The organism is uncultured Microscilla sp., assembly GCF_947493425.1.
GTDB lineage: Bacteria > Bacteroidota > Bacteroidia > Cytophagales > Microscillaceae > Microscilla.
In genome coordinates, this window is the sequence record NZ_CANLRP010000007.1 from 57,672 (window position 1) to 108,543 (window position 50,872).

Sequence of the window (50,872 nt, forward strand, 5' to 3'; positions counted from 1 at the left end):
ATAAGCAGCACAAAAAAAAGTATGTAGCTAAAGCACCTCGTTTAAAAAAGTTGTTTAAGAAAAGAAGCCGTAAGTTTCGACCTTTGGGAAAAAGACTGCGAAGTGGCAAAGCCTACGAGTGGCCACCTTGGCTTATAGACTTAAATATTTTTACTACATTATTGTTTATAGGGATATTTTTTGGTTTAGTAGCTTTGACTTACCTATTACTTCGCCCCGATGTGTTAATTTCACTGTATCAAATGCTGCTATTGGCTTCAGCTTTTGCTGGAATGTTGTTTTGGTATATGATTTTGGGTACAGAGCAAGGGTTTGATATAGCTATCTGGAAAATTTTCTTTAAATATGGATGGCTAAGCTTTCCCCTTATTTTTGGTATCTACTTTGGCTTCCGCCTATTGTTTAATGCCCCCATGATGATTCCTTTTTTACAGTTATTACTTATAGGCTTTTTGATTGGGTTGGTGTTCCTGTTGCTTTACTTTATCATTGATTATTATTAAACATTGCCTATCTTTTTTATTAACTGGGTGACGGTATACCTATTGCCAAATATTTATTTAAAGAAATGACTTTTTATGTCTTTAGCCCAAAAGCCTGTCTGCCACGGACTTTTTTGCGCATCAAACAATATCAGCCAGCAACCGTTCTGTTTTGCGAAAGTACCACCCACTCAATATAAATATACCTACAGCTACTCCCAACGACATACCTACATAAGGCGATAGTTTGCCACCAATGATCATCCAACGAAACCCTTCTGTGATGCCTGCCATTGGATTGCTATAGTATAAAAGGTGGTATTGTACAGGAATAAGTGTAGGGGGGTAGGCGATAGGAGTAAGGTAAAACCCCACTTGTAAACCAAACCTTGATATGGGTTGAAAGTCACGAAATCTTACCGATAAAGCACTTAGCCCAATAGCACACCCTAAAGATGCCACTAACAGAGCAATAAGCCAAAGCGGAAAATATATCAGATTTTTGTGAGGTGTATAGGCATAATATAGCATTACCCCAGCCATTAACAATACATTGATTAGGAAATCTACTGCGACCACCAAGGCTTTTGATAAAGGGAGAATAATACGGGGAAAGTAAATCTTTGTAACTAAACTATGGGCATTTAAAATAGCTACACCTCCTTGGTTGACTACTAAAGAGAAATAATGCCAGGCATATAGACCAGAAAAAGCAAATATAGGGTAAGGAATTCCTTGTGTATCTATTTTGATCGCTATGTTAAACACCAAAGTGAATATAAGTAGTGTTATCAATGGCTGAATAAAAACCCATAGCAACCCCAACGAGGTTTGAGCATAGCGTACTTTCAGGTCTCTAAATGTGAGTGTACGCAACAAACTGCGATAATGCCAGATTTCTTTGCAATAAACCTGCCATGATGGAACTTGGTTTTTGATGACTTTTTTAGGAGATAAGGAGGTGTTTTTCATTGAAAAGTAATGACACTATAAGTAAATTAGTAAAGCTCAACGGCAGAAATTTTGTTTCAAAATCAAATAAATTCCTTATTTTATGCTATTTTTGCTTACCTTAGTCTTTGAAAACAGTACAGGTGCATTATTCAATCATATTTTAAATGCAAACAGTACCATGTTTTGTTAAAATAGAAGTTTTTTTATGTTAAAAAACAGTTTTTAACAACAACAAAAGACTTTTTTTTATATGTTTCGAAAAAAATCCCTTAGAGATAAGGGTTGGTTAATTGTAATCTTGTCTCATAACTAGTATAATACATTGATTAATTTTTGTGCAAAAAAACTTATTTTTGTATTATCAAATAAATAATTACATCAAATTTTAAACCCAATATATATGATAAAAAACTACTCACTTCTTTTTTTTGTAGAAAATAAATTCCCTCATTTCACAAAAAAATAAACCCAACTCATTAGAGATTATATAAAATAAACCCACTTTTTGGAACTCCTATTTTTTAAAGTTAAAAGGTAGGGAGACATTCTTCTCTTGAAGGCGAGAACTTTTGAGTTCGCCTATAGGGTGAGGTGTAACAACAGGAGAGGTTTATTACTCCTGAACAATGCGTTACTTTGTTGAAAACGTTTGTTTTATATCTAATCATCTATTTTGCTCAATATCTCTTGTTGATTACTTACGTGCAATCCATTTTATACAAATGGTAAAACGAAGTAAAAGAAGGACAGGTGCGTCATTTTTTTCTAAATATGTAAGAAATTAAAAGACTTGATAAGTTGAACTAGTCAACATGTTACTGCTTATAGCCATAGATTGTATAAATCAAGGTGCTATTGAAAGCTGTAGTTGCCTGAAGGAACAAGCAAAAACTGGTTTCTGTCAAGGCAATGTACTGTTTAACAATCATTTTTATAATTCTAATTATAAAATCTTATCCAAACAATCAGCTTGTATGGTTAAGTAGTGAATGAAAATAATACCTGGTAATAATTTATTACTGAGCATCATTCTAGTTCACTCAAAGTGTATTATGGTAAAACAAATTAAGTAATTACTTATGAAAAGTAAATTTTTACTCACTCTACTTTTCTTGGTGGGATTAACAACTTACGCCTTTTCACAGATTACTGTTTCAGGAACTGTAACAGATAATAATGGAGATGGATTACCAGGTGTAAATGTGATCGAAAAGGGTACCTCAAACGGTGCTGCCACTGACGTAAACGGTAAGTTTACGCTTTCAGCTTCTAAAGGAGCTACACTTATTTTCTCTTTTGTGGGTTACCAAAACAGAGAAATAAAGTTAATATCAGGACAGACTGACTTAGGGACTGTTAAATTGGCTGAGGAAGGTTCATTGAACGAAGTAGTCGTTACGGCACTTGGTTTAGAACAAAATAAAGACCAAACAGGTACTTCTGTGAGCCAGGTAGCTACTAAAGACCTGATTAGCTCTGGTGAGCCTCAACTGTTGAACCAATTGGCTGGTAAAGCTGCTGGTGTACAAATTATTTCAAACAGTGGTAGTGACCCTGGTGCTGGTGCTACTATCAGAATTCGTGGAGCTAACTCTATCAGTGGTTCGAACCAACCTTTGATCGTAATTGATGGTATTCCAATGTACAACAATACTGATCAGGCTGGCTCTGGTGCTGGTGGTACTGCGGGTGTTGCTCAGCAAAGTCGTTTGAACGATATTAACCCTAATGACATTGCTTCTATGGAAGTATTGAAAGGTGCTGCTGCTGCTGCTTTGTATGGGGCACGTGCATTGAACGGGGTTGTTTTGATTACTACTAAAAGTGGTAAAGCAAGTAAAAAAGGGTTTACGGTTGTACTTAACTCTAGCATTGCTATTGACCGACTAAACCGTAAGGTGCCTCTTCAAACCTCTTATGGTCAAGGAGTTGGTGGTCGTTTTCAGGAAACAGGTACTTTTGGAACAGCGGGTAGCTGGGGAGATAGAATTGCCGCTCGTCCAGGTGGGGCTAATACTTTTATTACTGACCCTAATGACCCTAATTATGCGGGTCGCTTTGAAGCCAACGATGGCAAAACTTATTACAGAATCCCTAGTGGTACTGCTGCTGAACCTTGGGGAGGTAAAAGAAGCCGTGAGACGTTTAATGTTTATGACAACTTGTTTCAAACAGGTATCACATTAAACAATGATATTAGTGTAAGTAGTGCCAACGAAAAAGGAAATCTTTACATAAGTTTTTCTGATACTCGTCAAGAAGGTATTATCAAAGGAAATAGTAACTACCGTAGAACTACAGGGCGTTTGAATAGTACGCGCTATTTAGGTAAATATTTTACAATTGCTGCTAAAGCCAATTACTCTCACATTGAGTCAAGTCGTGTGCAGCGTGGTTCTAACGTTTCTGGAATCTTGTTAGGAGGTTTAAGAACTCCTGCCGATTTTGATATGAGAGGTTACTCTGGAACCTACTATGACGCAAATAATACGCCTTACCCAAATTTGCAACGTGCCTACCGTAACCCAGTAGGAAGTAGAAACTTCAACAGCACACCAAACTCTGTATATGATAACCCTCTTTGGATTGTAAATAACATCTTGGGTGACAACGCAGTAGACCGTTTTATTGGTTCGTTAGAATTTGGCGCAGATCCTTTGCCTTGGTTAAACCTGACCTGGCGTATAGGAATGGATCATTACTCTGATGTTCGTGGAGATTTTTTCCCTATTATTTCTGCTCAAGCTTCTGGGGGATCTTATGCTTTGAACAACATACGCAACACTCAGTTTAACTCTGATTTGATTGCCAGATCAAGTTTTAAAATCAACGATAACATTTCATCTACAATTCTTGTAGGTATAGGAGCAAACGAGCGTAAATTTTCTCAAAACAGCTCTACTGCCACCAATTTCGTAAACTCTCTGTCTCCTCCTGCACTAGGTAATAGTAGTGCTAGTGGACGTACGCCAGTATCTACGTTTAGTGTGGTACGTAATGTGGGTTACTACTATCAGGCAAGCTTTTCGTTCTATGACTTGGTATTCTTGAATACAAGCGGTCGTTACGAAGATTTCTCTACCATGAGCGAAGGTTTCTTCTACCCAAGTGTAGACGTTGCTTTCCAATTTAGCAAGCTATTGCCTAAAAACGACATCTTCACCTTTGGTAAGGTGCGTGCTGCCTGGGGGCAAGTAGGACGTGCGGCTGGTCCTTATACCGACCGCGCCGTGTTTATTGATAATATAGCCGTGGGTGATGCCGGCTGGGGAAGTTTTCTTGATCCGGCTGTTTATGGTGGTGGTTCTCGCCAAGGGAATACTGCTCCTGCTATACTTAGACCAGAGATTAAAACAGAGATAGAGTTTGGTTTGGATGCACGTTTCTTAAAAAATAGAGTAAGTGCTGGTGTAACTTATTATATGAACAACACTGTAGATGTTATTCAAGCAATTAGTTTATCACCTACTACTGGTTTCTTATTTAAAAACGCCAATGCTGCTGAAATCGAGAACAGAGGTTTAGAACTTGAGATAAGTGGTGATATCATCAAAACTAAAGATTGGTCTTGGTCTGTAAATGCGAATTACTCACGAAACATTAACAATGTGAAAAGTTTGCAGGAAACCAACCGTATTTTCTTAGCTGGTTTTACTTCTACTTCGTCAAATGCGATTGTTGGGCAACAACTAGGCGCTCTTTTTGGAGCAGTTTGGGATAAAAATGACGATGGATCATTAAAATTAGATACTGATGGTTTCCCAACGCTTGCTACCGAGTCAAGTGTTATTGGAGATCCTAATGCGCAATTCCGTGTTGGATTTGGAACCAGCATAAGCTACAAAAACTTTACTTTACGTGCCTTCTTTGATCACAGTGCAGGTGGAGATATTTGGAATGGAACCAGAGGTGCCTTGAATGTATTTGGTCGTCCTGAAGCTACGGCTACTACCATTACTTTGACTGCGGCTGAAGCAGCCACTTTGAAAACCTATTCCAAAAAAACTGTTGGTACCCAAACCGTAGCTAGAACCGTAGATGATTTAATAGCTGATGGACTTTACCCCTCTGCTAACCGTAATGCAGATGGTTCGGTTACTTTCCGTGGTTCAAGAACTGATTTTGGTGGAGGAACCGTTTTACTGGATGAGTCATGGTATACAACCCTTGGTGGTGGTTTTGGTGGTGCAGATGAGCAGTTTATAGAAGACGCTACCTGGACTCGTTTAAGAGAGCTTTCTCTTTCTTACAACCTCAATAGCGAAGGGTTCCGCACGTTTACAGGCTTGCAAAGCGTTCAGTTTACAGTAACTGGTCGTAACTTGTTCTTGTGGACTGACTACACTGGTATTGATCCTGATACGAACCTTTCAGGATCGGCGGTAAATGGACTAGGTTTAGATTACTTTAATAACCCTGCTACTCGTTCTTTCTTATTTTCTATCAAAATCACTTATTAATTCATACAAGGTATGAGGGAGGCAAAGGTTACTTTACCTCTTTCTGCTCAATGGTTGAATTAACGATAACTTAATATTGAATTATGAAAATATTCAAATATATATTTCTTTCATTATTCGTAGTTTCTTCACTTACAGGCTGTAATAATTGGATAAACACGAATGATGCAGTGGTAAGCCCTAATGCAGGTGTTGATGCGCCACCAGCTATTATCTTGACGCATCTTCAAACTGCCACTATTTCTGTACAAGAGGGTAATAATGCCCGTTACGCCAATATGTTTACCCAACATTTTCGTGGTCTCCTTCGTCAACATTTAACCTATGATGGCTATGGCTTGACTAACCAAAACTTTCAGTGGGGCATAGAGTACCAGGAAATTATTCACCAGGCAAACATTGTCATTGAGAAGGCAAATGCTACTGGTGATAAAGTGTTGGTGGGTATTGCAAAAATCATGAAGGCGTGGACTTTTGGTTCACTTACAGCTTTGTATGGAGATATTCCATTTACAGAAGCGGATAACTTAGAAAAGTTTCCAAATCCTAAGTATGACGATCAGGTGACTGTAGTGTATCCTGGGGTAATTGCGCTTTTGAATGAAGGAATCGCTGATTTGGGTGCTGGTGGTTCTGCTACTACTGGTGATATATTCTTTAAAGACGGAGCAACTCAAATAGCCAATTGGATTGCGGCGGCTAATACTTTGAAAGCACGTTTCCAATTGCATTTGGCTGCATCTAATAATGATTATGCTTCTGTGATTACTTCTGCCACTAGTGGTATTTCGGCAGTGGCTAACAATGTGATGGCTCCTCATGCGGGAACTACGTTAAAAGATGCCAACCTTTATTGGGACTTTTTAACCAACCAAAGAGGCGGTGACTATGGAGCAACTGGTTCATTCTTAGAGGCTTTGATTAAAACCGGTGGCGCAAAAAATAATGCCAAGACCAATGAGTCTGCCCGTTATGCAGATATTTTTTCTAGCAGTGATGATATAAACACTACTACTAGTACCATATTTGGTGCGAGTGCATCATTCCCGTTGGTTACTTACGAAGAAAACCAATTGATTTTGGCAGAAGCAAACGCTCGTCTGGGCAATGATGCGGCAGCCTTGACTGCATTGAACAATGTACGTGCAGCTTTGGCGGCTAAATACACCGCTGGTACTTACACTGCCTATGTATCTACTGATACTGAGGTGGCTACCAATGCTGCATTGTTGGCTGAAATCATCAGAGAGCGTTACTGTACTTTGGTAGGGCAGGTTGAGGTGTTTAACGATGTGCGTCGTACTGACAATGCCATTGGTCTTACTCCTACTACTGGAACTGCATTGATAGCTCGCTTTATCTACCCATTGGTAGAAGATCAGTCAAATAGTAGCACCCCTAAAGGTATCGGACTTTTTGAAAAAGTAAAGGTATTTGGTGGTACTAAATAATTAATAATTTTATTAACTTGATAAATCACCTTATTCAATTTGTAATAAGGTGATTTTTTTTTGTTCAGTAATAAATATTGATATAATGAAAAAGATTTACATAAGCCTACTCCTATTACTATGCAGTGTTGGGGCTGTGCACGCTCAGCGGGTAGGAGACATTACTCAAGGAACATTGAATGAGCTGACAATGTTTGATAACCGGGTGAAACAACTGTATGGTACTTATTATTTTCAAAAGGAGTGGAGTAAGGGTAAACTAGTAATCATACACGAAGGTAAAGTCAAAACTTTCAATGACTATCCTATAAGGTATGACTTAGGGAACCAACACATAGAAATGAAAGTAAGAAATGGATTGGTGCCTAACGACAAGCAGCAAATTATTAAAATTATTGATGATAAATATTTGAAAGTGTTTCAGTTTATCAATAGTAAAACAAAGAAAGTGAACTACTTTGAGCGATGTGCTGATTATAAAACTGAAAAACCTTTGCCTGGTTTTTTTGAAGTGCTACATAAAGGTAAAAAAGCATCCTTGTTGAAGTATACCACTACCTATGTGCAAAAAGGCAACGAAATGAAGACGTTAGGAATAGGCTCGCGTGATGAACGCATACAACGTAAAGTAAGGTATTATTTGAGCAAAGGAAGCACTACATTTAAAATCAAACGTAGGAAAAAAGCCATACTTAAGGCATTGACAGATAAGCAAACTGAGGTAAAAGCTTATGCAAAAAAAAATAAGCTTTATTTTGCCAAAGTTGATGACTTGGTAAAAATCATTGCACACTATAATTCGCTACAGTAGTCAGTATACAATAAGATCATTGTTTAACAAGGTATTTTATGTAACATTTTTGAATATCATGTCATTGACCAAAACTTTTATAAAGTCTTGAGGGTTTGGTTATAATAAGATAACTTGCCAATTCGCAGTTACAAAAGGCGACTAATTATTCAATAATACCCACACAAACCTCTGCCAATGTATGATGAATATCTTACGTAAATTTATCAATGGATTGGTATACTCGTTTCCAGTACAATTGTTTATTCTTAATATTAAGAAAAACCAATTATTGCTCATTTTTTGGCTATTACTTATGGTCATTGTTACCGAGCAGTTTGGGTCAGCCGTGGGCTTACCTTCGTTGTTTTTAGAGCCTGAGTATCTCGACAAAGTTAACTTCTGGAGTTTTTTTATTGTAGGCATTACCCTCGGAATATTTACCCTTTCTTATCAAATTACCTCTTATATACTAGATAGTCAAAAGTTCAACTTTTTAGGAGGGTTGCCTCGCCCATTTACCAAGTTTTTAATTAATAACAGTACCATTCCATTTTTGTTTACTGGCATCTACCTTATTCACCTTATTCAATACCAGTTGGCACAACGTATGCCAAATGAAGAGCTATGGGTTCGTTTTGGTGGATTGGTGGCAGGTTTTGTCATTTCGGCAAGTGGTATTTATATTTATTCGGCCAGCACCAACAAAGACTTTTTCAAGTTATTTGCTTCTCAGCTTAATAAAAGCCTAAGTCGTACCCGTATGGTGAGAGTAAATGTGCTAGAGCGATTTTATGAAACCAAGCGCAGCAAGTTTAAAGTAGATTATTACCTCAATAACTTTTTTGTACCTACCAGGCTAGACAAAGAAAAAATCAACTTTTCGTACCGTCGCCACGAGCGAGTATTTAATCAGAATTTCAGAAATGGTGTCATTATCCAGTTTATTATTCTTACACTGGTATTTGTTGTAGGTGCTTTTCGCGACCATCAGTTTTTCCAGATTCCAGCGGGTGCCAGCCTGGTATTGCTTTTCACCATTGCCATTATGGTGATAGGGGCGTTATCTTATTGGTTGCGAGGATGGACAGTTACCATTACCTTTTGCTTGTTGATGGTACTGAATTTTTTGATGAAAGAAGGGATTTTATTAACTGATTATGAAGCTTATGGGCTCAACTACAACACTACCAAAGCTCCTTACAATCTTAGGCGAATCAAAAATCTAAGCAATGATAAAAACTATAGCGAAGATGTAAATATCACTAAAATTGCTTTGGAAAACTGGCGCAAAAAATTCTCCAAAAAACCAAAAATGATTTTTCTATGTACAAGCGGTGGAGGCTTGAGAGCTTCAGTTTGGACAATGCGTACATTGCAAATTGTAGACAGCACACTTAACGGGCGTTTAATGGAACACACAATGCTTATGTCAGGTGCTTCGGGAGGGTTGATTGGCGCAAGTTATTTCAGGGAGTTGTATTTGAGAGATAAACTAAGCGGGGGAAATATTGATGTATACGACCCAAAATACCTGGATAATATAGCCAAAGATAACTTGAATGCATTGATGTTTAGCTTGGTGGTGAATGATTTGTTTTTTGTCAAAGGCAAGTTCAAGTTTGGTAATTACCAATACCATAAAGATCGAGGTTATGCCTTCGAACAACAACTCAACAAGAATACCAATAACATACTAGATAAACCTCTGTGCGACTATAAAGAACCTGAGTTGCTGGCGCAAATTCCTATGATGATTTTGGCACCTACGATTATGAATGATGGTCGTAAGCTATTCATATCCCCTTTGAATGTATCATATATGACTGTGCCCAGTATTTATCAGCGTCGTTTTTTGAACCAAAAAGCCAAGGGAATTGAGTTTTTGCGCTTTTTTGATAAACAAGGTTCCAACAATTTAAGGTTTTTGACTGCCTTACGGATGAGTGCTTCTTTTCCGTATATCACCCCTAATGTCAAGCTGCCAAGTAACCCGGCAATGGAAATTATAGATGCTGGCTTGTCTGATAACTTTGGAGTGGATAATGCTGTTCGTTTTTTGTATGTATTTAAAGATTGGATTGCTGAAAATACTTCAGGGGTAATATTTGTATCTATACGTGATACTCAAAAAGACAAACCTATAGAAACCAGCCTGGAGCAATCATTTTTTCAACGTTTAACCACTCCTTTGGGGAGTGTATTGTACAACTGGGAGTATTCGCAAGATATTCACAACGACAATTTGGTTGAGTTTGCCCGTAGTTGGTTCAGAGGACCTATCAATCGAATTGAGTTTCAGTATGTACCCATATCTAAGAGCTTAAAAGAGATTAAAGAAAAAGAAGCACAAATAAAAAAAGGGCAACGTAGAGCTAACCCTTATAAAATTATTATTACTGAACGTGCACCGCTTAGTTTGCGCTTGACGCAAAAACAAAAAGAAAATATTAAGCGCACAATATGGGAGCTTCGAAACCAAAGCTCACTGCGGCGTTTACAATACTTACTTAGGTAAACAATCCTTAAAAAAATATTTTGGTATGCGGTAGCAAAAACCTAAGTTCTCCCCTTTGTTTAAAAGAAATAGGGTTGTCTTTGACGTATAACCGAGTGAGCTTTTTTAGGTGTTTGATCGATTCGGGCAACTCTGTCAATCGATTGTTATTTAAGTTAAGCTCATCCAGTAGAGGCAAGCCCCCTATTTCATTGGGTAAGCTGGTAAGGTGGTTATTACTTAAGTTGAGGCGAATAAGGCCTTTTAACTTACCTATACTAGGAGGCATGGTTTTTAGGTAATTATCACGCAAAAACAGCCACCTTAAACCTCGTAACTCACCTATTTCTTCAGGCAAATGATCTATCTTATTGTCATATAAGTTGAGCCACTCGAGCTGGTGTAAATGCTTGATTTCGGCAGGTAAGGTTTGTAAATGATGCCCTGGTAAAATAATGCGTTTAAGTAATACTAGCTCTGCTATTTCGGTGGGTATGGTGGTTATTTTTTGTTTCCAGCGCCCAAAATCTAACACGTTCAGCTCGGAAAATGGAGTAAGGTAGCCATTTCTAAAACATATAAAATCCCGTTTATCTCGATCTTTAATTAGAAAGTCTAAGTCAAGGCTTGTGAGATGAAAGCCTTTGATTAGCTGAAACGCCAGCGAAATATTTACTTCGTCGCCAGAGTCTACCATTATTTTTAGTTTTTTCAACCCATCTAAGTCAATTTCAACACGTGATGAAGCTTGATCCTCTTTGTTTGAAGCAGTGGGATAATCCTTTATTCCCTTCAAAGGCAACACAGGTACTTCTTGCCCCTTGTCAACAGGGAGAGTCATTTTGTTCCAGTAATTTCGTAATTTTTTTAGCATGGTCTTTAGCTTATTAATATTTATCAAAAAACCGTAATTGCTGTTTTAGTATCAGGTGCAGCAATTATTGCTGCACCTGATAGGGTTTAGTTAGCGTTTTGGGTTATTCTTTTTGTGTTGGCGGTAAGCCTTCTGTATCATCTTCATCCGAGCATCTTTTTTACGCAAAAAATCAGCACTGGATTCCAAATAATCAGCTTCTTTTTGTAGTTTCAAGTAACTTTGGTACCGTTCTTCAGACAATTCGCCACTGTCTAAAGCTGCCAATACCGCACACTTAATCTCGTTGGTATGGCTACAATCTCCAAAGTGGCAATCTTGAGCAAGTGCCTCAATATCAGTAAAGACCTGCCCTATGCCTTGTTTACTTTCCCATAGTTGCAGTTCTCTCATGCCAGGTGTATCAATCAAAATACTTCCATTTTGTGTAATAAACATTTCGCGGCGTGTAGTGGTGTGTTTGCCCTTGTCATCTTTATCACGCACTGTTTGGGTTGCCTGTTGTGATGTGCCTAATAAGTGATTAATCAAAGTAGATTTCCCTACTCCTGATGAGCCTACTACTGCCAACGTTTTACCTGGTTTTATCCATTGGCTCAAAGCTTTATAGCCTATGGCCGAAGTATTACTTACAGGTACCACTGGTAAGTCAGCGTCAAATGATTGCAATTCTTCCATTTTTTGTTGCCAGTCAGTGGCTAGGTCAACCTTACTCAATACTACTACAGGAGCAATTCCTCCTTCGGCTGCCATAACCAAATAACGTTCTAAACGACGTAAATTATAGTTTTGGTCAGCGCTTTGTACAATCAATAGATCATCTATATTGGCCGCAATTACTTGAGCCTGATTGCGTTTTCCGGCAGCATTGCGTGTAAATACAGTAGAGCGAGGCAATACCCCGTGAATAATAGCTTGTTGGTCAAATACCTGCATGCTTACCCAGTCGCCTACCTTGGGCAAATCTGCCTCAGAGTGAGCTGTATATTGTAGTCTACCCGAAATCTCTCCTTTAAGTTCTCCCTGACTACTGAAAATTGTATAATTATTTTTATTTTCTATGGCCACTCTACCTGCTTCGAAACCTTGCGCTTCGGAGTTGGTGAAATGTTGCATGAAATGATTGTTCCAACCTAATTGTTCGAGTGTGAAAGTTGATTTCAACGTGGTAATGTTTTTTTATAAAATAGCTTCTCTTGGCAGTTAGCATTTGTTTAACCCTGCAATGACAAGCTTCATATAATGCCTATAATGATATGCATACAAGGCATATAGCGTAAATAATAACACTGTTTAACAGCGAATTATCTGATAATTAGACGTTTGAAATGATATAAATAAACGCAATAGAAAAGCTTAAGGCTTTTGGTATAAAGCCTTTCGTTAAGATGTGTAGAAGTGGGGTGTTAGTGGCAAAACCGCTAACACTTTTATGCTATTGCAAACATAAATTAAGGTTGGTTGTTATAATTAGTTATAATCTTTAAAATAGATTAAACAAATATAGCAAATATTTGTGAGGTTTACCAAATAAAAAAATATTTGACCAATAACCGGCTTTTTTTGATAAAGAAGTCGTCTCAACTTTTAAGCTGAAAGTGAACAGCCTTGCTTTTGCAGGCTGAGGAATTCAGGAGTCAAAATAGTGGTTTTGTGACCCATAAAAAAAGTTGAGATGACTTCGTGTTTTAGATCAAGTGACTATCTATATTCCAGTATAATTAAATGGAGTTATCTGACTTAGTTCGCTTTTTATATGATCTGCCACATCTAACTGTTCGATAAATAACTTGATAGAATGGGAGGTGATTTTTTCATTAGTGCGAGTCAACATTTTTAAAGCTTCATAAGGTTTAGGGTAGCCTTCGCGTCGCAAGATAGTTTGAATAGCCTCTGCCACCACTGCCCAATTAGCTTCCAAATCTTGATCTATGGCTGTTTTGTTGAGCTGCAACTTGCTTAAACCCTTGAGTGTAGCTTTGAGGGCAATTACAGTATGGCCTAATGGAGTACCCAAGTTGCGTAATACGGTAGAATCAGTCAAGTCACGTTGTAAACGTGAAATGGGTAACTTTTCGGATAAGTGAGTAAAAATAGCATTGGCAATGCCTAAATTACCTTCTGAATTTTCAAAATCAATCGGGTTTACTTTGTGTGGCATGGCTGATGATCCAACCTCGCCCGCTTTTATTTTTTGGGTGAAATAATTCATAGAGATATACTGCCACACATCGCGGTTGAGGTCTATTAGTATAGTGTTCAAACGCTTAAGGTTGTCCATCCAAGCCGCCATATAGTCATAGTGCTCTATTTGGGTAGTTATCTGGCTCCGTTCCAACCCTAGCGAACCCACAAACTTGTTGGCAAAATCTACCCATTGAGTATCAGGATAAGCAACTTGATGGGCGTTGAAGTTGCCAGTTGCTCCACCAAATTTTGCGGCGTGATTGAGCGTATTCAGTAAGTTTAATTGATGATCAAGGCGGTTTACAAAGACCATTAGCTCTTTGCCCAGGCGGGTAGGCGAGGCAGGTTGCCCATGAGTACGTGCCAACATAGAAACATTCTTCCAGTTTTTGGCAAGTTCTTCAATGCGGTCACGCAGTTGTGCCCAAGTAGGTACAATTACTTCTTCAATAGCGTCTTTTAAGAGTAAAGGAATAGACGTATTATTGATGTCTTGTGAGGTAAGCCCAAAATGAACAAACTCTTGATATTGAGCAATATCCAGTGCTTCGAACTGTTGTTTGATAAAATACTCTACCGCCTTGATGTCGTGATTGGTGGTTTTTTCTATTTCCTTGATTTGCTGAGCGTTTTCAATAGTAAACTCTTCGTATATTTTACGCAAAGTAGGGAATAAAGCCTGGTCAAAATTGCTCAATTGAGGTAAAGGCAATTCACACAAAGCAATAAAGTACTCTATCTCTATCAATACCCGATAACGAATCAACCCATACTCAGAAAAGTAGTGAGCCAATTCTATCGCTTTATTGCGGTAACGCCCATCTATAGGCGAAATGGCGGTCAATGTATTTAAATCCATAAAAATGGTGTGTATTAAGGAGTAAACGCCTCACTTAGTTAAATAGAATAACTAAGGAATGGTACCAAAATAAATTTACATTCTTAATCTCATCTTTTGAGGCTATACTTTGTTAAAAAATAGCCGAATAGCGCTGCTATTAGCCAATTTTTTGCCTCGTCTAGCAACAAAATATTTTATTAAACTATAGAAATTTATTTTTACACCATTCCTAAGTTGGTAGAGGCTTTAAAAGCCAAAATTATTTAATCTTAGGCAGAGAGAAAAAAAATAGCTTACCAAGTTGTGTTAAAATTTTACATCCTTAATGAATGGTATATGCTGACTTGATTAATCAAAAGTCATTTGTTGGAATGGCAATGTTGTTTTATACTAAGATGAAAGTGATTACCTGCGGTGAGCTCGTCACAGCAAGCTGCCCCGGTGAATCAGGATTTATAAATAGACTCGGTTTTGGGATTTACAGGATTAGCTTTGCTGAGCTCAGCAAAGCTGTAGCTTCGGTTGATTAATGTTGGTATTCAGGCAATTAGTCAAAATCCATCCTCAAAACCATCTTTGTTTAAGTATAACACTGGCGTACATTGGTCTTTGGTTCCTGTTGAACATTCTCAGAGCCTTAAATTGCCTTGCTTTTAGCCCCACTAAAAGCAAGATAATATACTATACCCTCTGTGGTGTTGCATTTTAGCACTTTATGCCCGAACTGTCAAAAAACTTCACTTTCAACTAAGAAACCCCATTCGAAGCCTCAAACTGTAGCTTTACTAAGTTGTTGTATACTCCGTTTTCGTGGTTTACTAGTTCATCATGCGAACCAGCTTCTACAATATTTCCTTCACTGAGCACATAAATAGTGTCAACCGAGCGAATAGTAGATAAGCGGTGGGCAATAATAATAGTAGTACGGTTTTGCATCAATTCATTAAGAGCTTCTTGTACCAAATGTTCTGAGTCTGCATCCAGCGAACTTGTTGCTTCGTCGAGCACTAAAATCTCTGGATTTTTTAGTATCGCGCGGGCAATGGCAATACGTTGTCGTTGTCCACCTGATAGTTTTACCCCACGTTCGCCTACTATAGTTTCCAGCTGATCAGGAAAACCTTCAATAAACCTCCAGGCATTGGCTTGTTCAGCAGCTTTGCGTACCTCTTCATCGTTAGCGTCAGGGCGCCCGTACAAAATATTTTCTTTAATAGTGCCTCCAAACAATATAACTTCCTGAGGTACTATGCCTATGTGTTGGCGTAATGCCGAAATATCATAAGTATCAACGTTTTTTCCGTCAATCAGGATAGTACCTTGAGTGGCATCATAATACCTAAACAGCAATTGTACGATGGTAGATTTACCTCCGCCACTATAGCCTACCAATGCTACTTTTTGCCCAGCCTTTACCTCAAAATTGATCTGCTTCAGCACCGTAACATCGCTTCGGGTGGGGTAAGAAAAGTGTACATCTTTGAAAGAAATATTGCCCTGAATATTCAAGGTAGGTGCATTTGTTTGTGTTGTGAGCTGGGGCAGGTTTATTTCTGTCTCTTCTTCAAGAATTTCAAGAATACGCTCTGAGGAGCCTACTGCCCGTTGAATTTGTCCGTATAGGTTGCTTAGACCGCCCAAAGCACTGCCAATAAATACAGTGTAAAAAGCAAACGAAGTAAGGTCGCCTACACTCATTAGGTTTTGGTCTACCAGGTGGGCACCATACCACACCACCAAGATAATGCCCCCAAACAAGGCAAGAATGACAAAGGCATTGAACCCCGCCCGGTAAGCTCCTGCTTTCATCGCATTTTTTACTACTTTGTGCAAAGCCTGGTCGTAGCGTTTTACCTCAAAAGCTTCGTTGGTAAATGCCTTGACAGCTCTGATAGATTGAAAAGTCTCTTCCACTACCGTATTGGCGTTAGCGAGTTCATCTTGGGCTTTTTTAGACAGCTTTCTGATAAATCTGCCAAAAAATATTGCAGCAAATACCAATACTGGAAAAGTGAGGATCATGAGTACAGCCAAGCGAGTAGAGAAATAAAACAAGAAGCCTACCCCAATGACCAAAGTACCTATTTGGCGAAAAAACTCGGCAAAAGTAAATGACATCACCTCCTGCAATTGCCCTATATCAGAAGTAAGACGACTGGTGAGCTCTCCCACCCTCTTTTTTTCAAAAAATGCCACCGACAAGCTGATGATTTTACTATAAGCTGAAATGCGCATGTCTTTCATGGCATTTTCGCTTACTCGTACAAACAACAGTACCCTAAAAAAGGAGAAAGTAGCTTGTGCTACGAGCACTATTGCAAATATGATAGCGACGGTATCGATAGAGCTAAAAAAATCGCTGGTTTTACCCGTTGACACATCCAAAAACTGTCCTAATAACAAAGGTGTGAGTAGGGCAGTGCCAGTAGATCCTGCCAAAAATAAGCATCCTATCAGGTAAGTATATTTGTAAGGAAGAATAAAACGAAAAATGCGAATGAGTTTGCTAAAACCTTTGCGGGTAATGCGTTTTTTTTGGTTTTTTGAGGTATTTTTTTTGCTAGAATGTGCTGTCATGATCAAATTTAAGAGTTCGCTTGAACCAATTGCTAATTACCAAAAAGAAAGTATAAGGCTATTATAAACTAAATAAAAGAAGAATAGGTTTGGGGAAAAAGAAAATTATCTGGTTTTGGTAAAAAACCTTTGAATGCTGGCAATGTGTCAGACATCATCTGCCTGGCGTATTGTTTGAAAAAAGTAAATAAATCGTCTACTCAATATTTATGAACCACCTACAATATATTTACCTTCTAGTAGCAGTTTTGCTCTGGGTACTAGGATACTTACATACAGGCAAGCTGGTGCGCCCCCGCTGGAAACAACCTGGCAAAGCCGTTTTTTACCTCACCATTTCGGTAGCCCTTATATATTGGTTTTATCACTATGCCTTGTTTTTTATCATTTTACACCCTTTGCTGGGGCTGGTGTTTCATATCAGGGTGTGCCGCCGCCACCACATCAATTGGAAAACCTGTCAACCCCGTGAGAAATACCTCGAACTGCAAGAAAAATGGGCAAAGGGAGAGTTTTAAAGTGGAGAATTTGCGTCTTTGTGCATAGATTATGTACTTTATTAAAAAACTTATAATTGACAAATGATACATAGAACCCTTCTTATTCTTAGCATGTGTTATGCTTTTGGGAGTTTTGCCCAATCCAAAAAATACTTAGGACAAACCCCTCCATTGTCAAAGCCCAAAAAATTTGCCCCTGGGCTCATTTCTACTCAGGCAGAGGTAGAGTTTGGGTCGGTGTTTTCTGCCGATGGCACTGAGTTTTTTTATGGAGTAGATATTGACCAAAAACCAGAAATACGCTATTGTAAGCTGGTAAATGGGCAATGGAGTAAACCGAAAATATTACTAAAACACCCTCAATACACCTACCACGACCCCTTTTTGTCGCCCGACGAACAAAGACTGTATTTTATCTCTAATAGACCACTGAATGGCAAAGGAGCAAAAAAAGATGCTGATATATGGTACATCCAACGCACCACACAAGGCTGGAGCAAGCCTATCAATGCAGGGCGAAATATTAATACTGACAAAAACGAATATTACATCTCTTTTACCCAAAAGGGGAACATGTATTTCTCGTCGAACCACGCAGCCAAACGTTCTTACAATTACGATATTTATGTGTCACACCTTAAAAAAGACAAGTTTCAGCCTGCTGTTCGTTTGGGTGCCGGAGTGAATACCCGTCGTTATGAAGCCGATGTATTTGTGGCGTATGATGAGTCTTATTTGATATTTTGTTCCATTCGTGGAGATGCTTCGCGGCGAGGTGATTTGTATATTAGTTTTAAACAAAAAGATGGGAGCTGGGGTAAAGCCAAAGACATGGGAAGTTTGATCAACACAGTAGGCCACGAGTTATGCCCCTTTGTAACCAAAGATGGGAAGTATTTTTTCTTTACCCGCAACAATGATATTTATTGGGTAAGTGCTAACATTATAGATTTGTATAGATAGCGGCAAACTATCAGCGATAAACTGCAAGCAGCTATACTTTTTAAAAAAAACAAGTTGGTCTTGACTTGCAAGACCAACTTATGACCTACTTCAATGTTACCTTATCAAAAGACGTGAACAGTTTTTCGGGTACACTGTCTACTACCTGTATGTTTGATAGCTTGGCTCTGCCTCGATTGCCCGATAGCATCAAGTTGCCGTATTTTTGGTAGTCGAGCCAAGGCATTACAAAGTTAGCTGAGTCTTGGCTGGCTTCTTTAAAGTACGCCCATTGTGTCACCAATTTACTTTGTTGGTCTATATACACCTCATATTTATTTTGAGGAGTATCGCCCACATTCTTAAACGAAAGTGTCAACACATCAGCTTTTCTACCTCCTTTTACGGTGTCTTCGCGGGCATACTTAAGAGTTACCCCCGAATCTTTCAGTTTAAAAGGCATACATAACCAATACATATCATTGATCCATATACTTTTACCACGTTTGAGGTACTTTTGTAGTGAGTCGGCTTGAGTGATTGCTACACTACCTTTTCGTACTTTGCCTTTGAGTGGTTCACGGTACACATTGAGTAATATATTCATTTTGCCATTGTTGTAATCAATGCGTACATCTCCCGTTTTTTTGTCCCAGTACAACTGTCGCCGGTTAAAAAAGTTCCAACTAATCAAACGCGTTTTATCCCAATTGGCACGCCCTCCACTCGCTTTCATTACCTCATTGGCTATTTTAATGGCTTTGGGGTCTGAGTTTTGAGCATCGAAGCCCTCAGCAGCAGGGTTTTCTTCTTGGAACTGTTGGGTGTTTATCTGGCTGGAGTCCGTGTTTGAAGCAGTATTTTGCGTGTTACTACCACCACAGCTTGCTAAGCTAAAGGTTATAAGTATGGGCAGCAGCATAAAGATTATTTTTTTCATTGGTCAAGGTATTTTGACTTTAACAAAGAGTTTATCCTAAATTAAAACATAACATTCAACAGGGTCTTAAGTTTTCAAGTCCGATCAAATCAGGGAAATGACTTTCTTAGCAATGCAAAAGCAAGGCTTTTTACTTTCAGCCTAAAAGGTGAGGTGGTTTATAGGTGAAAAGCACCATCAATATCTCAAAGTACCTATTTTTCTTTGAATAAGCAGTTTTTGACAATTTTTCTCTGTATCAAATGTGTATTTTTATATTATGAACATTTTGGCTGGCACAAAAACAGTTTTACTCTTTCTTTGAACTTGTTTAAGGTTTTGGCATTGAGAGCAAAATGAGTGATTTTTTACATAGACGAGGCGTGGAAGGCGGAGTTTAGCCTAGCTAAATGAGCATTTTCACAACGAAGTATATGGGTAAAAGAACCATTTTGAATTATTTGAAAAAAACTTAAACAAGTTCTTTATGTGCTTAGCAAAAAAACAAGAACACAACGATATTATAATATACCCATGAAAAGTTTAAAATGCTCATTGATATTTATGCTTATTACAGGGCTATCTTGGCAATGTATTCAGGCGCAACAACTTCCTCGTAGGGCTTTTTTAGGGGCCCAATTGCAAAATGTGACCGAAGCTCAGCAAAAAGAACTCAGTTTACCCAATACTCAAGGGGTTTATTTAGCACGCATAGTACCTGAGTCTAGTTTGGCGCTTGCCAAAGTTAAACCAGGTGATATTTTGACAGCTATCAATCAATACTCAATTATTAATGTACGTCAGTTTATACCCCTACTCAAACAATTTAAGGCAAGCGATAAAGTAAGACTGACCTATTACCGCCAAGGTAAGAAACGCCAAACCCAGATGACTTTTCAGGAATTCCCAAAAATGAAAAGTAAAACCTATGAAGTAATCTATAGCTCAGTAAAAGCCAATGCCAATCATTTGCGTACCATTATCACCAAGCCCAAAGGCAATGGCAAGTATCCAGCAGTACTGATTGTACAGGGTTTGGGTTGTGCGACGATAGACAGCCCTGTAAACCGTTTTTCAAAAGCGATCTCCGATTCACTTACAGGCAAAGGAATGGTAGTAATGCAGGTAGAAAAGACTGGGATGGGAGATAGTCAAGGTACCCCTTGTCGGGAATGTTCTTTTGAAGAAGAGGTAGAGGGTTACCTTCAAGGAATCAAGGCTTTGAAAAAAATGCCTTATGTAGATGCTAATCAAGTGTTTATGCTTGGTTTTAGTATGGGAGGTGTTATTGCTCCCATTGTTGCCAGCCAGATGCCAGTCAAGGGAATCATTGCCTATGGGACTGTAGGAGGTAGAAATTGGTTAGAATATGAAATGGAAAATACTCGCCGTCAGGCAGAAATGGCAGGAACGCCCTATGATGAAATAAGCGTAATAATGCAAGCCAAAGAAAAAGCCTTACATTACCTTATGGTAGAAAAGCAAGCCACTCAAGATATTATAGCTAAATATCCCGAAACTGCCCCACATTTACGTTATCCACAGCACAATCAATACTTACGCTCGGTAGGTGGTCTTAATCTAGCAAAAAACTGGTTGAAAATCAACGCCCATGTGTTGGTAGTGCACGGCAAAGCCGATTTTGTGAGTTTTGCCAAAGACCATGCTTTGATTGCTAAAATTGTAAATAGCAAACATCCTGGCAAGGCTACTTACATAGAGCTACCCAACAGTGATCACTGGCTCAATGCGATGAAAACCATGCAGCGTAGCAGGCAAAATCGCAGAAACAGAAATAACGCAAAAAATTATCGTTTGCTCAGCATTGTCAGCAGTTGGATTCTGGAAAAAGTGAGAGCTTCATAGTAAAAACCTATTAACTCAAGCGGATGTTCCGCAACTTAAATTTTTATAATAATGACTTATATAGCAAAAAGTGTATGGGCAGTGTTACTAAGCGTAACCTTGACTGCCGCAGCACAGGCACAAGATATAAAAAACGAAAGTAAAAAAGTACAGGCAGTGATCAAACAATTGTTTGATGGCATGCGTCAGGGTAACCCTGACATGGTAGCAAGTGCTTTTCATGAAAACGCCACTTTGCAAACTACTTTTACCCATCGGAAAACGGGTAAACCGGTATTGCACAACGGCGGAGCCTACACCAAATTTGTAGAATCTATCAAAAAGAAAAAGCCTGAAGATACCTATGATGAGCGCATCAGTAAATATGTTGTGCAAATTGATGACAATCTTGCCAGTGTATGGACTCCCTATCAGTTTTACCTCAATGGTAAATTAAGGCACTGTGGAGTAAATAATTTTCAGTTGTTTAAAAGTGAAAAAGGCTGGAAAATCATTTCAATTATAGATACCCGTCGCCGAAAAAAATGTAAATAATTTTGAGGGGCACCACACAAAGAATACAAGGTTGTCTGACAGTACAACAGGCAACCTTTTTTTATAAAATACTACGTTCATGAAAAAACACTTTACCATATTGAGCCTTTTGCTGATACTCAGCCTAACACCCTTTGCCCATAGTCAGGGCAAAATTAACTCTACCAAACGTTTGCTTAAGGCAATGAAAAAACGCTATGATGGCAAATGGTTCAAGGCTTTTACTTTTATCCAAAAAACTATTCGTTACAATGCTCAAGGACAACCATCAACACCTGCTATCTGGTATGAAGCTATTCGTTACCCTAATCAATTTAGAATAGATATAGGTGACCTCAAAAATGGTAAATCAGTTATTTTTGATGCTGACTCGGCATACAGCTTTAAACAAGGTAAATTAACCAATACCCGCTATGATCCTCAGCATTTTTTACTCATGAAAGGAGGGCTTTATTATTATAGCCTTAAAAAGTGCCTGCGCATTTTGACAAAAGGAGGTTACAATACCGATTTGTTTCATGCCAATACCTACAATGGACGTCCGGTATATGTAATAGGAGCTAAAAAAGGCGACCTTAAGACTCCTCAATTTTGGTTAGATCAGACACATTTTTATGTAGTAAGGCGAATACGGGCTACTCGAAGTGCAAAAGTATTAGATGTACAATATACAAAACACCAAGCTACTGGAGGTGGTTGGGTAGAGCAAAAGGTGAGTTTTGAACTCAACGGCAGGTTGGTACAGGTAGAAGAGTACACCAACATAGACACCAGCCCCAAGTTGCCTAAAGGCTTTTTTGATCCTACTCAATTTGGCAAATCACACTGGTATAAGGAACAATAGGAGAGGGGGGTATATTGTATTGTCTACCCAGTTTAGACGAAAGTACTGATACAAACTAACCTAAACAGGTTTATGATGATGAAATAAATCTCAATAAAAAACCGCCTACTAACAAGGGTTCAGTGGGCGGTGTGATTGGAAAACTAAATATAGATTTAATAAAGTAAGCTTTGTGGGCTATAATCTCGCTTAGTGATATTGTTCCAATAAATACTTGATAAGATCGGTAGTAGTAATAATACCCACCAAGCCGTTGTTGTCTATTACTGGCAATGCGTGAAACTCTTTCTTAGATAAAATTTCAGCGGCTTCTCTGATGGTGGTTTCTGTATTTACTGTTACCAATTGGTCAATCATTACTTGTTCAATGGTAAGTACACTGTACAAAGTAGTTGTTACTTGCTCGTTGCCCTCGCCATAACTATCCACAAAATTTACCCGCATTAAGTCAGTATAGCTTAACATGCCTATAATCTCCTGATTGTCTACTACAGGCAAATGGCGAATCTTTTTGTCTTCCATCATTTTCTGTGCATCAATCAAAGAATCCTGTAAAGTAATGGTTACAGGGTTGTCCGTCATTATCTTGGTAACTAACTCTCTTTTTTTCATATCTATAAGGATTAAATATTTTTGATTTCTTTTTTTAATGAGTGCAAGTAGCTACTTTTTATTGAGCAATTCTATGATATAAATCAGGTTTAGAACTGATGTGTGTCAAATAGCTAAAAAAATCAAACTTTTATTCCCCTTGAAGCTTTGCGGGCAAATAGCACCACCGGAACCACAGTAAAAAACATCAACAAGCCATATACTGCCCCAGGGGTAGCCATTTCGGCATTATGCAATACCGAAGCAGCAATAGTAATGGCGAGTGTACCATTCTGAATGCCTGTTTCGAGAGCAATAGTAAAACTCTGGCGTACATTTACTTTGAATATTCTTGCCGAAAAATACCCAAAAGCCATCATTACTACATTAAGCAACAGCACTGGCACTGCTGCCTGGCGTAGTTGAGTAAAAAAACTAGCCCGATTGCTATAAATTGCTGCCGCTATAATGAATATAAAAAAGCCAATAGAAAAAGGTGCAAGTATTTTTTCTATTGATTTGGCAACGGCTTTTGATCTGGCTTTGATAAACATGCCAATGGCTATTGGGACAATGGCAATGGCAAACATAGGGAGTATGATGCCCAGCACATTGAGAGAGGTTTCGTCGCCCATAAACTTGTTGATTGCCAGCCCCATAAATACCGGAATTGTAATTACTGTAACTAAACTACTGATGGCAGTAAGGGTTACTGACAAAGCCACGTCAGCTTTAGCCAAATAAGAGATCATGTTGGAGGTAGACCCACCTGGGCAAAAAGCAAGCAAAAGCAAGCCTACAGTGAGTGCAGGAGAAAGTGGAAAGATACTTACCACCAACAGTCCAAATAAAGGAAGCAAAATTAATTGATTGATTAACCCTATAGCCGTAGCTTTGGGGAGCGAAATCACTCGCTTAAAATCTGCCAGGGTAAGGGTAAGCCCCATGCCAAACATAATAAAGGCGAGTGCCAAAGGTAAAAATACCTTGAAAACAAGATTAGACATAAGTAAATTGAGTATGTAATATAAATGAGCCTTGGAACAAATAGAGAGTGACTTTTGGTTTACTCTCCAGCCAGAGCAAGTTAACAAAATAATGACAAAACGATTATGAAAAACATATTATTGATAGGTGGGACAGGGTTTATCGGTCGGCATTTGATAGAGCAGCTCAACAAAGAACACAATCAGTTAATTTTGTTTAGCCGTAATGCCCCCACATTTGAGTTGCCACAGGGTGTACTCACTATACAGGGCAACCGTATGCATCTGAAAAACTATCGGGCTCAATTTGAGCTTTTCAAACCCGATGTAGTCGTTGACCTCATTCCGTATAGTCAGCAAGATGCTGAAGATTTATTGGAGGTTTTTCAAGGAATTACTTCTCACATCATTGCGTTGAGTAGTGCTGATGTATACAAAGCTTATCAGATTTTTCACGGAAGTGGTGAGGCTGTAATACCCGGTGTACTCAATGAAAAAAGTGAGCTAAGAACCAAAATGTTTCCTTATCGTCAGCCTGAGCAGTTTAACGATCTCATGTATGACTATGAAAAAATTCAGGTAGAGCAAACCTTATTGGGCAATGGTAACATAGATGTCACCATTTTGCGAATGGCGGCTTTGTATGGTGAGCATGATACCCACAAAAAGTTGTCAGCGTACATTCGCCCAATGCTTACTGGAGAAACTGAAATATTAATACCCGAACACAAAGCCCATTGGCGGTGGACAAGAGCGTATGTAAAGGATGCCGTACGTGCAATAGATTTGGCGATTAGTGAACCTGCAGCTCGTAATGAGGTATTTAATGTGGGAGCTGCTAAAACTTATAGCCAGTTTGAAATTATTGAATTGCTCAAGGCGCTTACTGGCTGGAAGGGGGAGATTATTACAGTAAAACAAAACATTATCAGTGATGCCCCCAATGAGTTTGAAGAAGAGCTTACTAAAGATGAGTATGACTATGGGCAACACCTGGTAGTAAACTCTCAGAAAATACGTGACATGTTAGGTTACAAAGAAAGCGTACCTTATATCATAGGCATAGACAAAACCATTGCTTATGAAAAAAGCCTGGTAGATAATGAAAAACAAACCCAGGAGTCGGAATAAGAAGTGTATGAAAAATATCAATAAAAAAGGTTGAGCGGGGCAGTTTTGCCTTGCTCAACCTTTTTTATACAAAAGTCAGCTATTCTTTAGTTCATGTCCACCATTTTTAAAGCATGCATTCTATAGTCTTGAATCAATGCTTGGTAAAGCAAGTCGCCTTGTAAACGGTATCCTTTACCACTCAAGTGGATGTAGTCACGGCTTGATAATTTATAACGTCCCCATTTTTTGATAGAGCCCAATCCACCCATAATAGTATAAATATCCCATACAGCACAATCCATCTCTTCGGCAAGTTCAAAAATCTTACGGGCAGCATAGTTATTACTGTAGTTCTTACGCCCTCGATATAGGCAGTCGCCGGGAGTGGTAAGTAAAATAGAGGCCTTGGGAGCTGCTCTTTTGATACGCCCAATCAAAATGCTATAATCACGCTTAAATTGTTGAGCATTAAAACGATGAGTATAAGCATCGTTGGTACCTAACGAAATAATTACCAAATCAGGTTGAATACTTTTTACTTGATTTACTACTCTGGGGCTACGCAAAAATGATTTTACAGTAGCACCATTGGCACCAGCCGAGTGGTAAATGACTCCCTTATCATTATTTTCTAACGAAACTCCCTCCAATACAAATGAATTTTGCCCTGGGCGGTTCTTGTTCATGGCTATAGTTACTTTGCTTACTGGGTGTTTCAACAGGAACTCTACATAACCATCTGCCACAATTCTTTGGGGTGATAGAACCTCGTGCGTGGTAATTAGCTTTACCTGAAAAGAAGAACGGTTACGCGTATTATAAAAAACCTTGACCCGATTAATGCTGTATTTATGTCCCTGGCGGTTTGGATTAATTGTAAAACGTGCGTTTTGATCATAGGTAGAAGCTACCATACCACTGATACCCCAAGAGGCATGCTTGGCAAAGTTAGTTGCCCAACTGCCCGACCACTTACCTGAATAGGTAGTTTTATAAGTGTGAGGATCATAAGATTTAGCCATAGAGTGTGGAAAAACATAGCCTCGTCCGGCAAGTCCAAAATGAGGTTGATATTTGAAATGTTTTCGTACCTGATCAGACAAGAAGTCAGCCTGAAGGTGAGAGTCACCTATATGCATAATATTGACTTTGCGGCGCTTATCTTGCAGGTATTCATCCAATGCCTGGTAAAAATGACTAAAAGCCTTTCCTTGTTGGGGTTTATATACCTGGTTGTAATCATAGCGTACAAACGGGTATTTTCGCTCTACTGTAGGTGTGTTGGGCAGTTTAGCCAGATGTTGATAATTAAAAGATGCCCAAAGACTGATGTATAAACTAACGATATAATTGATAGAACTTGTCATATTCTGAAAGTATGGCTTTGTACAGCATTTCAGAGACAATTAATGCTCCTTTGCCTGTAAAGTGAGTAAAATCTCGGTTTGCCAGGGCTGGTTTATGAAAAACCCAGCTAGGCATTGAATTTTTGCCACCCATTGCTTCATATAAGTCCCAAAAAGCACAACCTGCTTTGAAAGCAGCGTTTTTCTGGGCTTCTCGAATCAAGGGTACATTTGGATATGTTGTATATCCTCCGGCAGTACGCCGCGACATGTCAGAAACTCCAATAACCAAGATACTTAACTCAGGATCAAGGCTCTTAAGGAATTTCAACTGTTGGTAAAACATTTTTTCGTACCATTCATAATTAGTAAGTACATGTGGTACAATGTTAACACCAAACTGAAGCACAATGAACTTTACATTCATTTTGCGGATTAACTTGCGATAATGTTCGCGTTGGATACGGGTAAACTCTACTCCTGAACTACCCCTGAGAGGTATATTGTCAAAAGTGATACCCTGGTTGGCATCTAAGGCAACCCCATAAATTTGAGGGCTTTGCGTGCCAACAACTTTAATTTGTACCTGTTCCAGTGGTTTGGTCAGCTTGTGCTGATAATAATTGAACTCATCTGATACAGGAACTTTTACCCTGATTGAGGAATCGTTTTTGACATTGATTCTCAGCTCAAATGGGGCTTTTTGATTTCTATAAAGTATTTTGATATTTTGAACAGCTTTTTGCTTAGGAGTAGCCGATGCCAGCGCTCTGTAAGATACAGATGCAGCTATCTGTGTAGTTTTCAGTGGTTTAGCAATGTAACTTGCTTTTCTAAATAACGGTTGTGGCGTTGAAAAATTATACTCATTTTCACCGAATTCATTATATCCTGTAGCAGGATTCAAAAAACGATAATAACTGCCCAATATACCATAATACTTAGAATTGGTACGGCGAAAGGTTCTACCAAAAATAGAAGCTTTGATCCAGCGCCTATTTGCCTTTTGATAAAAAGAAGTTTTGGTATGGAGCTTATCCACAATGTCTAGTACACCTACACCACCACCACCAAACTGTTGCTGAAACTTTTCACGCAAAAATGCAGTAATTCGGTCACCCTCTAATTGTGAATCTCCATAGTGCAACACTCGTACCAATCGAGTGGCTGTTTTTTCCTGCAACGAGGTCAAAGCTCTGAAAAACGGGAAGAGTAAACTATCTTGTCCCTCTGGATATTGTATTTTTAGTGCAGGTTTTAAGCGCAATGAGTCAGGAGGACGGTAAGCTTGGGTATTTTTTTTAGTAGAATCCTGAGACTTTATGCTATCATTGCCTTGTGCGGTTTTACTATGGCTATTTTGTTTTGAACCTCCTGTATTTTTAGGGTTTGATGTATCAAACTGGTCTGTAAGTTTGTCTATGTTTTTATAGGTTGGTTGGTTGGCAGGCAGAACATCAGAGGCTTGAGGGAATCGAATGACTTGTTTTTCGCTTATTTTCACTTCTTTAGGCATCAAAAGTGAAACAGCTGCAAGTATGGCAATTACGTATGCCATCAGCATTAATATGCGAGTAGGCTTTATCATAGATTTAAACGCACTAAATCAAGCTGCAAAAAAAGCAAAATATGCTGAGTTTTACAAATTATTGAAGTGCTAATACTTTGTTAAAAGGCTCAGATAATCAATTAGTTATATTGTATTTGTTTAGTTCAATGCTCTTTATTCGAGTGTTTATCATTGTTTACAATGAGCCCATCTACCATTACTATCTTACGATCAGCAAGTTCGGCAAGGTTTTCATCGTGGGTCACTACTACAAAAGTTTGTTGAAATTCTTCTCGAAGTTTTAAAAATAACTTATGCAACTCTTGAGAGTTTTCAGTATCCAGGTTTCCGCTGGGTTCATCAGCAAATACCACTGTAGGAGCATTGATCAAAGCTCGTGCAATGGCTGCTCTTTGTCGCTCTCCGCCCGATACTTGTGCTGGAGTTTTATGAGCAATTTCCGCCACGCCCAACAAGCTTAATAACTCCAATGCTCGTTCTTCAGTGGTTTTTTTGTGTTTTTTTGCCAAAAAAGCAGGTAAGCTTACATTTTCCAGAATACTAAATTCGGGCAAAAGGTTATGAAACTGGAACACAAAGCCAATGTGCTCATTACGAAACTTTGCCAGTTTTTGTCCACGCAATAAGTTAATGTTTTGCCCATTCATTATTACTTCGCCCTGGTCGGGTACATCCAGTGTGCTGAGTATATGCAATAACGTGCTTTTGCCTACCCCTGAGCGCCCCACAATAGATATAATTTCAGCTTTTTTTACTGCAAGATTTATTCCTTTTAAGACTTCCTTATCTCCGTAAGATTTATTAATGTTTTTGGCTTCAATCATTTTTTTGTGCAAAATCTGTTTTAAGTCTGCAAAGTACGAGATTATTTGCAAGGAATGAGCTTAAAGTAAACTTTGATGGTTTGAGAAAAGATTTTTTAACAATTTTGCTTCATTTAGTGAAAAATAATTGCCTCATTTTTTAATAGCTCCTTATGTTGAAAAAACTCTGGCGGAAGATATTTTTGAGCACCTTTCAAAAGGTATCACAAGAAGCCGTCCCTAAAATGCCTGTGGTTAGTTTAAATAATCAAACCATTGGAATACTGACCTTGGCAATATTATGTTTGGTGTTTACCGAGTATTGGAGCAGCCTCAGTTATTTAATTAAATCGTTGGCAAACATAAGTCTGCCATTGAGCAATCAACTAAAATATTGGCTGAAAACCCATGCCCACCCCCAGTGGATAAAAACAGTGTATTGGTCAATGGTTACTATAGTATTTTTTTTACTGGTGCCTTTGGCATATATCAGGTGGTGGCTCAAAAAGCCACTCAAAGACTTTGGTTGGCAGTGGCGTGCTACCCGTCAAGATATACTCATCTATCTCACTTGTTTGCTATGCATGTTGCCCATAGTATGGGTAGTCTCATCCTCTCCGGTTTTTCTTGCCAAATATCCCTTTTATCAACCTCAGCCCAATGAAGTTGCCTGGGAACGTTACTTTATCTTATGGCAACTGGTGTACTTACTGCAGTTTGTGGCAGTAGAGTTTTTCTTTCGTGGGTTTATGCTACATGGAATCAAAAAACAGTTGGGAATCTATAGTATTTGGGTAGCCATGCTACCCTATTGTATGATTCATTTTGGCAAACCTTTGCCCGAAACGCTAGGAGCAATTGCAGCAGGTCTGGTATTAGGAACTTTTAGTCTGAAGAACAATTCTGTTTGGTTAGGGGTGTTGTTGCATTATGGGGTGGCTATTACGATGGACTTGCTCGCTTTGTGGCACAAAGGCTTATTGTTTAAGTAACTTTATCAACGCTTTTTTTACTTTTAAAAATAAATCAATTGATTTTTAGACAGGTTCTAAAATAAGTAAAGCAAGTGACACATTTAGTTAAAACATAAAAATTTTTTAGGATAGACTAAAAATAACCTATAAATTTGTTGTTGTATTTGAATAATTTGTATAATGGATTGGAGCGACAGTAATTTATGGTTTGCTTTTGGGCTGACTCTTTTTGCCGGGTTATCTACTGGAATAGGTAGTGCAATGGCTTTCTTTTCTAAAACCACCAACACTAAATTTTTATCAATAGCGCTTGGGTTTTCTGCTGGAGTAATGATTTACGTATCATTTGTCGAGATATTTGTCAAGGCTAAAGATGCACTTACCCAAGATTTAGGAATAAAAATGGGGTACATCATTACAGTAGTATCTTTTTTTGGCGGCATGCTACTCATTGCTTTAATTGATAAGTTGATTCCTCATTTTGAAAATCCCCACGAAAATATCAAAGTAGAAGACATAGACGACAAAGAAAAAGATGAGGAGTACCAAAACAGGAAGAGTTTGTACAAAGTAGGCGTTTTTACTGCCTTGGCTATTGCTATTCACAATTTTCCGGAAGGACTCGCTACCTTTGCCGCAGCGCTCAAAGACCCTACCTTGGGTATACCTATTGCAGTGGCAATTGCCATTCACAATATTCCTGAAGGCATTGCTGTCTCAGTACCTATCTATTTTGCGACCCATGACAAAAAGAAGGCTTTTCGGTACTCGTTTTTATCGGGACTTGCCGAGCCGGTGGGAGCCATTGTGGGTTACTTCATTTTTTATTCCATTTTCAATGATGTTACTTTTGGGGTACTATTTGCTGGGGTTGCTGGTATTATGGTGTTTATTTCATTAGATGAGTTGTTGCCTGCTGCCCGCGAATATGGCGAGCACCATTTGTCTATTTATGGAATGATTGCCGGAATGATGGTGATGGCTTTGAGTTTGATATTGTTTGTTTGACAAAGCAACCAAGCTCATTTGGTCAAACCTTTACTCCTACCAATGTAACATCATCGCGTTGTTCTTGCTCATTTTTCTGAAAGTCGTTCAGTGTTGCAGTAATAGCCTGACGTTGCTTTACCAAAGGTAAATGGGCATAATGCGCCAGCATTTTTTTAAAACGGCGTGAGCCAAAATTACGGCGTCGAGCATTGGGTAAGTGAATCATTCCATCGGTTGATAAATATAAAATAGAGGCTTGAGGCAATTGCAAACAATGTTGTTCAAATTCTTTATAGCGTTTGTTGCCGCCAATTGAATAGCGGTTTGCTGGTAACTGTATGAGTTCATTAGGTGCTTGAGGCAACACATAATACAAAGGACGCTTGGCACCAGCAAATCTCAGGGTATGCCCTTGTTCTTTATTTTTTTCCAGCGTACAAAGGCAAATATCCATTCCATCATTATTTGCACTATTTTCCTGTTTTAGGCTCTGGCGTAACTCTGTATCCAGCCTTTGCAGTATTTGGGCAGGAGCCAATACCTTCTCTATGTGTACAATTTCGTTGAGAAGTGCAAACCCCATCATACTTAAAAAACCTCCTGGTACTCCATGTCCAGTACAATCTACTACAGCAAACAAAAGCAAAGGTGGGAGCAACACCAGTGATTGACTGGTTTTTTTGGGCTTTACTGACGCAAACCAGTAAAAGTCACCTGATACAATCTCTCTGGGTTTAAAAATTACGAAATGTTCTTGAAATACTGCATCCATTTCAGCTTTGTAGGGCAACATTGCCTCTTGCATACGTTTGGCATAATGTAAGCTATCTTGGATATGTTGGTTTTTACGCCCCAGCTCATCTATTGTATCACTTAAAATAAAGTTATGTGCTTTTATCTCAAGGTTTTGCTGCTCTAGTTTGGCATTGGTAGCCTTAAGTACTTTCTCTTTGTTTTTCAACCTTTCATTGATTTTCATCAACTTATTGGCAAACTGTTGTGACTCCTGCTGATGCTTTTTGATCATAGCATTACGTTGCTTCAACATTTTATTGCGCTTACGTATCTGATAAATCGCTGCCAGAATAATCATCAACAATACACTCATTCCTATCAGTGTATTGTGCCTCAATGCCCGTTCTTCGTGTAATACCTGTTGCTTAAGTTTTCTGTCTTTTTCAAGCAAGGCAATTGTTTGTTGTCGCTCTTTGTCTTGAGCTTGTTGGCGTTCCAATGCAAGTTTCTGAAGTTTTTTATTATTGCGTAGTGAGTCTATCAGCAGTTTTTGTTCTTCGGTATACAACCTTTGCTCTGCCAGTGAAAGCAATTGTTTTACTTTGTTTTTTTCCAATAATTCGTTGGCCAGTATCGATTGTTGCAACTCTTGATCTTTGCGTAGCAGTGACAGTTCAGAAGCTTTAAGCGCCAAATTTTGTTCTTTCTTTTCACTTTCAAGCTGTAATTGACGGTTGAGCGAAGCCTGTTTTTCTTCCTCAGTGAGCAATAGTTGGTAGTCTGCTTCTTTTTGGTCAATAGTGAGCTGCCGGGTATACAAATCCTTTAGTTTTTGACGGTTTTCTACTTCTATCTCTTCTTTTAATTGTATCAGCAATTTGTAATAAATTTTTACTTTTTTTGGTCTGTTTTGTTGTTCGTAAATTTTGATAAAGACCTTGTAGCTATTCTGTAAAACCTCTTTATTCTGTTGGGCTTTTGCAATCTTCACAGCTTTTTGCAAATATTCTTGTGCTCGATCTGGGCTCCCCTGAATGCAATAGTTAGTAGCAATGAGATTGTGTAAGCGGGCAATGTCTAGTGCATCCCCGGTTTGTTGCCTAAACTCCATTGCTTCCATAAAATATTTTTGAGCCTGTTGTGGCTCTTGTAACAGGTTGTGGGTAATGCCTATATTAGTGAGTAATAGAGCGCAAAAGTTTTTATAACCCTTTACCTCACTTTTTTGATGTGCTCTTTTATACAAAACCAGCGACTGTTTGAAAGCGTTGATTGCCTTGGCGTGTTGGTTTAATTTTTTGTGCAAAAAACCAATATTATTTAACGTAATTGCTTTTTCTGTGGCAGACTCTATTTCTTCCTGAGTTTTTAAAATTAATTGTTCGTATGCCAACGATATATGGTAAGCTTTGGTTTGTTTATGTATTTTTGCCAGTTTTTTAAGGGTACGCAGGCGTTCTTTTGCTGGCTCACTACTTTGCATACCCAATAATTGCTGGTACATGGCTGATGCTTTTTTGTATAACTCCATTCGCCAATAAGCTTGCCCTGTGCTGTTCAGCACTTCACGCATCAGGTCAGCGTTATAGTGTTGAGTTGTGATAAGGTCACGGCTTTGCCGAAAATAGTGAAGAGCTTTGGTAGGGCTTTGCCAATGAAGGTATAAGTTACCAATTTCGTAATATACTTGAGCTATACTAGATGGTTGGTGAAGGGTTTGGTAGGCTGCCTTGGCTTTAAGAAAAAAATTGAGAGAGGTGGCAAATTTTTTATGGTGATGACTTATTTTACCTAAAATGAACAAACTTTGTGCTTTGCCTTGTCTATGACTATTCGTTTGTGCCAAACGCAGTGCTTGTTGTGCCTGACGAAGCGCCAAATGCGTTTGTTGGTTTGTCAAAGACTCTAGAGCTTGTTGGTTGAGCTGGGCTATTTGAGTAGTATCATTTGGTACAGTGTGTGGTTGACTATGTACAGCAGTGTAGGTAGAGACACAAATCAGGCAACAAAAGAGTAATATGTAGATAGACCAACGATGCATAAAAATGGTAGTAAATAAAACCTGAAACTTGCCTGAACAATTTACCTTAACAACAAGATATGAATGGGTGAAAGTTGGATATACAAATCAACAATTCAGTGTTTCCTTAACACGTAAGGTTATTTCGGAAAATAATCAATAGCCTGATTCATTCAACATGAATATAAGAGCTTGTTTAAATTTTCGATTATAGGAGGTTTTATGATGAGTTTTTGGATTAGATGCGTCAGATTTTGAAGGAATAGCCTAGCTATTGCTGAAACATCTGACAAAATATAATCAGAAAAATCGCGTAAAAAGCCTAATCATTGAATTTTAAACAAGCTCTAAACAATAATACTTATTTTTTGAACCTTTTACAAATGCTGTATAAGCTTATATTAAATTGCACGTTGTTTTTTTAAGTTAAATGCAATACATTTGCAATAGTTGATAATGCAACTAAATATTATGTCGGATAAATCTTATAATTTAGACGACTCATTAGGGTACTTGGTTAATCATACTGCCCGTGCAATGAGTCATCAACTCAATCAAAATTTTTTGCAGGCAGGGTTCAATGTTACAGGCGAGCAATGGATTGTATTGTTACAAATTTTGAATGATGACGGGCTCAATCAGCAAGAGATTGCCTGTAAAGTTGGCAAAGATAAAGCAAGCATTACCCGTTTGGTAGACGGTTTGGAAAAAAGAAACCTTGTGGTGAGAATTTCTGATAAGAACGATCGACGTAACAAGCTGATTTACTTAACAAACGAAGGGAAACAGGTAAAAGCAGAGTTGAGTAAAATAGCAGAAAAAACGCTGACTGATTTACAACAAAACATAGATCATGCAGACCTTGAAAACTGTAAAAATGTGTTACGTCAAGTCTTTAAAAATTGCCTTGAAGCATGCAGAAGAGGGTTTGATCCCAAACCATAAACTCAAGGCAAATAAATTGAAAATATAACCAAAGCCTACAATGAATTGGTAGAGCATTGTAAATGATAAGCCATTTTTGGCTAAATATTTAGGCTGATTTTTTGCAAAACGCTGTGTAAAACCTTAGATTACGTGATGTTTTGCAGAAATATTCGAGGTATATAGGGAGAACTAATAAGTTTGACAAATAAAATTTTTTAAATATAGATACCAGCCAATTTTTCTGTATCCTGAATATCAGCGTTATTAAACTACAAATTGTTTATAAACTTTCATAATTATTACTCTATGGAACAGTTGACAGAAGATTTAAAAGTAAAATTAAGTGGTGAGATTGAAGAACTGAAATCCCAACTTACTGGGAAACTTTTTGAAGATATGGAGATTAGAGATCAAATCCATAATCTTGAAATGAAACTGAATGGAGTAAAGCCCGCAAATAGTGAAATTGATTGTATAGGGTGCTCTAGCTAGTATTTAAAACATTGCCCGACGGTTTGTCGGGTTTTTATTAGATTATACTGTTGATATATCAACTATTGTTAGAGTTTTAAATATATGTTACTGAAAAATAAAAATATAGTCAAGCTGGTTTTATTACTGGCGAGTAGCTTAACGGTAATGTCAGGAGCCACTATTGCTCCTTCTTTGCCCAAAATGAGCGAAGTGTTTGCCAATACGCCCCATGCAGACTTTTTGTCTAAGTTGGTACTCACTTTGCCTGCCTTAATGATTGCTTTGGTATCGCCGCTGGTAGGAATTATAATTGATAAGTTTGGGCGCCTTCAGTTGTTGTTCATAAGTTTGATAATTTATGCCTTAGGTGGTACTACTGGGTTGTACTTCAGCGATTTATATAGTATACTGGCAGGCAGGGCTTTGTTAGGTGTAGCAGTAGCAGGCGTCATGACTTCAGCAACTACGCTTATTGCCGACTATCTGGAAGGAGAGGAGCGGGATCGGTTTATGGGCATGCAAGGAGCATTTATGGCTTTTGGTGGAATGGTGTTTGTCGGAAGTGGCGGCGCCTTGGCAGATCTCAACTGGCGTTTTCCTTTTGCCTTGTATTTCTTTTCATTGGTAGTATTGCCGCTTGCTTATACCTACCTGATTGAACCGGTTAAAACTGTTGATAAAAAAATAGGACAAATAAATAGCGACCAAACTGTTTATCCTAAGTTTTTGATAGGCTTTATTTACATCATTACCTTCTTAAGCATGTTGTTGTTTTATATGATACCTGTGCAGCTTCCGTTTTTGCTCAAAAGCTTACATATAGAAAAAAGCTCCTTGGCTGGGCTTGCTATAGTGGTAAGTACAATGATGGGAGCCGTTACCTCGGCTAGTTATCAACAACTGAAAAAAAGGTTAAGTTATATGCAAATCTATGCGATTGCTTTTGGCTTGTTAGGCATTGGTTTTAGCCTAGTGAGCCTGGCGCAAGGGTATGTTGTTATATTGGCAGGAATGGTATTTAGTGGTTTGGGTATGGGACTCTTGATGCCTAATCCTAGTTTGTGGCTAATGTCACTGGCTCCAGCAAAAATCAGAGGGCGTTTGATTGGTGGGCTTACAATGGCAGTATTCATAGGACAGTTCTTTTCTCCTATCATCAGCGAACCAATTGCTTTGAGGTGGTCACTGTCTACAGCTTTTGGAGTTGGTGGATTATTCATGTTGATATTGGCTCTGGGCTTTATTTTGAGTAACCGAAACCTCATGAGTCGTGACAAAAAATGGAAGCAACGGCTGAAAAAAGACAGGGTGATGTCTTGAAGAGGTTTTTAGAGGAGACGAAGCTAAGTGATGGAATATGAATAGTAATACATTGATAAACAGTTTTTTATGATTTTATAGCTTGAGAACCTCCTTTGTTTAATACTGATTACTTATGCTTGGTAATTCAGTTGAAGCTAATCAATATTTTGGCAGTGAGAATCTTGGTTATCTGACAAATCATTTGAATATTGGCATAACTTTCTGTTTCAGAATTAAGTTAAAGTAATAAGAGTATGATAATTAAAAACACTCCAGCCAAGATTTTTTAGAATAGAAAAACTGAATAATAATTGAGAAATCTATAATACCATCTGCTTACAAGTATAATGACAATATTCAACAATAAAATACCAACACTATGAATCAATACATGATAGATATCGACCTGCCAGAAGAATTGGATGAAGACTTTATGGCTTTGGTTCCAGCACAGCGCCTCAAGATTAATAAACTGATGGGCAACCGTACCATTAGCAGCTATTCGTTGGCACTAGACCGTTCTAAACTTTGGGTAACCATTAATGCCAAGTCGGGCACTGAAGTAATGGATGTTTTATCCACTTTCCCACTTATCAAATATATGAAATTTCATATTCACGAATTGATGTTCCACCATGAAGCTTCTATGTTGGTGATCCCTCCATTTTCGCTGAATTAGAGACATATCAACGATCAATAAAGCAGCACAAAAGTGCTTACCATTCAAAAATGACTTGTAAGCACTCTTTTTATAGTAGTTTTTGTTGCTAAAGAAGTTGTTTGGTCTGAATTCACTATTGAATCAGTCCTTGTTGTTTTTTGCGTACCAAGTCAAGAATAACATTTGCAGTAATTTCAATATTGAGTTGCCTGTTAGGTGTAAGCATAAGTTTTTTGCTATAAGTACCATTTTCATCTGCGTAGGCAATCCAAACAGTGCCTACTGGCTTTTCCTCCGAACCTCCACCTGGTCCAGCCACCCCACTGCTTGCCACCCCTATATCAGTCCCAAACTTTTCGCGTACATTTTCTGCCATTTCACGAATAGTTTGTTCGCTTACCGCACCGTGTGCCTTTAGTGTTGCTTCTTTCACCCCTAACCGACTCATTTTTATTTCGTTACTGTATGCTACAATGCCCCCTAACAAATAGCGCGAACTACCAGGTATTTTGGTAAACAAATGGGCAAGAAAACCCCCTGTACAGCTTTCGGCAGTAGCAATGGTCTTGCCCTTTTCTACCAATAGCTTGCCTAAGTTTTCTTCCAGTGTATCGTTGTCATAACCATAAATGTACTTGTGAATCAAAGGTGTTACTTTAGCTTCTTCATCTGCTATTTGCTGCTTTATTGTAGCCTCATCTTGCCCTACTCCAGTCAAGCGCAGGCGTACATGCCCATAATGAGGCAAATAAGCCAGTTTAATGTTTTCGGGTAGGTTATCTTCCCAGTCCTTGATAATGTCGGCAAGCAACGACTCACCCTTGCCAAAAGTTTTAATCATGCGGTGATGGATAATAGGAGTATTAAAAAAACTATGAATCCTTGGAATGACTTCTTCTGTCATCAATACCTTCATCTCATGTGGAACCCCTGGCATTGATACAAACACGCTACCTTCGTGTTCGAACCACATACCAGGCGCGGTGCCCGAACGATTGGTAATATAAGTAGCATTGTCTGGAATGGCTGCCTGCTGGCGGTTACTTTCTAATATAGGGATGTTTCGTTCCTTGAAAAGCTCTTCAATTTTTTGAAGTGCAGGTTCGTGAATGACCAGGCTTGATCCAAAGTATTTAGCCAGTGTTTTTTTGGTAATATCGTCTTTGGTAGGTCCCAAACCTCCTGTGATTAAAATTATACTGGCTCGTTGACTGGCTTCTTTCAAAATGTCTAAAATATGAGCTTCATCATCGCCCACTGATGATTTTCTGATAGTTTTTACTCCTATTTTGTCCAATTCAGCACTTATCCACTGGGAGTTAGTGTCAGTAATTTGACCATATAAAATCTCATCACCAATGGTAATGATTTCAGCAAAAGTTGTATTCATAAGTTGTTGTTTTCTAAGGGAAATACAAGTGTGTAAATATTTTGGAAAACCTGTTAATAACAAGGCTTGTAGTAATTGAAGGCAATAAATGTAAGTGTTTCTAAATAAAACTTGTGTAATATTTTTAATAAAAATACAGTATATTTTACAGTTTTACTTGTTATTTTTATGGATATAAATAAAACAATACCAGTTTTCCTTCCTTTAGCTCATCCTCTTCCATTAGTGTCTTTACTTTTTCAATAGTAGGCAAACAACCTTACAAATCATCCTTTTCTATTTTCATTCATTTGCCATTGGTGTATCAACAGGTGTTGAACACGTAATGACCAATCTAGCTTAACCGACGGGTGAAGTTATCAGGCTTTGCAATAATTACGAGCTTAATTTAAAACTATATACACAATGAATTACGAAAGAACATATACTACCGATCACGGGCGTACTTATTTAAAAATTCGTTATAATGCCATTGATGATTATTTATTAGTTGATTGGATGGGTTATATAAACCCTCAGTTTGTAATGGAAGGCTCTGACGCTATTATTGAAGCGGCTGTAGCTTGTAATACTGCTAAATTTTTGTCTGATAAAACCTCGGTGCAAGGTACTTATAGAAAAACCAATGTTTGGTTGGAAGAAGACTGGTTTCCAAGAGCAATGGATGCAGGCTTGAAGTTTGGAGCTTCACTGTTGTCAGAAAACATATTTAGTCAGATGTCAAGCAAAGATTTAGAAGAAAGAGTGAAAGGGGGGAGGCTTACTTATAAAAACTTTAAAAGCATGAATGATGCAGTAAACTGGCTCAAAGAAAAAAAGAGTATATAAATACTTTAAATATCAGGAGAGTTTGAGGTGGGTGTCTTACACTACCTCATTCAAGCTCCTTCACCTTCAAAAATATCTTATATTTTTTTTATACAACCTTCAGCTAACACTTTTGCTAGTAGTAAGAGGAAGAGAGCTAAAGCGGAGACAATTTTTAAAGCATAAAAAAAGCCTACAAACACTGTTTGCAGGCAATATCAAATGCAACCCTGATAGGTATTACTCACCTTTAGGCTGATTTTTTTCGTAACGACGCATTACCGTCTCAGCTTTTTTGATTTGAGCTAAGTGATAGCTTTTTTTAGCTACTTCTTTACCACCTTTTTCTATGGTGATTTCACGGTCTTTATTCTTTAAGATTTTTTTAGCTATTCTCTTGTTCATGATGCTTTCAACACATTTAGGGGGATGTCCTCCAGAAAAAATTTTCAAAAAAAAGTATGCAAAAGTACAGAGTTTTACTGTAATGTCAAAGAATCGGGCAACTAACTTGTTTTTATATTACACGAAAAAATGAAAACTAGTTTTTTTTATCAAATTTACTAACTTTGTCAGGCTACTAAACCTGATATTTTTATTAAATTTAAACCCATGCAAAACCCTGAAATACAAGAATTTGGTATTATTCTCCTCTTTATCATAGGGGGTGTTGCATTTGTATCAGTTACTTTTTTGGTAAGTTATCTACTACGCCCCAGCCGCCCCAACCCTGAAAAACTCACGACCTACGAGTGTGGCGAAGATGCTGTAGGCAATGTATGGGGGCATTTCAATATTCGTTTTTATTTGGTGGCCTTATTGTTTGTCTTGTTCGAGGTCGAGATTTTATTCCTGTTTCCCTGGGCAACAGTATTTGGGCAAAAAGAACTTATTGAGGGTACTCAAGGTCAATGGGGGTGGTTTGCGCTGATCGAGGTTATAATCTTTGTAGGCATTTTAGTGCTAGGATTGGCGTATGCCTGGTCAAAAGGTTATCTTGATTGGGTACGTCCTGCACAAAAAAACTCGGATTATGTATCTAAGATTCCTGGCAGTGCTTATGACAGGGTAAATCGGCAAGTGTATAATAAAAGAGAAAGCGTACAGAAGTAATGAAATGTCAAATATAAAATTAGTACAATTTTATATCGTAAATTTTATCATAAAAACCTTGCCGTATACGTTATAAAAGTACCAATCTAAAACTATGGCCTTACCTGGTCAAATAATTAAAGGAACACTATATATATGTTATACCATGAATATATTATTCTAATGTATTCATCAATGCATAAGCATTACTGATCAACACTGTCATACTACCTACTATAACTTAAACTATTGATGGCAAACCCAAGGCAGGTATTATGAACCTAAATTATCTTAAAATAATTATTAAAAATAAAGTTGTTAAATTTATGCAATATTCTTTAAAAAAAGCAATTAAACAAGGTTGTTTAATAGTAGCACTGTGGGCAGGTGCGACAAATGTTTACAGCCAAACCGAAAGAACTTCGTTTGATGGTAGCATATTTTCTGATGGGCTGGAAAAAAAACTGTCGGCATATTTGGAAAAAAACAATGAAGCTACATCCGTAAAAAGTACTATTAAAAAGCCCAATAAAAACCTAGTGCCCCCCGTACTCGAAAATCAAGTAAAGGCACGTTTAGCAAAGGTAAAAAGTGCTATTGAACTCACTTACAACAAAGATGTGTTGGGCTGGGTACACTTGTACACTATTCGCAAACGTAAGTATACCGAAGAAATACTCCGTCGTACCAGTTTTTACTTTCCAGTGTTCGAACAAGCCCTCAAACGGTACGGTATTCCTGAAGAACTTAAGTATTTGCCCATTGTAGAATCGGCTTTGCGCCCCAATGCAAAATCTTTTGCCAATGCAGTTGGTTTGTGGCAATTTATTCCCAGCACAGGTAGTAGTTATGGTTTGCGTCAGGACTGGCTGATAGATGAGCGAATGGATATTTATAAATCTACTGATGCAGCTTGTCGTTATTTGCAGGGAATGAATAAGTATTTTAACGATTGGCAACTTACTCTGGCAGCTTATAACTGTGGTCCAGGCAGGGTGATTCAGGCAGTAAAAAAAGCCAAAAAAGAAGCAGCACTCAAAGGTAAACCATTTAAAAAAGACTTTTGGAATATTTATAAGTACTTGCCCAAAGAAACCAGAGGCTATGTACCCGCTTTTATAGCAGCGAGCTATACTTTGCATTATTACAAAAACCATAACCTTACCCTAAATAACCCTATACCTGCTATATCTTCTGATGTAGTAATAGTAAAGCAGTTTGTAGACCTTAAAAAGTTTGCCAAGGCGATTGAGGAGCCTTATGAAAAAATCCATTTGTTGAATACTCACTTAAAACGCCAAGTACTTACACCCCATTGGAAAGGTTATCCGATACGCATTCCTTCCAATAAAAAGGCATTTTATGAGAAAAATAAAACCAAAATATTAACGGCTGCCCGTCAGGTGAATAACCGAAACATGAATTACAGAGTGCGTAAGGTGAAGTATTTTCCAGATAGAAAGAAAATCAAACGTGACCGTCGTCTAAGGAGTTACCATGTGGTAAAAGCGGGTGATTCGCTGGAGCAAATAGCCAAGACGCATCAATTGGGTATTCCTGAAATACGTTTATGGAACTTAATGCCTTCAAACCAAGTGAGCGAAGGACAAGTATTGTTATTGCTCAAACCCAGAAAGAAGTAAAAAATACTTAGATTCTGAAGGTAATTGAAACACTGATTTTACTCGTTTGGCTTAGGCTGGATTTACGCTTATTTAATTTTTATTACAATGCTACTTTTGTTATCAAGAGTAGCATTTTTTTTGTTAATGTTGAATTTTATGTATAATATCTTGTATTGTAAAAATAGTATGCATTTTATTTTAGATAGAATTGATTGTATTTTTGCGAGAACAAGCGGGGTAATAAGGATTTATTGTGTCGTTATTTTAAAGGTATAAATTATTATTCTTCATATCAGATTAATCACTAAGGTTTTATTAAAGTCATCACATCATGGAAGTAATATTGAATGAATCTTATGGCAGTGTACGCCTGGATGCTCATAATAGGATTGTATATGTGTATTTCGTCGGGAGAATTTCCACTGATGAATATAAAAATATTTGGAATGCACTGTTGAGCATTGCTACAGAAAAAAATCTACGTAAGGCGTTTATAGACCAGAGTAAGATAGAAAAAGCTAGTATTGAGGCACGTGCTTGGGTAGTTGCAAAATGGTTTCCTAAAGCCAAGAAAAACTTACCTGCTGACAATATCAATATTGGGGTACTTTCTTCTACAAGTTTTTTTGCTAAAATAGGGGGAGAGTACATTGCTACTGCGGTAAAAAATATGAGTAAGTTCAATATTAAGTTTTTTCCTACCGAGGCCGAAGGCACTAAATGGCTAAATGGCTTGTAAAGCACCACCAGTATATTTTTATAATATTTTCAAGTCAGTTTTTGTAAACCTGAAATCGTTTACAAAAACTGGCTTTTTTTGTTAACATTTACTTTTTTAAGCATTCAATTTGCTGTTATTTTTGACGCAAATTGTATATTGTCTTATAGAAGCCATCTTAGCTTCATAGGCCTACCTAAAGCTAGTAATACTATGAGTAATATAACCGATATAGTAGAAGACATTGCCTGGCTATCTCAAATATGGAGTTATCGTTGGGATTTTTTTGAATGTGCAAAACACGAAAAGATAGATGATTTTTTTATCAGCCATCAGCACAAAAAACAGCAAGACTTTTTTTATCAACCAATATCTTTTTCTATCGCCCATACCGATACAGAAATTATCACAAAATCTAGTGAATACGCACCAGAAGTATTGGCTAAAGCCACTAAAGTATATGCTCAACCTGGTGACGATGCGTTTGAGCCTGTAGTATATGTCACTGACCAAAAACATCTTAGGCTAATAAGTACTCAAGGCGATTGGGTAGAGGTGCAAGGCAGTATACATGAAAAAGCTAGAGGATTTTCTAACATCTACCTTGAGCGTTCTTATCAATCGTTTTGGCTGCCCATTGATCATACCAATATTCCGAAAAACTATCATTTAGACTTTACTTGGCAGGAGTTTGAAACTGACAGCGATGCCTGGACTATTGAACAAATAGACCTGGTAAGGCAAAATTTAGAGCAAAAGGATACAGTGAAGTACTGGAGAGACTTTTATAAAGCAAGAAATATTCTTTTGGCAGAACCTCCTCAACATACACCTAATGGCTCGGCTTATGCCAAATTTATTGATGACTATCAACTATGCATCAAAGACAGGGCTTTGCTCATACTCTCGTTGGTAAACCAGATTCGCCCTGATTTTCTGCTAAACCTCATTGTAAGAGCTAAAAAATACCCTGATTTGGGTGGAGTGACTGGGCAAAACTTTAAAGGCTTTTTGCCTACTGGCGAAACATTTTTGTTTTTGATGGGGGGACGAGACGCACATCAGCGCCACGAAATGATGAATTTTTTGTTTACCAAAAGCATATTGATGCAAGAAGGTTGGGTAAATCTGCTGAGTGCGCTGCCTGGCGAACCTTTGATGAGTGGAGTGCTGGGTTTTCATCCTGAGCAAATCCCTGTATTGTTAGACCTACAAACCAATCCCGAATTAATTAACTCCTGAGAATTATCATGGCTGAACACGATCATAAGATTACTTCTGATGTATACCAACAAAAAGGGCAAAAGCAGCAACAGTCCAAAGTAGGCGATTTGTATGCTCCTGACCATTTGCCCAAGCTATCGCAAGATCAACCTTTGTTGAAGTTTAAACCCTTGGGGCAAATCAACGGCAAAGCGTCTAAAGAGCGGCAAACAAAGTTATTAATTGAAGAAGGGGAACAAAAAACTAGAGGGTGGCAACTCACCAAACCTGAATTTATTGACCGTATCAAACAAACGGTAGATGTAAAGGTGAATGATTTGCTAAAGCATGTGGGGTTTAGCACTAAAGATTGCCCTTGGTTAGAAGCCTTTTACGCAGATTTAGGGATGCATTCAGCTACTTCTATAGAAGCATTATTACGTCAATATTTGGGGCAAAATATAGAGTCTACCGACGATTTTCTGGCAAAACTCTCAGATAGAATAGAAAAGCCCGTAAAGCATTGGATAAGCACGCGTGAGATACAAGATGTGCCAGAGTTGCTAGAGCAGAAAATGCTTGAAAATGACCCTAGTAACACCAATGGGCACTTTAACCCCTTGGATAAAGCCAATAAAACGACTACTTCCTTGCCTCCTGAGCTAAAGGCACAATTGGAGGAGTTTTTAGGGGCAAGCTTGAGTTCTATTAGATTGCACACCGGCTCAGAAGCCAATAAAATATTACAAGACAAAGAAGCGCGCGCACTTACCCTGGGGCAAGACATTTACCTCAACATAGACAAGTACCCCTTAGACAAGCCCGAAGGGGTGGCAATACTTGCCCACGAGATTATGCATGCACGTCAGCAAATGGGTGCTAGTTCGTTAGATACTTCTGACAATTCTGAAGGACTAGAAGAAGATGCCGACCGTGGTTTGATGGCTTTGTTGCGTCATTGGATGCAATGGGGAAAGGGTTTTGCCAAAACTCCTGTAAACCTCTCATCTGGATTGAAGATCGCAAGGTGTAAAAAAAATGGTAAGCAAGAAAATGCCGATCCTTTGAATATCATGAAGGCGCAGCAAATTAGCCCCGAAGAAAAAGATTTGAGCAAATCTCAGGTGCAAAAAGGCTTAAAGAACGATGTACTGACTACCAAGGTGGTCAAAGATTTTGAGAAAAAGATAAAGGGTGCGACCAAAGACGAAGAAGTGGTAGAGGCAATTAAAAAATGTGGACAGCAGATTTGGACACAAACCAGGGCAAGGGTGGCAACCAAAAAAATCAAGTTTGAGGGGAATTTGTATTGGGCGCGTATTTGGATGCATACCATATTAAAAACCGACCTGGCTACCACCCTCAAGGGAAAGCTGCCCGAATATACTGATTTGCTCGAAAAACAAACTCGTAATATGGCGCCTGGGCAAATCAACTTCACGAAAGATAAGGCTACCAAAAAGATATTGATTTCTGGGTTTGATCCGTTTGGGAGAAGACGTATAACAGAAACCTCTCGAAATATTTCGGGTACAGTGGCGCTCTACTTTGATGGTAAAACTATAGGCAGTGGCAATAAAAAGGCAGAGTTGGCAGCCGTGATTTTTCCTGTAAACTATAAAAGCTTTAATGCGGGAATGATAGAGAAATTTTATGCCCCTTACCTCGATCAAGTAGATGCCATCATTACTTTTAGCCAAGGGGGTGAAAAAGAAATAGAGATTGAACGTTTTTATGGTAACTACAGGTTTGGCAGTGAAGGCAATAACCACCAAACCGAAAAAGGCAAGCCTATCATGAGTGGGCAACCCCAGTTTTATGAAACTAACTTGCCCGTAGACAAAATGATCCATAAGAATGAACTGGTGGGCAATAAAAAACAAAAGGTGTTTTTTGATCAATCATACAAAACAGATAAACAAACGCTAGATTCACCTTATAAAAATGTAAATGTAAAGAATACCAATGTGCCCGATTTTGACATAAAAAGTATAAAAGGGAAGGCTAAGGAGGGGTCTGGTTCGGACTTTTTTTCAAATGAATTACCCTATAGGGTAGCGCATTTGATTAAAACCAAACAAAAAGACAAAGACATTAAATTTGGGCATGTGCATTTGCCTCATAAAACTAACTTGGTAGACCAAACCATCAAAGAAGTACAAAAATTATTAGAACGACTTAAAGATGCATTATAAATTATGAAAAAATATTATTTAATCTTGTGTATATGTTGTTTGAGTGGTTGGCTGAAGGCACAGCCTGGATCTTATACTCATTGTAACTTATCATTTACTTACCAATACCAAGGCAAAAGCCAAGAAATTCTGTTTCCAGAGTTTAGCAAGGTACAACAAAGCGATGGCATAGTGGTGATAGCAGGGAAAGACAAACGGGGCAGGTTTGGGTTGGTGATGCAATTTCCTGATACGAACCATACATATGATGTAGACGGTTACAGGGCTTATTCTTATACAGAAACCAATAGTTCTTTACAAGTAGATTGGTCAGGGAGAGATAGGAAGGTAACCGCTGACCTGTTTTTATTCCCTATCCCGTCGGCTCATCGCAAAAAAAAGGTGGTCAAAGTACCTTCACATTATGTGATGCATTTGCAAATGAAAATGCAAGAAGTAAATAAAGAAGGGTTTGCGCATTTAGACTATAGCTTTCTGATTCCTTACCAAGCAGGGACCTATAATATCAACCTCTTTGATATTGAGAGTGACCCTGATGAGGGTAAAAATAGTATCACTAAATTTTGGAAAGCTGGCGCACACCCTACCAAAATATATACTTTTAAGTTGCCATCAAATCAATAGCCAATGAATTTAGTCTTCTAATACGCTATGAAAAAGTATTATTTAACCTTGTGTATATGTTGTTTGAGTGGCTTGGTAAGTGCTCAACCTGATCCTTACACCCATTGTAACCTATCTTTTACCTACCAATACCAAGGCAAAAACAAAGAAATTCTGTTTCCAGAGTTTAGCAAGGTACAACAAAGTGACGGGGTGGTGGTGATGGCGAGTAAAGACAAAAGGGGCAGGTTTGGGCTGGTGGTGCAACTGCCTGATACAAACCATACCTATAGTGTAGAGGGTTACAAAGATCATTTTTATACAGATACTCAGGCTTCGTTGAAGGTAGAATGGGGAGATGAAAAATCAGTAACAGCTGACCTGTTTTTATTTCCTATCCCGTCGGCTCATCGCAAAAAAAAGGTGGTCAAAGTGTCTTCCCATTATGTAATGCATTTGCAGATGAAAATGCAAGAAGTGAATACACAAGGGTTCGCGCATTTATACTATAAACTTCTGGTTCCTTACCAAGCAGGGGCTTACAGTATAAATATCTTTGATCTTGAATGTAACCTTGATGGGGATAGAAAGAGTATGACCAAATTTTGGAAAGTTGGCACACACCCTACCAAAATATATACTTTTAAGCTGCGCTGAAATCAATAGCAAATGAATTTAGTCTTCTAATACGCTATGAAAAAGTATTATTTAATCTTGTGTATATGTTGTTTGAGTGGCTTGGTAAGCGCTCAACCTGACCCTTATACCCATTGTGACCTATCTTTTACCTACCAATACCAAGGCAAAAGCAAAGAAATTCTATTTCCAGAGTTTAGCAAAGTACAACAAGGCGACGGAGTGGTGGTGATGGCGAGTAAAGACAAAAGGGGTAGGTTTGGACTGGTGGTGCAACTGCCTGATAAGAACCATACCTATAGTGTAGAGGGTTACAAAGATCATTTTTATACAGATACTCAGGCTTCGTTGAAGGTAGAATGGGGAGATGAAAAATCAGTAACAGCTGACCTGTTTTTATTTCCTATCCCGTCGGCTCATCGCAAAAAAAAGGTAGTCAAAGTACCTTCGTATTATGTGATGCATTTGCAAATGAAAATGCAAGAAGTAAATAAACAAAGGTTTGCACATTTAGACTATCATTTTCTGATTCCTTACCAAGCAGGGGCTTATACTATCAATCTCTTTGATATTGAATGTGATCCTGATGCAGGTAAACAGCGCATCACCAAATTTTGGAAGTCTGGCGCACACCCTACTAAAATATATACTTTTAAGTTGCGCTAAAATCAATCGCTTGTTTTTTTACTTCTAATATGCTATGAAAAAATATTATTTAATCTTGTGCATCTGTTGTTTGAGTGGCTGGCTCAAGGCTCAGCCTGGATCTTATACTTATTGTGAGTTATATTTTACTTACCAATACCAAGGCAAAAGCAAAGAAATTCTGTTTCCAGAGTTTAGTAAAGTACAACAAAGTGACGGTATGTTGGTGATGGCAAGTAAAGACAAAAGGGGCAGGTTTGGGTTGGTGGTGCAATTTCCTGATAAGAGCCATACATATGATGTAGACGGTTACAGGGCTCATTCTTATACAGAAACCAAGGGTTCTTTACAGGTAGATTGGTCAGGGAGAGATAGGAAGGTAACAGCTGAATTATTTTTATTTCTTATTCCGTCGGCTCATCGTAAAAAAAAGGTAGTCAAAGTACCTGCACATTATGTGATGCATTTGCAAATGAAAATGCAAGAAGTAAATAAAGAAGGGTTTGCACATTTAGACTATAATTTTCTGATTCCTTACCAAGCAGGGGCTTATAGTATCAATCTCTTTGATATTGAAAGTGACCCTGATGAGGGTAAAAAGAGTATCACCAAATTTTGGAAATCTGGCGCACAGCCTACCAAAATATATACTTTTAAGTTGCGCTGAAACCAATAGCAAATGAACCTAGCCAGAGTTTTTCGTTTGCCCGAACAAGTGCCCTTGTTTGGTCGCACCTTTTCTATTTATTTTATTTTGGGGCACGCAAACTTAGTGTTGTCACTCATTATCAACCTAGGTTTGTGTGCGCACATAGGGTTGTCTTATGTTGTATGTGTGAGCTTATATATCGTGGCATTGCTTGCTTTTTACGGGTTGGCTTTCATTTCTAAAGCTTTGTTGGGGTATGAGCATTATGTGCTGTTAAGGTACAGTTTAGCTGTCAATATCGTGTTGGCAATTATGTTGTGGTATGTTACCATATCGGCAAACGAATATTGGCATTACCTCGACTTGTTTGCCATCGCTTTGGCATTAATGATTGCCATAGGTAGGATAGGGTGCCAAACTGTAGGTTGTTGTCATGGCAAACCCTGTAACTGGAGGTTTTACACCGCCTATAGTTTCAAAAATGTGAGTCACAAACCAGTGGTAAGGTTTGTACCTATTCAGTTGATTGAGTCCTGTTTTGCTTTTTTTCTGGCTGCTTTAGGAATTTTCTATAAGTTGACAAATGCGGATGCAGGTGTATTTTTTATAGTTTTTTGGGTGCTTTACGCGATTGGCAGGTATATATTTGAGTTTTACAGGGGCGACCCCGACCGACCGTACTGGAAAGGCTTTTCAGAAGCCCAATGGTTATGTACTGGTATATTGGGTGGCATATTTCTTTTGCAATACTGGCATACATTGTCTCTAGTATGGTGGGGCATAAGTGTTGTGGTGGTTTGTATACACTGTTTAGTGTTGTTTTATAGAATTATCTATCAAACAGCCTTTTATCGTTTGCTAGAACCCATACATCTGATGGAGTTTAGTCAAAAAGCGCTTCAAAGCAAACAAGGAAAAGAAGTAGAAACCACCAGCCAAAAAATCAAAGTTTCTTGTACTGCGCTAGGCGCTGACCAATGCTTGTATACTTTGTCGCACGTAGATAGAGTATTACCAAGAAGGTGGGCAAAACGCCTTTTCAAGCATTTACAATACACTGCACATCCTGCGCGACCAACCAAAATAGAGTATTATAACCAAGGAGTATATCATTTGATTGTTTTGCCACAAAAAACAGAAGCATCACAAGCGCAAACAACATAGTGCATTGGGGATTAAATAAATATAATATGATAGGAATTTAGTTTCCAATGCACTAGTATTGCCTACGCTTGTGGTGGTATTTATACACTTACTACTCCTTCAAATACTGCTTCAGCAGGGCCTATCAAGTAGATATTGTTAAATTCTTGCGGAGACTTTTGGGTAAACGAAATCTGTAAATCGCCTCCCAAAGTTTTTATATTGATAGGGCTAACCATTTGCCGTAAGCTACTGGTAAGTGCCGCCGCTGTTACTCCAGTACCACAAGAGTATGTTTCGTCTTCTACTCCACGCTCGTAAGTTCTCACAAAAATATGTTGCTCGCCTATCCTTTCTACAAAGTTTACATTGGTGCCTACTTCCTTAAAACGTTCATTGTAACGAATAGACTTACCTTCTGCAAACACATCAAACTGCTCTAGGTTCTCTACAAACTGCACATAATGAGGCGACCCCGTATCTAAAAAATAGTGGTCGTGGTTGTTTTCTACTGTCTGTACATCGCCCATTTTCAAATGTACCAACCCGTTTTCTACCTTGGCATCGTGTGGACCATCTACTGCTATGAAATGAGTTTCGTGCTCAAATATACCTAAAAACTGAGCAAACTTTACAGTACACCTACCTCCATTGCCACACATAGAGCCTTCTTTTCCGTTGGCATTGAAATATACCATTCTAAAGTCGTAGCCTTCGGCATTGCGCAATAGAATCAACCCATCTGCACCTATGCCAAACCGTCGGTCGCAAAGGCGAGCAATTAATTCATAATTGTCAATAGGAAACTGGGCAGCTCGATCGTCAATCATGACAAAGTCATTGCCAGTACCCTGATATTTGTAGAATAATACATTCATAACTTACGTTTCGCCCAAATGGGAATCAGAAAATGAAACTTGTTCAAGTCCTAAATAGGCACTTGGGCTTATTTTTAA

The 50,872-nt window shown here is 38.3% G+C and carries 43 protein-coding genes (1 of these 43 running past the window's edge); 28 read left to right on the forward strand and 15 right to left on the reverse strand.

Going from position 1 to position 50,872, the window contains the following annotated elements:
• Positions 1-503, forward strand: the 3' portion of a protein-coding gene (locus Q0954_RS03830) for a hypothetical protein (protein WP_299453840.1). 220 nt of this gene lie to the left of the window's left edge; the window shows 503 of its 723 coding nt (coding positions 221-723); its start codon lies off the left edge, out of view; the stop codon is at positions 501-503.
• Between the two features lie 120 nt (positions 504-623).
• Here the strand turns inward: Q0954_RS03830 and Q0954_RS03835 are convergent, their stop codons facing one another.
• The gene (locus tag Q0954_RS03835; RefSeq protein WP_299453843.1) at positions 624-1,454 is read right to left on the reverse strand and encodes an ABC transporter permease; all 831 of its coding nucleotides are present in this window, start codon (positions 1,452-1,454) and stop codon (positions 624-626) included.
• Positions 1,455-2,515: 1,061 nt separating this feature from the next.
• Here Q0954_RS03835 and Q0954_RS03840 point away from each other — a divergent pair.
• The 4 genes from Q0954_RS03840 to Q0954_RS03855 all read left to right on the forward strand — a co-directional run bounded on the left by Q0954_RS03840 (position 2,516) and on the right by Q0954_RS03855 (position 10,655).
• On the forward strand, positions 2,516-5,896 hold the full coding sequence (locus tag Q0954_RS03840; protein WP_299453846.1) for a SusC/RagA family TonB-linked outer membrane protein: 3,381 nt from the start codon (positions 2,516-2,518) through the stop codon (positions 5,894-5,896).
• Between the two features lie 83 nt (positions 5,897-5,979).
• Positions 5,980-7,347 (forward strand): SusD/RagB family nutrient-binding outer membrane lipoprotein, encoded by a 1,368-nt coding sequence (locus tag Q0954_RS03845; RefSeq protein WP_299453848.1) that lies wholly within the window; start codon positions 5,980-5,982, stop codon positions 7,345-7,347.
• 85 nt (positions 7,348-7,432) lie between these two features.
• Positions 7,433-8,158, forward strand: a complete 726-nt coding sequence (locus Q0954_RS03850) for a hypothetical protein (protein ID WP_299453850.1) — start codon at positions 7,433-7,435, stop codon at positions 8,156-8,158.
• Positions 8,159-8,339: 181 nt separating this feature from the next.
• Positions 8,340-10,655 carry a patatin-like phospholipase family protein gene (locus Q0954_RS03855; RefSeq protein WP_299453852.1) on the forward strand — a complete coding sequence of 772 codons (2,316 nt, stop codon included), beginning with the start codon at positions 8,340-8,342 and terminating at the stop codon, positions 10,653-10,655.
• A gap of 7 nt (positions 10,656-10,662) precedes the next feature.
• Here Q0954_RS03855 and Q0954_RS03860 read toward each other — a convergent pair whose 3' ends face one another.
• The 4 genes from Q0954_RS03860 to Q0954_RS03875 all read right to left on the reverse strand — a co-directional run bounded on the left by Q0954_RS03860 (position 10,663) and on the right by Q0954_RS03875 (position 17,113).
• Complete coding sequence (locus Q0954_RS03860; RefSeq protein ID WP_299453854.1) at positions 10,663-11,475, reverse strand: leucine-rich repeat domain-containing protein; 813 nt, start codon at positions 11,473-11,475, stop codon at positions 10,663-10,665.
• 123 nt (positions 11,476-11,598) lie between these two features.
• Positions 11,599-12,672 carry a ribosome small subunit-dependent GTPase A gene (rsgA, locus tag Q0954_RS03865; protein WP_299453856.1) on the reverse strand — a complete coding sequence of 358 codons (1,074 nt, stop codon included), beginning with the start codon at positions 12,670-12,672 and terminating at the stop codon, positions 11,599-11,601.
• Positions 12,673-13,213: 541 nt separating this feature from the next.
• A complete protein-coding gene (gene purB / locus Q0954_RS03870; protein ID WP_299453858.1) occupies positions 13,214-14,554 on the reverse strand; it encodes an adenylosuccinate lyase in 1,341 nt (446 codons plus the stop codon).
• A gap of 729 nt (positions 14,555-15,283) precedes the next feature.
• Positions 15,284-17,113, reverse strand: coding sequence for an ABC transporter transmembrane domain-containing protein (locus Q0954_RS03875; RefSeq protein ID WP_299453860.1), 1,830 nt, complete (start codon positions 17,111-17,113; stop codon positions 15,284-15,286).
• A 209-nt stretch (positions 17,114-17,322) separates the two neighbouring features.
• On the opposite strand from Q0954_RS03875, the gene Q0954_RS03880 reads away from it, so the two are divergent.
• Positions 17,323-17,631 carry a hypothetical protein gene (locus tag Q0954_RS03880; RefSeq protein ID WP_299453862.1) on the forward strand — a complete coding sequence of 103 codons (309 nt, stop codon included), beginning with the start codon at positions 17,323-17,325 and terminating at the stop codon, positions 17,629-17,631.
• 63 nt (positions 17,632-17,694) lie between these two features.
• The gene (locus Q0954_RS03885) at positions 17,695-18,576 is read left to right on the forward strand and encodes a hypothetical protein (protein ID WP_299453865.1); all 882 of its coding nucleotides are present in this window, start codon (positions 17,695-17,697) and stop codon (positions 18,574-18,576) included.
• 85 nt (positions 18,577-18,661) lie between these two features.
• Here the strand turns inward: Q0954_RS03885 and Q0954_RS03890 are convergent, their stop codons facing one another.
• Positions 18,662-19,495 carry a hypothetical protein gene (locus Q0954_RS03890; RefSeq protein ID WP_299453867.1) on the reverse strand — a complete coding sequence of 278 codons (834 nt, stop codon included), beginning with the start codon at positions 19,493-19,495 and terminating at the stop codon, positions 18,662-18,664.
• Positions 19,496-20,008: 513 nt separating this feature from the next.
• On the opposite strand from Q0954_RS03890, the gene Q0954_RS03895 reads away from it, so the two are divergent.
• From Q0954_RS03895 to Q0954_RS03905, 3 genes are all read left to right on the forward strand, one after another.
• A complete protein-coding gene (locus tag Q0954_RS03895) occupies positions 20,009-21,340 on the forward strand; it encodes an alpha/beta hydrolase (protein ID WP_299453869.1) in 1,332 nt (443 codons plus the stop codon).
• A 51-nt stretch (positions 21,341-21,391) separates the two neighbouring features.
• Positions 21,392-21,874 carry a nuclear transport factor 2 family protein gene (locus Q0954_RS03900; protein WP_299453872.1) on the forward strand — a complete coding sequence of 161 codons (483 nt, stop codon included), beginning with the start codon at positions 21,392-21,394 and terminating at the stop codon, positions 21,872-21,874.
• Positions 21,875-21,953: 79 nt separating this feature from the next.
• Positions 21,954-22,718: a hypothetical protein gene (locus Q0954_RS03905; RefSeq protein WP_299453876.1), complete on the forward strand. Its 765-nt coding sequence runs from the start codon at positions 21,954-21,956 to the stop codon at positions 22,716-22,718.
• Between the two features lie 189 nt (positions 22,719-22,907).
• Here Q0954_RS03905 and Q0954_RS03910 read toward each other — a convergent pair whose 3' ends face one another.
• Entirely contained in the window at positions 22,908-23,330 is a 423-nt protein-coding gene (locus tag Q0954_RS03910) for a CBS domain-containing protein (RefSeq protein WP_299453879.1), read from the reverse strand.
• A gap of 122 nt (positions 23,331-23,452) precedes the next feature.
• Positions 23,453-24,316, reverse strand: a complete 864-nt coding sequence (locus Q0954_RS03915) for a bile acid:sodium symporter family protein (RefSeq protein ID WP_299453882.1) — start codon at positions 24,314-24,316, stop codon at positions 23,453-23,455.
• Between the two features lie 105 nt (positions 24,317-24,421).
• Here Q0954_RS03915 and Q0954_RS03920 point away from each other — a divergent pair, with 105 nt between their 5' ends.
• Complete coding sequence (locus tag Q0954_RS03920) at positions 24,422-25,426, forward strand: NAD-dependent epimerase/dehydratase family protein (RefSeq protein WP_299453885.1); 1,005 nt, start codon at positions 24,422-24,424, stop codon at positions 25,424-25,426.
• Between the two features lie 86 nt (positions 25,427-25,512).
• Here the strand turns inward: Q0954_RS03920 and Q0954_RS03925 are convergent, their stop codons facing one another.
• The 3 genes from Q0954_RS03925 to Q0954_RS03935 form a co-directional block, all read right to left on the reverse strand.
• Positions 25,513-26,775, reverse strand: coding sequence for a GDSL-type esterase/lipase family protein (locus Q0954_RS03925; protein ID WP_299453888.1), 1,263 nt, complete (start codon positions 26,773-26,775; stop codon positions 25,513-25,515).
• Positions 26,747-28,342, reverse strand: a complete 1,596-nt coding sequence (locus Q0954_RS03930) for a hypothetical protein (RefSeq protein ID WP_299453891.1) — start codon at positions 28,340-28,342, stop codon at positions 26,747-26,749. Before Q0954_RS03930 ends, Q0954_RS03925 begins: the two co-directional genes overlap by 29 nt.
• A gap of 125 nt (positions 28,343-28,467) precedes the next feature.
• On the reverse strand, positions 28,468-29,148 hold the full coding sequence (locus Q0954_RS03935) for an ABC transporter ATP-binding protein (protein WP_299453894.1): 681 nt from the start codon (positions 29,146-29,148) through the stop codon (positions 28,468-28,470).
• A 152-nt stretch (positions 29,149-29,300) separates the two neighbouring features.
• Here Q0954_RS03935 and Q0954_RS03940 point away from each other — a divergent pair, with 152 nt between their 5' ends.
• The gene (locus tag Q0954_RS03940; RefSeq protein ID WP_299453897.1) at positions 29,301-30,119 is read left to right on the forward strand and encodes a CPBP family intramembrane glutamic endopeptidase; all 819 of its coding nucleotides are present in this window, start codon (positions 29,301-29,303) and stop codon (positions 30,117-30,119) included.
• Between the two features lie 162 nt (positions 30,120-30,281).
• Positions 30,282-31,109, forward strand: coding sequence for a zinc transporter ZupT (zupT, locus tag Q0954_RS03945; protein ID WP_299453899.1), 828 nt, complete (start codon positions 30,282-30,284; stop codon positions 31,107-31,109).
• Positions 31,110-31,131: 22 nt separating this feature from the next.
• Here the strand turns inward: zupT and Q0954_RS03950 are convergent, their stop codons facing one another.
• Complete coding sequence (locus Q0954_RS03950) at positions 31,132-33,867, reverse strand: tetratricopeptide repeat protein (protein ID WP_299453902.1); 2,736 nt, start codon at positions 33,865-33,867, stop codon at positions 31,132-31,134.
• A 450-nt stretch (positions 33,868-34,317) separates the two neighbouring features.
• Between Q0954_RS03950 and Q0954_RS03955 the strand changes: the two genes are divergently transcribed.
• The 4 genes from Q0954_RS03955 (at position 34,318) to Q0954_RS03970 (ending at position 37,228) form a co-directional block, all read left to right on the forward strand.
• Positions 34,318-34,791: a MarR family winged helix-turn-helix transcriptional regulator gene (locus Q0954_RS03955; protein WP_299453903.1), complete on the forward strand. Its 474-nt coding sequence runs from the start codon at positions 34,318-34,320 to the stop codon at positions 34,789-34,791.
• Between the two features lie 288 nt (positions 34,792-35,079).
• Positions 35,080-35,265, forward strand: a complete 186-nt coding sequence (locus tag Q0954_RS03960) for a hypothetical protein (RefSeq protein WP_002701999.1) — start codon at positions 35,080-35,082, stop codon at positions 35,263-35,265.
• A gap of 84 nt (positions 35,266-35,349) precedes the next feature.
• Positions 35,350-36,567, forward strand: a complete 1,218-nt coding sequence (locus Q0954_RS03965) for an MFS transporter (RefSeq protein ID WP_299453911.1) — start codon at positions 35,350-35,352, stop codon at positions 36,565-36,567.
• A 361-nt stretch (positions 36,568-36,928) separates the two neighbouring features.
• Positions 36,929-37,228: a hypothetical protein gene (locus tag Q0954_RS03970; RefSeq protein ID WP_045114480.1), complete on the forward strand. Its 300-nt coding sequence runs from the start codon at positions 36,929-36,931 to the stop codon at positions 37,226-37,228.
• A 115-nt stretch (positions 37,229-37,343) separates the two neighbouring features.
• Here Q0954_RS03970 and Q0954_RS03975 read toward each other — a convergent pair whose 3' ends face one another.
• Positions 37,344-38,600: a competence/damage-inducible protein A gene (locus Q0954_RS03975; RefSeq protein ID WP_299453920.1), complete on the reverse strand. Its 1,257-nt coding sequence runs from the start codon at positions 38,598-38,600 to the stop codon at positions 37,344-37,346.
• 405 nt (positions 38,601-39,005) lie between these two features.
• Between Q0954_RS03975 and Q0954_RS03980 the strand changes: the two genes are divergently transcribed.
• Complete coding sequence (locus tag Q0954_RS03980; RefSeq protein ID WP_299453922.1) at positions 39,006-39,428, forward strand: hypothetical protein; 423 nt, start codon at positions 39,006-39,008, stop codon at positions 39,426-39,428.
• Between the two features lie 219 nt (positions 39,429-39,647).
• Here Q0954_RS03980 and Q0954_RS03985 read toward each other — a convergent pair whose 3' ends face one another.
• Positions 39,648-39,812 carry a hypothetical protein gene (locus Q0954_RS03985; protein ID WP_299453925.1) on the reverse strand — a complete coding sequence of 55 codons (165 nt, stop codon included), beginning with the start codon at positions 39,810-39,812 and terminating at the stop codon, positions 39,648-39,650.
• Positions 39,813-40,019: 207 nt separating this feature from the next.
• Here Q0954_RS03985 and Q0954_RS03990 point away from each other — a divergent pair, with 207 nt between their 5' ends.
• The 10 genes from Q0954_RS03990 to Q0954_RS04035 all read left to right on the forward strand — a co-directional run bounded on the left by Q0954_RS03990 (position 40,020) and on the right by Q0954_RS04035 (position 49,937).
• Positions 40,020-40,520 (forward strand): NADH-quinone oxidoreductase subunit A, encoded by a 501-nt coding sequence (locus tag Q0954_RS03990; RefSeq protein ID WP_299453927.1) that lies wholly within the window; start codon positions 40,020-40,022, stop codon positions 40,518-40,520.
• Positions 40,521-40,825: 305 nt separating this feature from the next.
• Positions 40,826-42,142, forward strand: a complete 1,317-nt coding sequence (locus tag Q0954_RS03995) for a lytic transglycosylase domain-containing protein (RefSeq protein ID WP_299453930.1) — start codon at positions 40,826-40,828, stop codon at positions 42,140-42,142.
• A 313-nt stretch (positions 42,143-42,455) separates the two neighbouring features.
• Complete coding sequence (locus Q0954_RS04000; RefSeq protein ID WP_299453932.1) at positions 42,456-42,863, forward strand: hypothetical protein; 408 nt, start codon at positions 42,456-42,458, stop codon at positions 42,861-42,863.
• Between the two features lie 192 nt (positions 42,864-43,055).
• The gene (locus tag Q0954_RS04005; protein WP_299453933.1) at positions 43,056-44,084 is read left to right on the forward strand and encodes a hypothetical protein; all 1,029 of its coding nucleotides are present in this window, start codon (positions 43,056-43,058) and stop codon (positions 44,082-44,084) included.
• 8 nt (positions 44,085-44,092) lie between these two features.
• Positions 44,093-46,240 (forward strand): DUF4157 domain-containing protein, encoded by a 2,148-nt coding sequence (locus Q0954_RS04010; protein ID WP_299453935.1) that lies wholly within the window; start codon positions 44,093-44,095, stop codon positions 46,238-46,240.
• Between the two features lie 3 nt (positions 46,241-46,243).
• Positions 46,244-46,864 carry a hypothetical protein gene (locus Q0954_RS04015; RefSeq protein WP_299453938.1) on the forward strand — a complete coding sequence of 207 codons (621 nt, stop codon included), beginning with the start codon at positions 46,244-46,246 and terminating at the stop codon, positions 46,862-46,864.
• Between the two features lie 27 nt (positions 46,865-46,891).
• Complete coding sequence (locus Q0954_RS04020) at positions 46,892-47,500, forward strand: hypothetical protein (RefSeq protein ID WP_299453940.1); 609 nt, start codon at positions 46,892-46,894, stop codon at positions 47,498-47,500.
• Between the two features lie 36 nt (positions 47,501-47,536).
• Positions 47,537-48,145, forward strand: a complete 609-nt coding sequence (locus Q0954_RS04025; protein WP_299453943.1) for a hypothetical protein — start codon at positions 47,537-47,539, stop codon at positions 48,143-48,145.
• A 34-nt stretch (positions 48,146-48,179) separates the two neighbouring features.
• A complete protein-coding gene (locus Q0954_RS04030; protein ID WP_299453945.1) occupies positions 48,180-48,791 on the forward strand; it encodes a hypothetical protein in 612 nt (203 codons plus the stop codon).
• Between the two features lie 12 nt (positions 48,792-48,803).
• Positions 48,804-49,937 (forward strand): prolipoprotein diacylglyceryl transferase family protein, encoded by a 1,134-nt coding sequence (locus Q0954_RS04035; RefSeq protein WP_299453948.1) that lies wholly within the window; start codon positions 48,804-48,806, stop codon positions 49,935-49,937.
• Between the two features lie 80 nt (positions 49,938-50,017).
• Here Q0954_RS04035 and dapF read toward each other — a convergent pair whose 3' ends face one another.
• A complete protein-coding gene (dapF, locus tag Q0954_RS04040; protein WP_299453950.1) occupies positions 50,018-50,794 on the reverse strand; it encodes a diaminopimelate epimerase in 777 nt (258 codons plus the stop codon).
• Positions 50,795-50,872: the final 78 nt, after the last annotated feature.

Bases quoted from the DNA above. Each gene is read 5' to 3' on its own strand.
- Q0954_RS03980 (WP_299453922.1), top strand. From the start codon at position 39,006: ATGAATTACGAAAGAACATATACTACCGATCACGGGCGTACTTATTTA.
- Q0954_RS04000 (WP_299453932.1), top strand. From the start codon at position 42,456: ATGGAAGTAATATTGAATGAATCTTATGGCAGTGTACGCCTGGATGCT.
- Q0954_RS03925 (WP_299453888.1), bottom strand. From the start codon at position 26,775: ATGACAAGTTCTATCAATTATATCGTTAGTTTATACATCAGTCTTTGG.
- Q0954_RS03890 (WP_299453867.1), bottom strand. From the start codon at position 19,495: ATGAAAAAAATAATCTTTATGCTGCTGCCCATACTTATAACCTTTAGC.
- Q0954_RS03920 (WP_299453885.1), top strand. From the start codon at position 24,422: ATGAAAAACATATTATTGATAGGTGGGACAGGGTTTATCGGTCGGCAT.
- Q0954_RS03990 (WP_299453927.1), top strand. From the start codon at position 40,020: ATGCAAAACCCTGAAATACAAGAATTTGGTATTATTCTCCTCTTTATC.
- Q0954_RS04020 (WP_299453940.1), top strand. From the start codon at position 46,892: ATGAAAAAGTATTATTTAACCTTGTGTATATGTTGTTTGAGTGGCTTG.
- Q0954_RS03855 (WP_299453852.1), top strand. From the start codon at position 8,340: ATGATGAATATCTTACGTAAATTTATCAATGGATTGGTATACTCGTTT.
- Q0954_RS03965 (WP_299453911.1), top strand. From the start codon at position 35,350: ATGTTACTGAAAAATAAAAATATAGTCAAGCTGGTTTTATTACTGGCG.
- Q0954_RS03970 (WP_045114480.1), top strand. From the start codon at position 36,929: ATGAATCAATACATGATAGATATCGACCTGCCAGAAGAATTGGATGAA.
- Q0954_RS03860 (WP_299453854.1), bottom strand. From the start codon at position 11,475: ATGACTCTCCCTGTTGACAAGGGGCAAGAAGTACCTGTGTTGCCTTTG.
- Q0954_RS03930 (WP_299453891.1), bottom strand. From the start codon at position 28,342: ATGATAAAGCCTACTCGCATATTAATGCTGATGGCATACGTAATTGCC.
- Q0954_RS03915 (WP_299453882.1), bottom strand. From the start codon at position 24,316: ATGTCTAATCTTGTTTTCAAGGTATTTTTACCTTTGGCACTCGCCTTT.
- Q0954_RS03885 (WP_299453865.1), top strand. From the start codon at position 17,695: ATGATACATAGAACCCTTCTTATTCTTAGCATGTGTTATGCTTTTGGG.
- purB (WP_299453858.1), bottom strand. From the start codon at position 14,554: ATGGATTTAAATACATTGACCGCCATTTCGCCTATAGATGGGCGTTAC.
- zupT (WP_299453899.1), top strand. From the start codon at position 30,282: ATGGATTGGAGCGACAGTAATTTATGGTTTGCTTTTGGGCTGACTCTT.
- Q0954_RS03900 (WP_299453872.1), top strand. From the start codon at position 21,392: ATGACTTATATAGCAAAAAGTGTATGGGCAGTGTTACTAAGCGTAACC.
- Q0954_RS04010 (WP_299453935.1), top strand. From the start codon at position 44,093: ATGGCTGAACACGATCATAAGATTACTTCTGATGTATACCAACAAAAA.
- Q0954_RS03850 (WP_299453850.1), top strand. From the start codon at position 7,433: ATGAAAAAGATTTACATAAGCCTACTCCTATTACTATGCAGTGTTGGG.
- Q0954_RS03960 (WP_002701999.1), top strand. From the start codon at position 35,080: ATGGAACAGTTGACAGAAGATTTAAAAGTAAAATTAAGTGGTGAGATT.
- Q0954_RS04035 (WP_299453948.1), top strand. From the start codon at position 48,804: ATGAACCTAGCCAGAGTTTTTCGTTTGCCCGAACAAGTGCCCTTGTTT.
- Q0954_RS04005 (WP_299453933.1), top strand. From the start codon at position 43,056: ATGAGTAATATAACCGATATAGTAGAAGACATTGCCTGGCTATCTCAA.
- Q0954_RS03950 (WP_299453902.1), bottom strand. From the start codon at position 33,867: ATGCATCGTTGGTCTATCTACATATTACTCTTTTGTTGCCTGATTTGT.
- Q0954_RS03955 (WP_299453903.1), top strand. From the start codon at position 34,318: ATGTCGGATAAATCTTATAATTTAGACGACTCATTAGGGTACTTGGTT.
- Q0954_RS03905 (WP_299453876.1), top strand. From the start codon at position 21,954: ATGAAAAAACACTTTACCATATTGAGCCTTTTGCTGATACTCAGCCTA.
- dapF (WP_299453950.1), bottom strand. From the start codon at position 50,794: ATGAATGTATTATTCTACAAATATCAGGGTACTGGCAATGACTTTGTC.
- Q0954_RS03845 (WP_299453848.1), top strand. From the start codon at position 5,980: ATGAAAATATTCAAATATATATTTCTTTCATTATTCGTAGTTTCTTCA.
- Q0954_RS03940 (WP_299453897.1), top strand. From the start codon at position 29,301: ATGTTGAAAAAACTCTGGCGGAAGATATTTTTGAGCACCTTTCAAAAG.
- Q0954_RS03895 (WP_299453869.1), top strand. From the start codon at position 20,009: ATGAAAAGTTTAAAATGCTCATTGATATTTATGCTTATTACAGGGCTA.
- Q0954_RS03835 (WP_299453843.1), bottom strand. From the start codon at position 1,454: ATGAAAAACACCTCCTTATCTCCTAAAAAAGTCATCAAAAACCAAGTT.
- Q0954_RS04030 (WP_299453945.1), top strand. From the start codon at position 48,180: ATGAAAAAATATTATTTAATCTTGTGCATCTGTTGTTTGAGTGGCTGG.
- Q0954_RS03995 (WP_299453930.1), top strand. From the start codon at position 40,826: ATGCAATATTCTTTAAAAAAAGCAATTAAACAAGGTTGTTTAATAGTA.
- Q0954_RS03975 (WP_299453920.1), bottom strand. From the start codon at position 38,600: ATGAATACAACTTTTGCTGAAATCATTACCATTGGTGATGAGATTTTA.
- Q0954_RS04015 (WP_299453938.1), top strand. From the start codon at position 46,244: ATGAAAAAATATTATTTAATCTTGTGTATATGTTGTTTGAGTGGTTGG.
- Q0954_RS03880 (WP_299453862.1), top strand. From the start codon at position 17,323: ATGAACCACCTACAATATATTTACCTTCTAGTAGCAGTTTTGCTCTGG.
- Q0954_RS03910 (WP_299453879.1), bottom strand. From the start codon at position 23,330: ATGAAAAAAAGAGAGTTAGTTACCAAGATAATGACGGACAACCCTGTA.
- Q0954_RS03875 (WP_299453860.1), bottom strand. From the start codon at position 17,113: ATGACAGCACATTCTAGCAAAAAAAATACCTCAAAAAACCAAAAAAAA.
- Q0954_RS03840 (WP_299453846.1), top strand. From the start codon at position 2,516: ATGAAAAGTAAATTTTTACTCACTCTACTTTTCTTGGTGGGATTAACA.
- Q0954_RS03985 (WP_299453925.1), bottom strand. From the start codon at position 39,812: ATGAACAAGAGAATAGCTAAAAAAATCTTAAAGAATAAAGACCGTGAA.
- Q0954_RS04025 (WP_299453943.1), top strand. From the start codon at position 47,537: ATGAAAAAGTATTATTTAATCTTGTGTATATGTTGTTTGAGTGGCTTG.
- Q0954_RS03935 (WP_299453894.1), bottom strand. From the start codon at position 29,148: ATGATTGAAGCCAAAAACATTAATAAATCTTACGGAGATAAGGAAGTC.